We start from the raw sequence: 50,157 nt of genomic DNA on the forward strand, positions 1-50,157 counted from the left end.
TGTCGTTCAGCCAGAAAAGTTCCGCCATGTTCCAAGTCCTCCAAACAGACTTGAATCAGACGCCCCGTAGTCATGGCAATAGGTACAGAACCTAGAGCATCATCCGATCAGATGGAATCATCTAATCGGATAAAGATGCTCTGTTTATCAATGTGATAGAGCACTACATCCGATCCGAAAGGATCGGAAAGTGCTCTAGCCGGTCGCGCGCTTGATGAAACCGGGTTCGCCTGGCGGGTCGGCGAAGGTTTCCACGATGTCGGTGACATCGGCGAGCGGCGGGCCGCGGCGGCAGGCGCGCAGCAATTCCTCGACGGCCGGCGCATCGCCGGCGACCAGCGCCTCGAGCGTGCCGTCCACCCGGTTGCGGACCCAGCCGGCAAGGGCCAGGCGGCGGGCGCGCGTCACCATCCAGTCGCGGAAGCCGACGCCCTGGACATGGCCCGACAGAATGAGATGCTTCGCGATCATCGCTGCGCCAGTGCGACGAAGCGGGCGGCGGTCACGATGTCGTCGCCGATCCGCGCGCGGCGCGCGACCGCCTCGGCATCCTCGCCCCAGAGACGCTCCTGCCAGAGCTCGTCGAGTGCCGCGCAATCATGCGCGGCCAGCGGCGCCAGCGCACCCTCGGCGACGGCGAGGCCGAGCACGAGGCTGCCGAGGGCCGGCACGGTCACGCCAAGCCCGGCAAGGCTCCAGGCATCGTGCCTGGCGAGCGCCTGATCGAGTGCCCCGATCGCCTCGGCCGGCTGGCCGATCGCGGTGATGCCGGCGGTGACGGCGAGGTGCGCCCCGAGCGTGCTCTGCGCCCAGTCGAGCCAGGGTTGCCAGAGCCTCGCCTGTTCGTCGACGAGCCCCTCCGGCGCGGTGGCGCGGTAGCAGAGCAGGTCGCTCCGCCCGTAGGCGAGCAGGCTGGCGCGGACGGCTCCGGTGTCCGGTGCGATCCGCTCCACCGTTGTGCCGGCGAGGCGGGTCAGCGGCAGATCGTCGGGGCGGACCTCGTCATTCTCGCCGGGGGCGTCCCATTCCGCGGCGATGGCGCGGGCGAGGCGCTCTGTCGGCACGGTGAGCGGGCTGCCGCCGGGCAGGCGCACCGGCCGGCCGTCGAGCGTCACGCCGAACCCGCCCTCCATCTCCGCCAGCCCGGTACATTTCCAGATGCGTTTCATTGTCCCGGCGCCATCAGTGGAACAACGATTGCAGCAGGTTCTGCGGTCCGCCCACCGCGCCGGGGGGCTTGGCGCTGCCGGTTGTCGCGCCGCTGTTCCCGCCGGCGGCAAGCCCCATCGTGGTCGGGGCCGGGCCGGGATGGCCCATCCGCGCGAGCGCCAGCGCGGTCGTGCAGCCTTGCGGGCGCGCGCTGCGCCGGGTGAGCCCGAGCTGGCGGGTGAGCCGGCCGAACAGGGTCTGCCCGCCGCCGATCCGCTGGCCGGCGGCGGCAATCGCCTGTGCGTAATCGCCGGCCGGCGCCGCGCCGGTCACTGGCCGGCCGAGCGTCCCGGTGACCGCGAGCGGGATCGGCGTCGCCGCGCCGCCGACCGTGGTCTGCGGCTTCAGCACGACGTTCAGCCCCTCGGTCGCGAGGTTGACGCTGCCGCCGCCGGTCATGAACAGGCGGCTCGAATCGAGGGTGAGCGCGCGGATGCGGGCGAGGCCGTCGGCCGCGTCGATCCGGGTCGCGAAGCAGCGCAGCTGGACCGGGCCCTGCGCGCCGGCAAGCCCTGCCGGCAGGCCGGCGGTGGCCAGCAGGTGATCGAGCAACGCGCCGTCGATCTCGCCGTTCACCGTGGAGATGCCGAGCGCGCCGTTCAGGGTCGCGGCGATGTCATGCGGCGTCGAGCCGGCGCCGGCGAGATTGGCGTAGAGCTGCACCGTCGCCGAGGCGGAGCCGGGCTCGCCGAGCAGCCGGAGCAGCGGCCCGAGGCGGAAGGCCGGCGCCTGTTCGACGAGGCGGATCGAGGGCGGATTGCTGGTGGCGTTCACCATCAGCGCGCCGGAGACCGGCCCGCCCGGCAGCTCGCCGCTGATCGGCCGCACCGTCAGCACGCCGTTGCGCAGCAGCGCATGCGCGCTGAGCGCGCGGTAATCGGCCCCGGCATAGGTGAGCTTGTCGATCGTCAGTTCGACATTGCCATCCGCGGCGCGCAGCAGGTTGAAGGGCAGCGGCGAGGTGGGGATGATCAGTCCGTTCGCGGCAGGGTTTGCCGATGCGGGTGCAGGGGAGGGCGCAGGCGTGGTCTGGCTGGCCGGCGCTGCGCCCGGGGCGGTCGCCGCCGGGGATGGCGGCCGCGCGGCGCGGAGCAGCGCCGACAGGTCGATCCGCGAGGCATGGATCACCGCCTGCAGGTCCGGCCGGGAGCCGATTGTCAGGCTGAAGGCCCCGCCGAACTGCCCCTGCGTCGCACTGACCGCGAGGCTGTTGAGCGCCACCGCACGGGTCAGGCTCTGGCCGCCGGGATCGGTCAGCAGGCCGGAAATGCCGATATTGGTCCAGGCCGGCAGGGGCGTGCCGGCGAGGTCGGACAGTTTCGCGAGATTGGGGATGGTCGCGCTGAGTTTCATCGCGACGCCGGCGAGTTTCGAGGGCGAGGCCATGCCGCCGGCGACGTTGAACAGCGCCTTGCCGACGCGGGCGGCGGCGCTGATCGCGAAACGCTCGGTGGGCCCGCCCGGCTGCGGCGGGCTGGGCGCCACGCCCAGCGCGGCATCGAGCACCGGGCCGAACGGGCCGGCCTTGCCTTCAAGCCCGACCTGGCTGCCCTGGTAGCTGCCCGCCAGTGCCACATTCACCGCCCGGTCGAGCGCCGGCAGGGTGATGTTGACCGAGCGCAGCGACAGGCCCTTGCGCCAGGCGGTGAGGTCGGACGTGCCGGCCGTGAGGCTGACATGGGTGACCGCCGGAACCTGACCCTCGACCGGCGAGCCGAGATCCGCCCTGAGATCGACCGTTCGCAGCGGCGGCAGGTCGGCCCGCGCGGCGGTGGGCAGATAGGCGGCGAGCGGCGCGAGATCCGGCGCCGTCGCGTGCAGGTGCAACGCATAGCCGTCCGCCTTGCGGGGATGCGCGATCCGGCCGGTGATGTGCAGCTGCGCGCCCTGGCCGCTCACGGTCAGGTCCACCGGCCATGCCGCGCCGCCGGCCGCACCACCGGTCAGCCGCGAAACCGGACCCGTGGTGCCGGACACGCTGAACGGCGTGCCGTTATACTGGGCGTTGACCGAGAGCTGAAGCGGCGCATCCAGCGAGGCGGCGCTGCCGCTGAACCGCGCGATGTGCAGCACGGTGGGGCTCTGCGCCGTGAGGGCGGCCGGCGCGCCGCCGCTCAGCGGCACGAGCACGGTGGAGGGGTGATAGGTGATGGTGCCGTTCTCGATCGAGACCGATTGCAGGGCGATGCCCGCGCCGTTGCCCGGCTGGCCCGCCGCGCCGCCTGTCGTGCCCGGCGTCGCGCCGCCCGCTCCCCCGGCGGGGCCGATCTCCCAGTTCGGCGTGCCGGTCGGCCCGTATTCGAGGTTGATGACCGGATCGACCAGAACGAGATCGAGGATGTTGAGCTGGTGGCGCAGCAGCGGCAGCAGCGCCACCTTGGCCTCGATCCGCCGCAGCGTCGCGAAATCGGCGTCGGCATAGCCGGGCGGGTTGGCGATGGTGATGCCGGTGGCGGAGATCGTCGGCACCAGCGACAGGTTCATCCGCAGCCGGCCATCGATGGTGACCGGCCGGTGCAGCGCCCGCTCGGCGGCGGCGATCACCTGCGGCTTGTAGCTGTTCGGATCGAAGCTCGCGAGGAATAGGCCGATGACCGCGAGCGGTGCCAGAATGACGATCGCGACTGCGATGACCGCGACGCGCCGGAAGGTCCGTCTTGCCTGCATGACGACCCGGATACGCCAAAACCGCGATCGTTGCGAGGGCAGAGCGCCCGGATTGCGCTGAATTCAGAACCCGAACATGTGATCGAATGAAAACGCGCCGCGGCCGAGGCCCGCACCGTCATGCTTGCCATGATAGCCGAACAGCCGGCAGGTCGCATCGCGGATGATGACATAGCCGCCGGCGGCGCGGGCCAGCGCCTCGGCGCCGAAGATCCGCCAGGGCTCGACGATGGCCGAGCCGGAGCAGGCGATGGCGAGGTTTTGCTCCGCCACCAGGCGGCCTTCGGCATCGTGCAGCATCAGCACGGTGGCCGAATGCGGATGCCAGGCGGCGGAGGCGGGATAGGTCAGCACGCAGAAGCTCGGCCGCGCCGCGCTGCCGAGATCGAGGAACAGCCGGGTCGAGAGGCCGGGCGGCGGGCCGGAATAGGATTGCGGCTCGCCCTTCCACGTCATGATCGTGTTGAACACATGCGCGCCGAAGCTGGTCTCGGCGGCGTGCGAGCCGTCCCGCGCCTCGTAGCGGAACAGCCCGTGCAGCCAGCCATCCGCCTCGCCGCCCTCGGTGAAGTCATAGACCAGTTCGCCATGGCCGCCCTCCGGCAGCGCGTCCGCCGGCAGTACCTCGTCGAGATCGATGGCGCATGCATGGTCCCGCTTCAGCGTGCCGGGCCGGTGCTCGGCGACCTTGCTGCCGTCGGGGGCGAAAATATCGAGCCGGAGCGGCAGCGTCGTCTGGGTGTGGGCCATCGGCGTCGGCAGCGCGACCGAGCGGAACCGCTCCCGCGGCAGGATCGGGAAGGGGAGCAGAAACCCGCGGCCAAGCAGCGGCGAGAGGCTGATGATGCCCGGATCGGGGCGGAGATCGGCGCGTTCAACATTCATGTGGGCGATGCGGGTGCGCCCGGCGCGCACGACTTCATAGCGCGGGCGGACCACATGGCGGCCGGCGCGCAGCTCGATCTGCGCCGGCCAGCGCAGCCCGGGCAGCAATTCGGCGACGTCGATGGCCCGCGTCGCGAAGGGGGCGATCGGTTCGGCCAGCGCGACCGGCGCCTCGGCGCCCATCCGGTCGAGGCTGATGGCGCCGGCGGGGATCGGCACGGCGTGGCTGTTCTGCAGCCAGAGGATCACCGTCTCGTCCTCGCGCGGGGCGGGCAGGCCGGCGAAGCGCTCGGAGGGCCAGGCATTGGCGTCGTGGGTGCAGGACAGGCTCGCCCCGTTGCCGGCGGCATGGGTGTCGAGGGCGTATTTCACCACGTCGTGCCCGGCGACGCCGATGGCGTGGATGAAGAGCTGGCCGGTGAACGGGCCGAGCCCGTGGGCGCGGCGCAGCGCGGCGCTGTCGATGCGGATGCTGCCGGCATGGTCGGGCAGTTCGCGCTCGAATTCGGCGAGCACCGCGCCGGCGGCGTCGAACAGGCGGCACCACAGGCGCACGCCCCGCGCGCCGTAGCCGTGCCAGTAATTCGCGGTGACGAGGCTGGTCGTCATCGCATCATCGTCGCGGAAGAAGGCGAAATTGGTCGCGAAATTCAGCGGGTCGAGATAGCGGCGGCGATTGGTCAGCAGCCGGTCGGGCAGGCGCACCTCGTCGAGGGTGAGGATGTCGGCGCCGGGAAGCAGTCCGGCCAGCCGCTCGGCCAGGCGGTGCGCGTCGAAAGCGGCGATCAGCACGGTGGCGGGGGCAGCGGCGACGAGGTCGGTCAGCGGCCTCGTGGTGAAGCCGCCGCGGCGCTCGCCGACCGCCAACGTGTCATGCACATGGACGGAATCGACCGGAAACGCCGGCGCCAGGGCGCGCAGCGGCGCAAAGATGCGCTCGGGATCGTAGACCGCGACCGGGCCGGCGGCGGCGAGGCGGGCGGCGAGGCGCTCCAGCGCCGCGGCGGCCAGCGGATGCGCCAGCGCCTTGTAGACCGCGTTGCCACCGCGGACATTGTCGAACGTGTCGATCTCGAGCATCGAAGTCAGACTCCCAGCATCCGGCGCAGTTCGGCGGCGGCCATCGGCGTGTCGTTCAGCGCCGAGGCGTTCCAGCTCTGCAGCCGGCCATCGAAGTTCCGGGCGCGGCCGCAGGCGACCATGTCGTCCATGAAGGCGCCGATGCGGGTGGATTTGCCGGGCAGGCGCGCGATCATCACCGGCGCGTCGGTGGCCACCGCCTCGGAGACCATCGAGACGGAATCCCCCGTCACCACGATCGCGTCGGCGACGGCGAGCATGCCGAAATAGGGGTTCTCGCCCTGCATGTCCCAGATCCAGGCGCCGCGCGGGCGCAGCGCCTCTTCGAGGATGGCGCGGGCGGCGGGCTCGGTGCGGCGCGAGGGGGTGAGCATCAGCCCGACCCGGTCGCGGTCCATCATCCGGGCCAGTTGTTCGGCGAGGGTGCGCGCTGCCGCGGTATCGAGCCGGTAGCGGCCGTTGGAGCCGCCGACCAGCACGGCGACGAGGGGGCGGGGCAACCCGGCGAAATGCGGCGCCCAGAGCGCGCGTTCGAGGGCGAGGCGCTCGGGGGTGACGCGGTGCAGCGCGGTGCGGGTGACGATGACGTTCGGGCCGGTCAGCCCGTCATGCTTCGCGGCCACCACGGCGTCGAACCGCCCGGCGTCCATGCGCGGGTGCTGGATGATCACGGCCGGCAGATCCGGCCGGCGCAGCGTGGCCAGCACGCGGGCGGCAGCACCGCCGGCGCCGAGCATCAGGTCGCCTTCCGGCGGGGCGAGGGCGGCGGCATCGATCGCGCAGCGCGGATCGGGCCAGAGCATCGGCGAGAACAGGGTCCAGGGCCGCTTCGGCGCGATGACGCGGAAGTCGGTCCGGAATCCGGCCGCCTCCGCGAGGCCGAGAGCCTGGGAGCGGAGACCGGCGAGGTCGATGCACAGGACGCGGGCGGTGACCGGAGCGGCCTGTCCGTCGGCGATGGCATGGGGTGCGGCCATGAGAGTCGGCGCGGCTTGCATCGCGGCGTTTTCGGGCCAGCGCGACATTTCGTCAACACACGTCGAACGGTTGCGAGTTTTTCATCTCTGGGTAGAGTGGGGCCATGGCGATACCGGCCCCGATGAAAGCCCGCCGCGTTCGGCCAGAACGGCCGTTGCCGCCGCGATGAGCGGGGTGGCGTCCCTGCCGCGCTTCGAAGTGCGGCTCACGCCGCCCGACCTTGCGCCGTGGCTCGCGGGCAATACGGGACTCCGCGGCTTCACCACCTTCGCCGCCGCCGCCGCCGGGCCGCATGTGATGGTGCTGTGCCTGATGCACGGCAACGAGATCGCCGGCGCGGTGGTGCTTGATGCGCTGCTGCGCGAGGGGTTGCGGCCGGCCTGCGGCCGGCTGACGCTCGGCTTCGTCAATATCGACGCCTATCGACGGTTCGATCGGGACAATCCGGTTGCCTCCCGCTTCGTCGACGAGGATCTGAACCGGGTGTGGGACGAGGCGACGCTGGAGGGGCCGCGCCGCTCCGTCGAACTCGACCGCGCCCGCGAGATCTGGCCGCTGATCGCCGGGGCGGATCTGGTGATCGACCTGCATTCGATGCTCTGGCCGTCCGACCCGCTGGTGCTGTGCGGCCAGGGGGCGCGCGGCCGGGCGCTGGCGATGGCGATGGGCACGCCGGCGCTGGTGGTCGCCGATGGCGGCCATGCCGGCGGGCGCAGGCTGATCGACCATCCGCGCTTCCTTGCCCCGGCAGGCGATGCCGCGGCGGTGCTGGTCGAGGCCGGGCAGCACTGGCAGGAGGATACGGTGCGGCAGATGCGCGCAAGTGTGGACGCGGTGCTGGCCCATGCCGGCATGATCGGGAAGGTGGCGCCCTGCGCGGCGCCGCGCTTCGCCGAGGTCTCGCGGGTGGTGACCGCCAATACCGGCCGCTTCGCCTTCGTCCGCCCGTTCCGCGGCGGCGAGGTGATCCGCCGGCGGGACACGCTGCTGGCGCGCGACGGTACGGCGGAAATCCGCACCCCGCACGATGACTGCCTGCTGATCATGCCGAGCCTGCGAACCGGCCGTGGGCATACCGCCATCCGGCTCGCGCGCTTCGCCGAACCCGCCTGACCGGCGGGCGGGCTGGAGCATCATCCGATCCGAAAGGATCGGAAACTGCTCTATTCCTCCGTGCCCTCGTCCATCCCCTGCCGGCGCCGTGCCTCGGCCTCGGCCTGCAGCCGGCGAAAGCTGCGGTGGCTGAAGGGCAGCATCCCGAGATAGGCGAGCACCAGCAGCGACAGGCCGAGCCATGGGTCGGCCAGCAGCACCGCGGCGGCGACGATCACCCCGAGCAGGATGGCGATGACGTGTTGCGGCGGCACCTTGAAGTTCTTGAAGTTCCAGACCGCCAGGGTCGAGATGCAGAGCAGCGCGGTGCCGGTCAGCACCACAGCACTCAGCTCCGGCGCCTGGGCCAGCCGGTCGAGCCGGTCGCCGCCATGCCGAGCCGCCTCCAGGCCGAGATAGATCGGCAGCAGCGCGATCGCTGCGCCCGCCGGCGCCGGCACGCCGGTGAAGAAATTCGCGGCGAAGCGGAACACCGGCAGATGGCCATCCGCCTCGCGCGGCAGCGCGTCGATCGCCGCGTTGAAGCGGGCGAGTCGCAGCGCCATGCAGGCGGTATAGACGAGCGGCGGCAGATAGCCGAACGCGCCCCATTCGCTGAGCGACCACAAATAAAGCACCAGTGCCGGGGCAATCCCGAAGCAGAGGAAATCCGACAGGCTGTCGAACTCCGCGCCGAAGCGGGACGTGGCCTTGAGCAGCCGGGCCAGCCGGCCATCAAGCCCGTCGATCACGCCGGCGACGGCGATGGCGATCACCGCGGCGCCGAAGCGTTGTTCGAGGGCGAAGCGGATCGCGCTGAATCCCACGCAGAGGCCCGACAGGGTCAGCAAATTCGGCAGCATGCGGTTGAAGCTCATGCCGCGCAGGCGGGGGCGGCGCGGCGGGCGGCGCCGGGGGAGGGCGAAGAGCGGCGGCTTTTCCGCCCCGCTCATGCGCCGCCTTGCGCGGCGGCGGGGGGCAGCAGCCCCATCACCGTCTCGCCGCCGACCATGCGCTGGCCGACCGCGACCAGGGGCAGCGTGCCGGGTGGCAGATAGAGATCGGTGCGGCTGCCGAAACGGATGATGCCGAAGCGCGCGCCGGTTTCGACGCGGTCGCCCTCATGCACGTCGCACAGGATGCGCCGCGCGATCAGCCCGGCGATCTGCACCACCGCGATCTCGGCGCCGGATTCGAGCCGGATGGCGAGGGCGTTGCGCTCGTTCTCCTCGGCCTCCTTCGCCGCCGCGTTCACGAACTTGCCGTGCCGGTAGGAGATGCGGGTGACGATCCCGGCCATCGGCACGCGGTTCACATGCACGTCCAGCACCGAGAGGAAGATGGCGATGCGTGGCATCGGGACCGCCGGCAGGCCGAGTTCGGGCGGCGGCAGCGCCTCGTCGACGATGACGACGCGGCCATCCGCCGGGGCCAGCAGCGCATCCGGCCGGGCGGGCGGCACGCGCGCCGGATCGCGGAAGAAATAGAGGCAGAACAGCGCGAAGAGCGCGCCGAGCCAGGCCAGCCAGCCGGCGCCGGTGAGCAGGCCGAGCAGGAAAACGGCCAGGCCGGCGGCGATGAAGGGCCGTCCGGCGCGGTGCGGCGGCACCAGGGCGGCGCGCAGGGAGTCGATGATGTCCATGCCCGGGTTATGGCGAGCGGCGCGGAGCCTTGCAAGAACGCCCTTCGGCGTTGATGCGCCACGCCCTTCCACATCAATTAGGCCACGCCTCTCGGGATCAATTAGGGCACGCCTTTCGAGGCCAATAAGGCACGCCTTTCGGCGTGGGACGGCTCAGCTCGTGCCGGCCGGTGCTGTGGACTTCGCCGGTGCGGCGGGTGCGGCCTTCATGCCGGGGGATTGCGGCAGCAGGAAGCGCTGGCCGGGATAGACCAGGTTGGGGTCGCGGATGCTGGCCTCGTTCGCCCGGTAGATCATGGTGTAGTCGGTGCCGCGGCCATAGACGCGGCGGGCGATCAGCCACAGGCATTCGCCGCGCGCGACGACGACCTCGTGCGGCACCAGCTTGCCGAGCGGGCGCGGGGCATAGGCGGTCTTCATCTCGCCGATGACGCCGCCCTTGGCGTCCTGTGCCTTCAGGCTGAATGTCCCGGGCTTAGTCGGCATCTGGCCGATTTTCATCGTCCAGCGGCCATCGGCGCCGGCGGTCGCGCTGCCGAGCGTCTTGCCGTCGAGCGAGAGCGAGACGGTGGCGCCGGGTTTCGCCGTGCCGGCGATCACCGCCTTGCCGCTGGCGCCGTAATCGACCGAGCCGATGCCGAGCGTGCCGGGTGCGGGGCCTTGCCCGCTCAGGACGCGGGAGGGCTTGCTGCCATTGCCGGCGAGCACGGCCAGCGGCCCCTCGTTCGGCGCCGCGGGCACGGCGACGGTGACGTCGCGCCGGCTCGTCCGCGTGCCGCCGCCCGGTGTCGCCTCGGCCAGGGCGAGCTGCTGGCCGCCGGCCGGCAGCGGATGGTCGGTGACGAAGGCGAAACTGCCCGAACTGTCCGCCTTGACGGTGCCGATCGTCCGCCCGTTGGCGGTGATGGTGACGGTCGCACCCGGTGCCGCGTGGCCGGCGATCACCGCATTGCCGCCGGCATCGACCCGCACCGTGTCGAAGCGCGGTGCGGCGGGGGGCGCGGGCGTTGCCGGCGCGGCGGGGGCGGCGGCGGGCGCGGTTGCCGCCGCGGGGGGAGCGGTTTCGGGTTTGCGGTGGTTGCTCAGCACCACGAGGCCGAGCACCGCGCAGAGGCCGAGCGCGCCGATCGCAGCGCCCGGCAGCCAGCCGGGCAGCCGCGCACGCGTGCCATCGTTATCGCTGCTGGGAGTCTCGTTTGTGGGCATGTGGAAAACTCTCGATCCCGGTCGCTTGCCTGACGTGCGTTATCCTGCCACGAGGGCAGGCATCTCGAAAGGTTCTGCGGGTTATTCTCGATCATGAGTCACATTTCGGTCACGGTATTTTGCGGATCATCCCCCGGCGCGACACCTGATTACCTCGCGGCGGCGCGGGATCTCGGCGCGGGGCTGGCCGCGCGGGGCATGACGCTGGTCTTCGGCGGCGGCAATGTCGGGCTGATGGGGGCGACGGCCGGGGCCGCGCTCGGCGCCGGTGGTGCTGTCACCGGCATCATCCCCGATTTCCTGCGCGCCCGCGAGGTCGAGTTTCCCGGCCTCACCGAGCTGATCGTCACCGACACGATGCACACCCGCAAGCGGCGGATGTTCGCGCGGGCGGATGCGTTCGTCGTGCTGCCCGGCGGGCTCGGCACGCTGGACGAGCTGATGGAGATCCTCACCTGGAAGCAGCTCGGCCGCCATGCCAAGCCGATCCTGCTGATCGACATTCGTGGCTGGGCCAGCCGGGTGGCGGCGCTGATCGATGGCGTGATCGAGGATGGGTTCGCCCGGCCGCCGGTGCGCGAGCTGTTCGAGACCGTGCCGGACGTGGCGGCCGCGCTCGCCCGGCTCGAAACCTATTCAGAGTCGGTGAACGGCGCCTCGTCGCTCGGCAATCTGTAATCCTCGCTGAACCAGCGGCCGAGATCGACCGCGCGGCACCGCGCCGAGCAGAACGGGCGGTGCGCAAGCTGCGCCGCCTGGCCGCAGATCGGGCACGCGCCGGCGGGTTTGCGGCGGGGGTGGCTTGGCAGAGCCTTTTCGTCGGTCATGGCGGCAACTCGTGCAGCGGTGGGCGGATGCGCGGGCGGCTGATCTCGGCGAAGCCGAGTGCCGAGAAGCCGAGCAGGCGCGGGCGGAGCGGATCGCGCGCGAGGGCGGCGGCGAGGTCGGGGGCGAGTTTCGGCCGGACGGCGGGTTTCATCCCGGCGAAATCGACCAGGATCGCGCCGGCGAGATTGCGCAGGAGGATCTGCCGGGCGAGTTCGGGGATGATCGCGCGGTTGAGCCGCAGCTGCGCGCCCGGCTTGTCGCCCCGCTCGGCGGTGGCGGCACCGGCGTCGATATCGATCGCGGTGAGCGCCGGCGTCGGGCAGACCGTGCCGCGGGCGCCCTGCGGCAGCGCAAAGACCGGCTCGGCGAGCGCGGCGATCTCCTCCTCCACCGGGGCGAGGCTCGCCGGATCATGCGCGACCCCCTCATGCGCCGCCCGCAGCAGGGCAACGAGTTCCCAGTCATCGGCGAGGATCGGCGCGGCCGGATGCAGGGCGCGGAACTCGGCGATCGGGCCGGGGCCGCGGGCGAGCAGGCCGGGCTTCGCGCCGGGTGCGACGTCTTGCGCCAGCGCGAGGCGCGGCCCCTTGCCGCCCTGGGGGGCGCGGGTGATGCGGACCGCGACGGCATCGCCCTCGGCGAGGCTCTTGCCACCCGCGCTGTCAGGCAGGAAGCCCGATCCGTCGCCGAGATCGACGAACACGCCGCCGAGTGCTGAGGCGCGGGCGGTGATCCGGCCGGAGCAGAGATCGCCGACGCCATCCGGCGCGTCAGGCCGCCAGCGCGTGTAGCCGGCGAGGGTGCCGGATTCGGTCAGCACGAGATGCACGGTGCCGCCGCGCAGCCCGGCGCGGATGACCGCGTTCATGGCCGCCAGCCGAGGCCGCGCAGCAGGTTCAGCGTTTCGTGCAGGGGCAGGCCGACCACGCCGGAATGGGAGCCGGCGAGAAAATCGACGAACCCCGCCGCCCGCCCCTGGATCGCATAGCCGCCCGCCTTGCCGCGCCACTCGAAGCTGGCGAGATAGGCGTCCGCACTCTCGCGGTCGAGCCTGGCGAAGCCGACGGTGGTCATCACGTTGCGCGCGACGATGCGCCCGTCCGGCCCGCGCACGGCGACGGCGGAATACACCCGGTGGCGGCGGCCGGACAGCAGGTCGAGGCAGCGGCGCGCCTCGGCATCGGTTTCGGTTTTCGGCAGGATGCGACCGCCGAGGGCGACGACGGTATCGGCGGCGATGACGAAGGCGCCCGGCACGGTGACGGAAGCGAGCTTCTCCGCCGCCATCCGCGCGGCATAGAGCCGGGGCGATTCAGCCTTGTGCGGGGTTTCGTCGATATCGGGGGAGATCACCGAATCGGGGATGATGCCAAGCTGCCGGAGCAGGTCGAGCCTGCGGGGGCTCGACGAGGCCAGGATCAGGTTGGCCATGCGGCGATCCGGCTTACTTGAAGCGGAAGGTGATCCGGCCCTTGGTCAGATCATAGGGCGTCATTTCGACGTTGACGCGGTCGCCGGCCAGCACGCGGATGCGGTTCTTGCGCATCTTGCCGCTCGTATGGGCGAGAATGACGTGGTCGTTGTCGAGTTTCACCCGGAACATCGCGTTCGGGAGCAGCTCCGCGACGGTGCCGCTGAACTCGATCATGTCTTCTTTTGACATCAAACCTCGATAAAAATTTGCAACATGCGGTCCAAATGAGCCGATGGCGCGTTCAGGTCAAGTTTTCCGCGCGGTTGCGGGTCAGCCTTGCGCGGATGGAACGGGCGTGGCCGTCGAGACTCTCGGCCGCCGCGAGGGTTGCCGCGGCAGGGCCGATGGACGCCATCGCCGCCGGATCGAGGGCGACGAAGGTGGTGCGCTTGAGGAAGTCGAACACCGAAAGTCCCGAGGAAAACCGCGCCGTGCCGCCTGTCGGCAGTACGTGGTTGGGCCCGGCGACATAGTCGCCGATCGCGGTCGGCGCGTCGGCGCCGAGAAAGGCGGCGCCGGCATGGCGGATCCGCGCGAACACGGCGCCGGGGTCGGCCGTCATCACCTGGAGATGCTCGGAGGCGACGCGGTTGGCGATGTCGGCCGCCTCGTCGAGATCGCGGGCGAGGATGATCGCGCCATGGGCGGCGAGCGAGGCGGCGGCGATCGTGGCGCGAGGCAGGGTTTCGAGCGCGCGGGCGAGTTCGGCGGCCACCGCGTCGGCCAGTGCGGCATCGTCGGTGACGAGGAGCGACTGCGCCGCCTCGTCATGCTCGGCCTGGGCGATCATGTCGAGGGCGACGCGCCAGGGGTCTTGCCCGCCATCGGCGATGATCAGCACCTCCGAGGGACCGGCGATGGAATCGATGCCGACCTGCCCGAACACCTGCCGCTTCGCCTCGGCGACGAAGGCGTTGCCCGGCCCGACGATGCGGTGGACCGGGGCGATGGCCTCGGTGCCATAGGCGAGGGCGGCGACGGCCTGGGCGCCGCCGACGCGGTAGATTTCCGTCACCCCGGCGCGGCGCGCGGCGGCGAGGACGAGGTCGTTCATCTGCCCGTCCGGCGTCGGCACGCACATGGCGATCCGCCCAACCCCGGCGACGCGGGCGGGAATCGCGTTCATCAGCACCGAGGAGGGATAGGATGCCTTGCCCCCCGGCACGTAGAGCCCGACGGCGTCGAGCGGTCCCCAGCGCAGGCCGAGCCGCGCGCCGGCAGCGTCGGTAAAGGCGATGTCCTGCGGCAGCTGGGCGCGGTGGAACGCCTCGATCCGGGTGGCGGCGAGGTCGATCGCCTGACGCTGTTCGGCGCTGACGCGGGCGCAGGCGGCGTCGATCTCGGCGGCACTCACGCGCAGGGTTTCGGGCGTGAGGGGAAAGCGGTCGTAGCGGCGGGTGAGGTCGATCAGCGCGGCGTCGCCCTCGGCGCGCACCCGGGCGATGATCGCGGCGACCGGGGCTGCGACATCGGTGGCACTGGCGCGGTTGCTGGCCAGGGCGGCGAGGGCGGCGGCGAAGCCGGGGTCGGCGGTGTGGAGACGGCGGATCATGCGGCGGCCAGCGCGTCGCGGAAGCGGGCGATCCAGTGGGCGATCGCCTCCGGCCGCGTCTTCAGCGCGGTGCGGTTGACGATCAGCCGCGAGGTGACATGGGCGATGGTCTCGGTCTCGACGAGGCCATTGGCCTTCAGCGTCGAGCCGGTCTGCACCAGGTCGACGATCAGGCGCGACAGGCCGAGGCCGGGGGCGAGTTCCATCGCGCCGTTCAGCGCCACGATCTCGGCCTGGATGCCGCGCGCGGCGAAATGGCGGCGGGTGATGTTGGGATATTTGCTGGCGACGCGCACGCGCGAGAGGCGGCTGAAATCGGTGCGCCCGGCGGCGTCCGCCGGCTCGGCGACGGCGATGCGGCAGGCGCCGATGCCGAGATCGAGCGGCGCGTAGATTTCCGGATAGTCGAACTCCATCAGCACGTCGGCGCCGCAGATGCCGATTTCGGCGGCGCCAAACGCGACGAAGGTGGCGACGTCGAAACTGCGCACGCGGATCACGTCGAGCTCGGGGATGGCGGTGTGGAAGCGCAGCCGGCGGCTGCTCTCATCCGCGTAGTCCGGCTCGGGCGCGATGCCGGCTGCGGCGAGCAGCGGCGCGCACTCCTTGAGGATGCGTCCCTTGGGCAGGGCGAGGACGAGTCCGTTGGTGGCGGCCTCGGCGGCGATCGGCGATGGGGTCACGGCGGTCATCGCGCGGGTTCGTAGCATTGCCGGCGCGCCCTGCCAAACCCGGCGGTGCGGGACTTGTCCCGGCGGCGTGGCCGGCGCAGATTGATTACATGAGCGAACACGTGATGATCTGCGAAGTCGGCCCGCGCGACGGGCTGCAGATAGCCAAATCGACGATGGAAACCGGGGCGAAATGCCGCTGGATCGCGGCCATGGCGGAAGCCGGGCTGAAGGAGATCGAGGTCGGCAGTTTCGTGCCGGCGAAGCTGATCCCGCAGATGGCGGATACCGAGGCCGTGGTCCGCTTCGCGAAGGAAATACCGGGCCTCGTCGTCGTCGCGCTGGCCCCCAACCTGCGCGGCGCGCAGGCGGCGGTGGCGGCCGGGGCGCACCGGGTCAGCATCCCGGTCTCGGTGAGCGAGGGGCACTCGCGCGCCAATCTCAACCGCGCGCCCGACGAGCAGGTGGCGGTGGTCGGCCAGATCGTCGACTGGATGAAGGGCGCGGGCAATCCGGCGGAAATCGAGGTCGCCTGTTCCACCGCCTTCGGCTGCTCGATCGACGGCGCGGTGCCCGAGCGCGAGGTGGTGCGCATCGCCGCCGCACTCGCGGCGACGGGGGTGGAGCAGATCGGCCTCGCCGATACCGTGGGCTACGCCAATCCCGCGCAGATCAGGTCGGTCGTGCGGGCGGTGCGGCGCGAGATCGGCCCGGCGCTGCGCGGGCTGCACCTGCACGACACGATGGGCCTCGGCATCGCCAACGCGCTGGCCGGGCTCGATGAAGGCATCCGCGATTTCGATGCCGCTCTCGCCGGGCTCGGCGGCTGCCCCTTCGCGCCCGGAGCGTCGGGCAACATCGTGACCGAGGATCTCGTGTTCATGCTGGAGAGCATGGGCTTCGCCACCGGAATCGACCTCGGCAAGCTGATCGCCGCGCGGCGCCTGCTGCACGAGGGGCTGCCGGCCGAGCCGATGCACGGCCAGATCGCGAAGGCGGGCATTCCGCGCACCTATCGCCAGGCGGCGTGAGGGGCGGAGCATGAGCGGCACACCGCTGGCGGGGCTGCGCGTCGTCGAGTTCGCGCATATGGTGATGGGGCCGACGACCGGGCTGATCCTCGGCGATCTCGGCGCCGACGTGGTCAAGATCGAGCCGATGCCGGACGGCGACAACACCCGCCGGCTCACCGGCTCGGGGATCGGCTTCTTCACCATGGCGAGCCGGAACAAGCGCAGCGTCATGCTCGACCTGAAATCGCCCGAAGGCCTGGCCGTCGCGCGGGACCTGGTGGCGAGGGCCGACGTGCTGACCGAGAATTTCCGCCCCGGCGCGCTGGAGCGGCTCGGCCTCGGCTATGAAGCCTGCGCGGCGCAGAATCCGAGGCTCGTCTACTGCTCGCTCAAGGGCTTCCTGCCGGGGCCGTACGAACACCGCACCGCGCTCGACGAAGTGGTGCAGATGATGGGCGGCCTCGCCTACATGACCGGGCCGATCGGCCAGCCGCTGCGCGCCGGCGCCTCGGTGATCGACATCATGGGCGGCAGCTACGGCGCCATCGCGGTGCTCGCCGCCCTCGCCGAGCGGGAGCGGACCGGGCGCGGCCAGCACGTCCAGTCCGGCCTGTTCGAGAGCGTCGCCATGCTGATGGCGCAGCACATGGCGCAGGCGGCCATCACCGGCACCGAGCCGGCGCCGATGAGCGCGCGGGACGTGGCCTGGCCGGTCTATGACATTTTCAACACGAAGGATGGCGAGCAGATCTTCATCGGCGTCGTCACCGACACGCAGTGGAAGGTGCTGTGCGCCGAGTTCGGGCTGGCCGCGCTGGCCGATGATCCGGCGCTGGCGACCCAGGCCGAGCGGCGGGCCGCGCGCCCGCGCACCCTGCCGGTCATCGCCGCCGCCTTCGCGCAGTTCAGCGCGGCCGAACTGGTCGCAAGCTGCGAGCGTCTCGGCCTGCCCTTCGCGCCGATCGCGAAGCCGGCGGACCTGTTCGCCGATCCGCATCTGAGGGAATCGGGCGGGCTGGTCGAGGTCAGCCTGCCGGATGGGCGGAAAATCGGCCTGCCGGGCCTGCCGATCAGCATGGACGGGGCGCGCAGCACGGCGCGGCGCGACGTGCCGGCGCCGGGGGCGGACACGCGGGACGTGCTGGCGGAGCTGGGCTATCCGGCCGCCGAGATCGACCGGCTGATCGAAACCGGCGCGGCCGGCTGATCCGGCGGATTTCAGCAAAGAGGAGCGAAAAAATGGCGAAGGTGGCGTTCATCGGGCTTGGGGTGATGGGCTATCCCATGGCGGGGCATCTGGCCGCCGGCGGGCATGAGGTGACGGTCTACAACCGCACCCATGCGAAGGCCGAGGCCTGGGCGAAGCAGCACAAGGGCACGGCCGCGCCGACCCCGCGCGAGGCGGCGGCGGGGGCCGATTTCGTGTTCTGCTGCGTCGGCAACGACGACGATCTCCGCTCGGTGACGATCGGGCCGGACGGCGCTTTCGCCGGCATGAAGGAGGGCGCGCTGTTCGTCGATCATACCACCGCCTCGGCCACGGTTGCGCGCGAGCTGGCGGCAGCCGCCGGCGGGCGCTTCGGCGTGATGGACGGGCCGGTGTCCGGCGGTCAGGCCGGGGCGGAGAACGGCAAGCTCACGGTGATGATGGGCGGCGAGGCGGCCGATTTCGAGCGGGCGAAGCCGGTGATCGGCTGCTACGGCGCCAATATCAGCCATATCGGCCCGCACGGGGCGGGGCAGCTCGCCAAGATGGTGAACCAGATCTGCATCGCCGGAATCGTCCAGGGCCTCGCCGAGGGGCTGCATTTCGCCGAGGCCGCCGGGCTCGACGCGGCGAAGGTGATCGGCGCCATCTCGAAAGGTGCCGCACAGAGCTGGCAGATGGAAAACCGCTGGAAGACGATGACGGAGAAGAAATTCGATTTCGGCTTCGCGGTGGACTGGATGCGCAAGGATCTCGGCATCTGCCTCGCCCAGGCGAAGGAAACCGGGGCGCGGCTGCCGCTCACCGCGCTGGTCGACCAGTTCTATGCCGATGTCCAGCAGATGGGCGGGCGGCGCTGGGACACCTCGTCGCTGATCGCGCGGTTCGGCGGCGTCTCAAAATAGGTTGTTGTTGATGCGCAGCACCTCGCGGCAATGCGGGGTGCTGGCCAGCGCGCCGCCATTGTTCTCGCAGCGGACCACCTCGCGCATCAGCGCGTGCGGGTTCTTGCGGTAATAGGCGGTGCGGCCGCCGCCGGCGCAGCCGGAGAGCGACGCGCAGGCGAGCAGCAGGAAGGCGAGGCGGCTGGCGTTGATACCAGGGTGGGTGGCGCGCATTCCTCGAAACCCTCCATTTGCTGTTCCGGACCGGAACCGTGCGAGACTTCATGATAATGTCACGACAGCGCCGCCGTCCGGCCATTTTCGTCGTGCCTTCTCAAGCTCCTGTCAACCATTCTGGAGATCCGACGTGATGAACATCTCGCGCAAGCATTTCGCAGCGATCCTCGGCGGCGCGCTCATCGCCGGCGGCCTTGCCGGCGGCGTCGCCCAGGCCGAGTATCAGGGTCACATGCTGCAGGCGCGCCGCGCCCTGCTCGCCGCGCGCCACCAGTTGCAGCTCGGCGACCATGACAAGGGCGGCCATCGCATCGCAGCGATCCGGGCGGTGAACGAGGCGCTGCGCCAGGTCGACATCGCCGTCCGCTACGACAATCACCACTGACCGTCCCGCTTCCGCCCGGCCGGGGCGCCCAGCGCGCCGCAACCCGGCCGGGATGTGGACCTTGCGGCCATCCGGCCGGGATGTGGAACTTGCGGCCATCCGGCCGGGATACATAACTTGCGGCCATCCGGCCAGGATGTGGAACTTGCGGCCATCCGGCCAGGATGTGGAACTTGCGGCCATCCGGCCGGGATACATAACTTGCGGCCATCCGGCCGGGATACATAACTTGCGGCCATCCGGCCGGGATACATAACTTGCGGCCATCCGGCCGCGGGCGTAAGGCTTTTGCTCATGAAAAACGCACTCGCACTGTTTCTCGGCGCCGCGATCGCCTTGCCGTTCGCCGTGCCTCAGGCGGCCCATGCCGCCGACCAGCCGAAGCCGCTGGGCACGTTCAAGGGTTGGACCGCGGCGACCTACGGAACCGGACCCGACATGGTCTGCTACGCCTTCGCCTCCTCGAAGCAGGCCAAGGGCGCGAAGACTCCGCCGGCCATGCTCACCGTGGCCGAGCGCGCGAAATTCCGCGACGAGATATCGCTCAGCCAGGGTGTCACCTACGCCAAGAACCAGGACGTGATGGTGAAGGTCGGCGGTGCGGCGCTGAAATTCTTCACCAAGGACAACATGGCCTACGCCCTCAAGGGGCCGGCGACGGTGAAGGCCTTCCTCGGCGGCGCCGCGGCCGTGGCGAGCACGGGCAAGGGTGCGAAGGCGGTGAGCGACACGTTCAGCCTCGACGGGTTCGGCGACGCCTACAAGGCGATCGTCAAGGCCTGCCCCCCGTCCGGGCACAAGTCGAAGTCCTGACCGGGTGACGGCGGTGACGCGCGCCGACGCGCCGGAGACCGACGGGCTGGACGAGGCGGCGCGGGCGCGCATCCTCGCCAAGGCCGCGCTGTTCGCTCCGCCCTCGAATGTGCTGGAGGACGGGCGGCGCGACCTCGTCGGCCTCGCGCGCGAGGAGCTCGCCGCGGCGATGGCCGAGATCGGCGAGCAGCCCTTCCGCGCCAAGCAGCTCTGGCACTGGATCTACCACCAGGGCGTGACCGATTTCGCCGCGATGGCGAACATCGCCAAACCCCTGCGCGCGAAGCTCGCCGCGCATTTCATCATCGGCCGGCCTGAAGTGGCGGCGGACCATCTCAGCGCCGACGAGACGCGCAAGATGCTGTTCCGCTTCCGCGACCACGAGGCGGTCGAGACCGTCTACATCCCCGATGTCACCGAGGATCGCGGCGCTGTGTGCTTGTCCTCGCAGGTCGGCTGCACCCTGTCCTGCCGGTTCTGCCACACCGGCACCCAACGGCTGACGCGCAACCTGTCGGCTGCCGAGATCGTCGGCCAGTTCATGGCGATGCGCGATGCCTATGGCGAATGGCCGAGCCCGAAGGGCGAGACGCCGCGGCTGCTCTCCACCATCGTGCTGATGGGCATGGGCGAGCCGCTCTACAATTACGAGAACGTCGCCAAGGCGATGAAGATCGTGATGGATGGCGAGGGCATCGGCCTGTCGCGCCGGCGGATCACGCTCTCGACCTCCGGCGTCGTGCCGATGATGGACCGGGCCGGGGCGGAACTCGGCGTCAATCTCGCCGTGTCGCTCCACGCGGTGACCGACGACGTGCGCGACGTGATCGTGCCGCTCAACCGCAAATACAACATCGCCGAGCTGATCGCCGCCTGCCGGCGCTATCCCGGCGCCTCCAACGCGCGGCGGATCACCTTCGAATACGTGATGCTCAAGGGCATCAACGACAGCGAGGCCGATGCCCGCCGCCTGGTCGAGCTGATCGACGGCATCCCGGCCAAGGTCAACCTGATCCCGTTCAACCCCTGGCCGGGCTCGACCTATGAAACCTCCAGCGGCAACGCAATCCGCCGCTTCGCCAACATCGTGATGGATGCCGGCTATGCCGCCCCGGTGCGCACGCCGCGCGGGCAGGACATCCTCGCCGCCTGCGGGCAGCTCAAGTCGAAGGTTGACGGCGGCGCGAGCGCGGCGTGACGGCGTCGTCGCGATGACGGGGCGGGTGGCGCTGGTCTCCGGCGGCGGGCGCGGCATCGGGGCTGCGATCGGCGCGCATCTCGCTGTGCTTGGCTGGCGCGTGATCGCCGCCGATCGCGATATCGAGGGGCTGACGCCGCCCGACGGGGTAAGGCTGCTCCAGTGCGACGTCGCCCGCGAGGCGGATGTCGCCCGGCTGATCGAGGACGTCGCGGCGCAGGAAGGCCGGCTCGACGGGCTGGTCTGCAATGCCGGGTTCATGATCCGCAAGCCGATCGGCGCGCTCAGCCTCGTCGAATGGCGCGCGGTGATCGACACCCACCTGACCAGCATCTTTCTCCTCGTGCGCGGGGCGGAGGCGATGCTGCGCGCGGCGAAGGGCGCCATCGTCACCATCGCCTCGACGCGGGCGCACATGTCCGAACCGGACACCGAGAGCTACGCCGCGGCCAAGGGCGGGATCGTGGCGCTCAGCCATGCGCTTGCCGTCTCGCTCGGGCCCGATATGCGGGTGAACTGCATCAGCCCCGGCTGGATCGATACCGGGAAATACCCGATCTCCCCGTCCGACCATGCGCAGCACCCGTCCGGGCGCGTCGGCACCGTGGCGGATATCGCGGCGCTGGCCGCCTTCCTGCTCGGGAAGGAGTCCGGGTTCTGCACCGGTGCGGAGTTCGTCGTCGATGGCGGCATGACCCGGAAAATGATCTACGCCGAATAGCTCGCCCGCCCGGCGCTTGACCCGGACGCCGGATTTGGCGATATAGCCGGCAACGCCGCGCCGTGGCACCCATGGCGCGGGACGTGTTTTTTTGTTCCGTCTCCGCTTCTGGCCGGCGCGCCGGCTTTCTGGATCGAGGTTTTCGTCATGACCCGTCGCTGCGACATCACCGGCAAGAGCGTGCTCTCCGGCAACAATGTGAGCCACGCGAACAACAAGTCGCGCCGCCGGTTCCTGCCGAACCTGCAGGACAGCTCGCTGCAGTCCGACGCGCTTGGCCATTCGGTCAAGCTGCGCGTCACCCCGCGCGGCCTCGCGACGATCGAGCAGAAGGGCGGTCTGGACGCGTTCCTGCTCGACACGCCGAACCGCAAGCTGACCGACGAGGCCCGCACCCTGAAGCGCCGCGTGGCGAAGGCTGCGGCACGGCGCGAGGCGAAATCGGCCTGACAGGCTGCTCATCCATATTCCGGCCGCATGAAAACCCGCCGGTAACGGCGGGTTTATCGTTTGTTTATCTGGCGATTGCAGAGTTCGGTTGCGGCGCGGCGTGAACATACGGTACACTCCGAGTCGTGGTGGCGGTGCGCCGGGCCCATCCCGGCGGCGCATCAGTCTCGGCTCCAGTATTCAAGGAGGAGATCCTCAATGACCTCCCTCGCCTCCGAATCCCCCGAAACCATTGGCAATCCGCTGGATATCGTCGAACAGGTCGTTGCCGCCAATGACTGGGTGTTCGACCGCCGCAGCGATAGCGAGATTGCCGCCGAGGCACCTGGCCGCTGGTGCGATTATGGCCTCTATTTCTCCTGGTCGCACGAAATCTCGGTCATGCACTTCTCCTGCACCTTCGATCTGAAGGCGCCGGAACGCCGCCGCAGCGCGCTGTACGAGCTGCTGGCCCGGGCCAACGAGAAGCTCTGGATCGGCCATTTCGGCATGGATCATGACGACGGCATGCCGATCTTCCGCCATTCCGTGCTGCTGCGCGGTGCCGGCGGCGCTTCGGCCGAGAGTGTCGAGGACATGGTCGATATCGCGGTGTCCGAGTGCGAGCGCTTCTTCCCGGCCTTCCAGTTCGTGCTGTGGGGCGGCAAATCGCCGGACGAGGCGCTGGCTGCGGCCATGCTGGAGTGCGCGGGCGAGGCATGACCGACGCGGCATTGCCGGATCTGCTGCTCCTCGGCGGCGGCAAGATGGGGTCTGCCATGCTCGCCGGCTGGCGCGAGCGCGGCATCTCGCGCGTCGTCGTCGTCGATCCGGGCGCCGAGGCACAGGCGCTGGCCGGTGATGGTGTGGAGGTCGTCGACTCTCCCGCCGAGATTCCGGACGGGTTCGCGCCGCAAGCGGTGATCCTCGCGGTCAAGCCGCAAATGGCGGGCGCCGCGGTGGACGGGCTGGCGCGGTTCGCCGGCGGGGCGGTCATCGTCTCGATCATGGCGGGACTCACGATCGGCTGGCTGCAGGCAAAATTCCCCGGCGGCGCCATCGTGCGCGCCATGCCGAACACCCCGGCCGCGGTGCGCCAGGGCATCACCGTGGCGGTCGCCGGCCCGGGTGTCGCGCCCGCGCGGCGCACCCTCGCCGAGACGCTGCTCGGCGCGGTCGGCCAGGTCGCGATGGTTGACGACGAGGCGCTGCTCGATCCGGTCACCGCGGTGTCCGGCGGCGGCCCGGCTTATGTGTTCCTGCTGGTCGAACTGCTGGAGGCCGCCGCTCTCGACCAGGGGATTCCACCCGATCTCGCGCGGGTTCTGGCCCGGCAGACGGTGATCGGCTCGGCCGCCCTGCTCGCGGCGAGCGACCAGCCGGCGGACGCGCTGCGCCGCGCCGTCACCAGCCCGAAGGGCACGACCGAACGGGCGCTTGCCGTTCTGATGAACGACACGGCCTGGCCCGCGGCAATGCGGCAGGCGATCGCCGCGGCAACGGCGCGGTCGCGGGAACTTGCGGCCGGCTGATCCGCGTCCCGCAGCGCCGCGACGCAAAAAATGTCGTTCCGTTCTGCCAGATTAACGATCCCATAATCTTTCACGCCTAGGGTTCCGAGAGCTGAGGCCAAGACGCACCGGCCCATTGCCGATGCGTCGCCAGCCCAGCCGCTTCGGATGGCGCGCGATCACCCTCGCTGCCGGATCTCCGAAGTCCGTCGCCGATTTGCGGAGGGTATCCTGAGTGGGACCATGTGGCGTGACCGTTCCTGACCGTATTGATCGCAAGGATCGCCGGTATTGGCCGCCCTGCCCCTGCCCCCGCGGCTCGCGGCAGGCCGGCGCGCCGTGGCGTGTCCGCCTCCGTGCGCGGAAGCTTTCCCTGGAGCATCCCAACCATGACTGACATCGCGGATTCGTTCGCCCTCGATCCCGTTCTCGACCTCAAGGCGGCAACCCCTCTGGCGCAAGGGTTGCTCGCCAGGCGCGGCGCTGAATTGCGGATCGATGGCGCGCTGGTCGAGCGGCTGGGTGGCCAATGCCTGCAGGTCCTGCTTTCGGCCCGGTCCACCTGGGAGGCGGATGGCCATGCGTTCGTGATGGAACGCATGTCCGACCAGATGGTCGCAGCACTCGAATTGTTCGGTGTCGGGCCGGCCGCATTTCAATTTCAGAAGGATATAGCCGCGTGACCAAGACCATTCTCACCGTGGATGATTCGCGCACCATGCGTGACATGCTGCGCATGTCGCTGGTCGAGGCGGGATATCGGGTGGTGCAGGCCGAAGACGGCGTGCACGGTCTCGAAGTGCTGCAGGTCGAGACGCCGGACGTCATCGTGACCGATATCAACATGCCGCGGCTCGATGGTTTCGGGTTCATCGAGGCGGTGCGCAAGGATGCCTCGTGGCGCACCACGCCGGTGCTGGTGCTGACCACAGAGGTCGATCCCGAAAAGAAGGGGCGCGCGAAGGCTGCCGGTGCGACGGGCTGGATCGTCAAGCCCTTCGATCCGGTCAAGCTGGTCGATGCGATCCGGCGCGTCGCGGCATGATGGGAGTCTGACTGATGGATCCGATGGCGGAGATCCGCGAAACATTCTTCCAGGAATGCGAAGAGCAGCTCGGCGAACTTGAATCCGGCCTGATGCGGATGGAAACCGGGCAGACCGATTCCGAGACGGTGAATGCCGTCTTCCGTGCCGTCCACTCGATCAAGGGCGGCGCGGGCGCGTTCGGTCTGGAAGACCTCGTGCATTTCGCACATGTTTTCGAGACGGTTCTCGACCTGATCCGCTCGGGGCGGCTGGAGCCGTCGCCGGAGGCGATGCGTGTCATGCTCCGCGCGTCCGACGCGCTGGCCGATCTGGTGCGCGCGGCGCGCGATGGCAGCGCGACCGATCCTGCGCGGATCGCCGCGATCGTAGCCGAACTGCGGCAACTGACCGGTGAGGGCGACGCGGGCGAAGCCGAGGACGACGATTTCGCCGATATCGCCTTTGCGGCGGTGCCGGTCACGCTCGAAAGCGAGGATGCGCCGCCGCCGCCGCCGCCCGGCTGGGTCATCCGTTTCAAGCCTCTTGCCGATCTCTACGCCAAGGCCAACGAGGCCGGGTTGCTGCTGCGCGAGCTCGGGCGCCTCGGCCCCATGCGAGTGACGGTCGATGCCGAGACCCTGCCGGATCTTGCCGCGCTCGATCCGGAGGGCGCCTACCTCACCTGGACGATCGTGCTGGAGGCCGACTGCACGGAAGACATGATCCGTGCCGTCTTCGAGTTCGTCGAGGACGATTGCGAAATCCAGATCGAACGGGACCAGCCCGAGGCGCGGGAGCCCGCGCCGAGTGCGGCCGCGAATTCCGGGCAACCTTCGGACGATGAGATCCTCGCCTTGCTGCGCAACGCCGCGGCAAGCGTGGAGGCGCCGGCTGCCCCCGAGCCCGTGCCCATGCCGGAGCCCGAGTCCAGGCCGCAGCCCGGGATCGTGGCGGTCGCACCGCCAGCACCGCCGGCCGAGCCCGAACCCGTCTCGACGGTGACCGAGACGCCGGCCGCGCGCAACGACGCTGCGCAGGGCGTTGGTGCCACGATCCGCGTCGATCTGGACCGGGTGGACCGGCTGATCGATCTGGTCGGCGAGCTTGTGATCAACGAGGCGATGCTCTCGCAGCGTGTGTTCGAGGCCGGGCTGGCTCGCGCCTCCGCCGTCATGACGGCGCTGGACGAGCTTGAGCAGCTGACGCGCGAAATCCAGGACAGCGTGATGGCGATCCGCGCGCAGCCCGTACGTTCGGTGTTCCAGCGCATGCCGCGCCTCGTGCGCGAGGTCGCGACGATGACCGGCAAGCAGGTCCGCCTGCTGACCGATGGCGAGACGACCGAGGTCGACAAGACGGTGATCGAGCGGATTGTCGATCCGCTCACCCACATGATCCGCAACGCCATCGATCACGGTCTCGAATCGACCGAGGCGCGGCTTGCGGCCGGGAAGCCGGCCGAGGGCGTGGTGAAGCTGACCGCGCTGCACCGTTCGGGCCGGATCGTCATCGAGGTCGAGGATGACGGCGCGGGCATCAACCGCGAGCGGGTGCGGGCGAAGGCGGTCGAGAAGGGACTTGTCTCTCCCGACGCCCAGCTGACCGACGAGGAGATCGACAATCTGATCTTCATGCCGGGTTTTTCCACGGCAAGCGAGATTTCCGACATCTCGGGGCGCGGCGTCGGCATGGACGTTGTGCGCCGGTCGGTGCAGGCGCTGGGCGGGCGGATTTCCATTGCCTCCCGGCCGGGCAAGGGCTCGACCTTTACCCTCAGCCTGCCGCTCACCCTCGCCGTGCTGGATGGGATGGTCGTCAGCGTCGACGGCCACACGCTGATCGTGCCGCTTAGCGCCATCGTCGAGACGCTGCAGCCGCGCAGCGAGCAGGTGCATACGCTCGGCGTCGATGTCCGGGTGCTGGCCATGCGCGGGGGCTATATCCCGCTGGTCGATGTCGGCGCCGCGCTCGGCTATCGCGACATGCCGGTGGAGCCGGAGAAGAGCGTGGCGCTGCTTGTCGAGGGCGAGGGGGGCGTGCGCGCCGTTCTCGTGGTCGATGGCATCCAGGGCCAGCGGCAGGTCGTGATCAAGAGCCTCGAGGCGAATTACCGGGCGGTGCCCGGGATCGCTGCGGCCACCGTGATGGGCGATGGGCGGGTCGCCCTCATCCTTGATGTGGACGCGATCGTGTCCGTGACGCGGAGCGACAATCTGCGGGTCGACGCATCTCGTGTCGAGCCGATCCTCATGTCAGCGAGTTGAACGATGAATGAAGTCATGACCAGCGGGTCCGGGGCCCGCGAACTGATCGCCTTCCGGGTCGGCGTTCAGGAATTCTGTGTCGACATCATGGCCGTGCGTGAAATCCGCGGCTGGACGGCGGCCACGGTCCTGCCGCAGTCGCCGGGATATATCTGCGGCGTGATCAACCTTCGTGGCGCCGTGCTGCCGATCGTCGATTTCGCGGTCAGGCTCGGCTTGCCCCGCTCGGAGCCGACCGCGCGGCACGTCATCATTGTCGTGCAGATCGACCGCCAGATGGTCGGCCTGCTGGTGGATGCCGTGTCCGACATCCTGACGATGAACGACAATGCGATCCAGCCGACGCCGGACGTGGCCTCTGATGTGGTCAAGAGTTTCGTGCGCGGGCTGATGCCGGTGGACGGACGGATGATCAGCCTGATCTCGCTCGATCATGTTCTCCCGGCGGTGGAACGGGAAGCCGCATGAGCCTGCGGCCCCGACCGCGGCGGGATAATGAGGGCCTCATCGAAGGTGCGGAATATGTCCTCACGCGCGAGGATTTTCGCACCATCGCCCGGATCATGCACGAGGAAGCCGGCATCGCGCTGCCCGAGGCCAAGGCAACTCTCGTCTATTCGAGACTGGCGAAGCGCATCCGGACGCTTGGGCTGGAAAGCTTCGCCGAATATTGCGAACTTGTCGAAAGCAAGGCGGGGAGCGCCGAGCGACAGGAAATGCTCGGCGCGCTGACCACGAATGTCACGCGGTTTTTCCGCGAGCCGCATCATTTCGACCACCTGCGTACCCGCATCCTGCCGCCGCTCCTGGCCCAGGCGCGCAGCGGCGGACGGGTGCGGCTGTGGTCGGCTGCCTGCTCCAGCGGGCAGGAACCCTATTCGATCGCGCTCACCGTGCTGGGCCTGCTGCCTGAGGCGCCGCGCTACGACATCCGGATTCTCGCCACCGATATCGATCGCACGATGCTCGCGACCGGCCGGGCCGGGTTGTATGACGCCGGCGAGATTGCCGCAGTGCCGCCGGACCTGCGCGAGCGCTGGTTCGAGCCGGCCAACAACAATTCGCCCAAGTTCCGGATCGCGGAGGCCGCCCGGTCGCTGGTGGCGTTCCGCTCGCTGAATCTGATCGGCAACTGGCCCATGCGCGGCCGGTTCAATGCGGTGTTCTGCCGCAATGTTGCAATTTATTTCGATGATGAAACACAAAAGCAGGTCTGGGCCCGCATGGTGCCGCTGCTCGAGGAGGGCGGCGCGCTCTATATCGGCCACTCGGAACGCGTGAGCGGGCCGGCCGAGGCGTCACTCCGGAGCGACGGGATCACCACCTACCGGCTCATGGCGCCCCGGGGGACGAAAGGATGACGGTACGTGTTCTGATCGTGGATGATTCTGCGACGATGCGCGGCGTCATCGCCGCCTCGCTCCGGCGCGACCCTGAGATCGAGATCGTCGGAGAAGCCGGTGACCCTTACGAGGCCCGCAGCGCCATCAAGGAACTCAATCCTGACGTGATCACCCTTGATGTCGAGATGCCGAATATGAACGGTCTCGATTTTCTGGAAAAAATCATGCGGCTGCGGCCGACGCCGGTGATCATGGTTTCCAGCCTTACCTCCGAAGGCGCCCGGGCAACGCTGCAGGCCCTGGAAATCGGCGCGTTCGATTGCGTGCCGAAGCCGTCTCTCGGTGACCGTCATGAATTCGACCTGCTGGGCGAAAAGATCAAGGCGGCGGCGAAGACCAGGCTGCGGATGCGACCGCGGGAAGCGACCGTGGCCCGGCCGGTCTCGGCCGCCCCGTCCGGCAATTTCCGGCCGGATGGGCGGGTAATCGCGATCGGGGCCTCCACCGGAGGTGTCGAGGCGCTGATCGAGGTGCTGTCGCGCTTTCCGGCCAATTGCCCGCCGACCCTGGTGGTGCAGCACATGCCGCCGGCCTTTACCCGCAGCTTTGCCGATCGTTTGAACAGGCTCTGTGCACCGGCGGTGATGGAGGCCCAGAACGGCGTCGCGGTTCAGCCGGGCCATGTCTACGTCGCGCCCGGCGACGCGCATCTCGAACTGGCCGGCACGATGAACAACGGCCGTCTGCACTGTCGCCTGCACGATGGCGAGCGCGTCAGCGGGCATCGGCCATCGGTCGACGTGTTGTTCACATCCTTCGCCCGGATCGCGCGCGGGCGCGGATACGGAGTGATCCTGACCGGTATGGGGCGCGACGGCGCCGAGGGCCTGGCCGCGATGCGCGAGACCGGCGCCGAGACGATTGGTCAGGATGAGGGAACCTCGATCGTCTACGGCATGCCGAAAGCCGCTTTCGAAACCGGTGCCGTGGTCCGCCAGCTACCGCTGCCCGCGATCGCCGATCACGTCATCAAAAGCACCAACGCCATCTCCATGACCCGGGAGCCAAACTGATGCCTGTTGCCAGCTCGTTGAGCATACTTATCGTCGACGACCAGCAGACGATACGCAGCCTCGCGCGGGTTGGGTTCGAAGCTCTCGGAATCGGCGAGGTGATCGAGGCCGAGGACGGCGAGGAAGCGCTCAAGCTGCTCCTGACCCGCAAGACTCCGATCCATCTCGTGATCTCTGACTACAACATGCCCAAGTTCAACGGCCTCAGCCTGTTGCGGGCGATCCGCGCGCACGGGCCAATCAGCAAGACCGCGTTCATCATGCTGACCGGCCGGGCCGACAAGCAGATGGTGATGAGTGCCGTCGAGCATGGCGTGAACAACTACCTCGTCAAACCCTTCACTACCGAGGGGCTGAAGGAAAAGATCGAAGCCGTGCTCGGAACGCTGACGTGACGCTTGCAGCCCCACCCTCGCTGGACCAGGCTCGCCGGATCAATATCGTGCAGGGCGAATACCGGGTCGAGCGCGACCCCGATGTCGTGCTGTGTACCATTCTCGGCTCCTGTGTCGCCGCCTGCCTGTGGGATCCGGCAGCGGCGATCGGCGGCATGAATCATTTCCTGCTCCCCGGCGAATCTTCCGTCCGCTCCGGCGGCGGGGCGGCCCAGCGCTACGGCGCCTATTCGATGGAGTTGCTGATCAACGACCTGCTCCGGCATGGCGCGCGTCGGGAGCGGCTCAAGGCGAAGCTGTTCGGCGGCGCCTGCCTGGTGAAGGGACTGACGGATATCGGCCGTCTGAATGCCGAGTTCGCGGAGCGGTTCCTGAACGCTGAAAGCATCGAGATCGTCGGCGGCAGCCTGCGCGGCGAGCGCGGTCGGCGCATCCAATTCTCGCCCGCCACCGGGCGCGCCCGACAGACATTGCTGGCGGCAGATCAGCCTGCCGTGCTGCGCGCCGAGCCCGATCTGCGCACCCTCAAGGCGCCGCCGCCGAGCGGCGCGGTCGAACTGTTCTGAACGGATATCTGCCATGGCCGCCTACCGGACACCCCAGGATTCCACCGAAGGCAGGCTCGGAGCCATGTCTTCCAGCATGACCATGAACGAGCTGTTCGGGATCATCGAGGCAGAACTCGTCGATCTCGGTGCCTATGCGCTGCGGATGCAGGAAGTGCTGAGCCCAGCCCTCGTCGCCTCGCCGCAGAGCAGTCTCTACCGGCAGGAAGCGCAGATGCTCGACATCCTGACCCAGCGATTGCAGGGGCTTCAGACATTCATGGAACATCTGCGGCTCGCCCTGCCGGACGGCTGGTCGATCGATCCGGGGCGGGCGGCGCGCGCCGTTGTCGTTGGCGCCCTGGCCGAACGCCTCAGCGGCGTCAAGGAGCCAACCGCCGCGACCGCTTCGGGAGAACTCGAACTTTTCTAGAGCATCATCCGACCAGATGGAGTCATCTGATCGGATAAAGATGCTAAAATTATCAATATGATACAGCACGACATCCGATCCGACAGGATCGGAAAGTACTCTGGAGCATAAAACGACCGGATCTGACCGGCCGATCGGTCAAAAGGGGCAGGATTGCCAGATCGACGACGCTTCCTACCCAGCCTGACAGAATTGGACATTGATCATGCCAGAGATCAAGACTTGGCAAATATTTGATTTCATCATTTTGCAAAATCGTGTTTGCTCCGGTCGCAGCGCCGGATTCGCCTGCCTTTTCTCTTTGGCAGGAAGCCGAGCCGGCGCCACGCGCAGACCAGGCGGGAACAAGCATGGGCGCGCGTTGCGGCGACAAGGTCCGTGGCGGGGAAGGAGACGGTGGTGAGGATGACGGATCAGTCTGACGACGTCGCAGCGCGCGTCGCAATGATCTTCGCCCGCCTGTTCCCCGACCTGTCGCCGAACGAAATTCCGGCCGCATCGATGACTTCGGTGCGGGACTGGGATTCGATCGCGACGCTCAGCCTCATCGTGGAGGCGGAAGAGGAATTCGGCATCACCATCGGCCTCGACAGTGCCGATGTGGTCGAAAGTTTCGACGACCTTTGCGGGGTCGTCGTCCGCAGCCGTCGCATCAGCTTCGAGGACATACCGCCCCGGCATCTGCGCCACTAGAGCATCTTTATCAATATGATAGAGCACGACATCCGATCCCGGCCACCTGATCGGATGATGCTCAAGCCGTGGGGCGGAGGTTCAGATCGGCTTGCCCTCGCTGCTGGCCCAGGCGGCCATCAGCGCGTTGCTCTTCCGGCTCTTGTCCAACACCTTGTGCGCCGTCTCCGCACCCGCAACCGGCAGGCCTGCCGGGTCGAGCAGGCCGAGCTGCACCAGGACCGACGCCTGGTCCCAATAGATATGCTCGTGAACCAGCTTGTCGCCCTCGAATTGCACGATCGCAACAAGCGGGATTTCGACACGCCGGAAGGTGGGCGGAATGCCGGGCACCATCCAGTCGATCTCGGACGTATGGGTGAAGCGGAAGATCATCTCGTCGACGATGCTGCTGGCCCCCACGGTGCGGCTGACCGGCACCATTTCCGTATCCGGCGGATTGGCTCCGATGAAATGATATTTGTAGAACCGCTTGAGCTGGTCATGGCCGACACCGCCGGTCATCGTCGGGATGTGGTTGACGTAAGGGGCGGCAACCATCGTCGCCATTGTCGCATCGACATCGCGGGTCTCGAATTCGTAGCGGCAATGCGCTTCCCAGAGCGCTTCCAGATCGTGTTGCGACATGATTCGTCCCTCCCTGTGGTCATCGCGGGCCGGCGCGCTGGCGCTCTCGCCCCGGCGGGATCATCCGCCTTCGTCCGATCGAGGGCAAGGCCGGCAAACCGTCTGCCGGGTGTGCTGCCGCGCGCTGGTCAAGCGGGGTAGCACCGGTCTAAGCTTCATGAATGAAACATTGCACCTGTCCTGAAACCGCGAGGCGGGCAACTGGCCCGGCGATGACGTGCCGTTCCTGACCGAGGCCGAGCCGCGGCGCGGCATAGCCCATGACATATTGCCGGGAATCCGGCGGGTCGTGGCGCGAAACCCTGGCGTCATGACCTATCATGGCACCAATACCTGGCTGATCGAGGCGGCAGACGGCCTGACGGTGCTCGATCCCGGGCCGGACGACCCGACCCATGTGGGCGATGTGGTCGAGGCGGCGGCGGGGGTGCCGATCCGGCGGATCGTGCTCTCGCACACCCATCGCGACCATCTGGGCGCCACTGCCGGCCTGCAATCGGCCACGGGTGCTGCCACATACGGGTTTCACCGGCCGGCGACGAAGCTGTTCCAGCCCGACCACCCGATCGGGGAGGGCGATGTTGTCGCCGGTCTGACCGCGCTGCACACGCCGGGCCATGCGAGCGACCATCTCGCCTTCGCCTATCAGGTGCCGGAGGTCGGCGAGATCCTGTTCAGCGCGGATCACGTGATGTCGTGGTCATCCTCGATCGTCAATCCGCCGGATGGCGACATGAAAGCCTATTACGACAGTCTGGAGCGCCTGCTCGGGCGGTCGGACGTGCTGTACCTGCCGGGTCATGGCCCGGTGCTGGAGCAGCCGCGAGACCTGGTGCGGGAGATGCTGGCGCATCGGCGGAAGCGCGAAACCGCCATCCTGGAAGCCTTGCGGGCCGGGCCCGCGACGGTGACCGATATCGCCGCCCGGCTCTATGCCAAGCAGGACCCGATGTTGAAAATCGCCGCGGAGCGCAACGTGCTTGCCCATCTGCTCAAGCTGCAGGCGGAAGCGCGAGCTGAGGAGCATGGCGAGATATGGCGGGCGGCCGCCTGAAACACTGAACACCGCCATTGAAACACCGCCATTGAAACCCCCGGCATCCAGCGATGCCGGGGGGATCTGAAATCAGGCGATGGTGCGGTCGGCCAGGGCCTGGCGCTGTTCGGCGCGCTGTTCCGCGACCTGCGCCTTCATCGATTTCTGCAGCTTCTCGAAGGCGCGAACCTCGATCTGCCGCACCCGCTCGCGCGAGATGTTGTATTGCTGCGAGAGATCCTCGAGCGTCGTCGGGTCGTCCTTGAGGCGGCGCTGGATGAGGATGTGCCGCTCGCGGTCGTTCAGCGTCTTGAGGGCGGTGGCGAGCAGCGCGCGGCGGCCCGTCATTTCCTCGTGATCGCCGATCGCCTCTTCCTGGCTGTCCGCATCATCGACCAGCCAGTCCTGCCACTCGCCCTCGCCATCCATGCGGATCGGTGCATTGAGGCTGTGGTCGGGCGCGGTCAGGCGGCGGTTCATGCTCACCACGTCCTGCTCGGGCACGCCGAGCACGCGGGCGATCTTCTCCACCTGTTCGGGCTGCATGTCGCCATCTTCGATGGCCTGCATCTGCCCCTTGAGCCGGCGCAGGTTGAAGAACAGCTTCTTCTGCGCCGCCGTGGTGCCCATCTTCACCAGCGACCAGGAATGCAGGATGTATTCCTGGATCGCGGCGCGGATCCACCACATCGCATAGGTGGCGAGGCGGAAGCCGCGTTCCGGGTCGAACCGCTTGACCGCCTGCATCATCCCGACATTGCCTTCGGAAATCAGCTCGCCCACCGGCAGCCCGTAGCCGCGATAGCCCATGGCGATCTTGGCCACGAGGCGCAGATGCGACGTCACCAGCTTGTGTGCGGCGGTCTGGTCGTTGTTGTCGCGCCAGGCGCGGGCAAGCCGGTCTTCCTCCTCCGGAGAAAGCATCGGAAACTTGCGGATTTCCTGCAGATACCGGGCGAGGTTGCCTTCGCTCGGGGCCATTGTACTGACGCCAGAGGCCATTGGTAGCTCCTTTCGTCTATCTCTACGGAGCCGGCAGACAAATGGATGCGGAGAATCCGAACCCTCGTGATGCCAGCCCCATTCCAGCGGAGTATATATTCAGGTCAGCGATCTTGCCTTGTCACGCTCCCGCGAGAACCCCTGAAAAGGCAGTAACCAGCAGGACAGACCGCCAAACCCCAACTCCGGCTTTGACTGTGGCTTGTGTACTACGCCTCAGGGTTGCATGTCAACAAAAAGGACTATTCAAGTCCAGTATTGCAGTCATACCGGATAGGTCATACCCGCAAGATGTGACAGCAATGTTGCAAGATCTGCCGGCGGCGCGGTCTCGAAGCGCAGCGCGGCGCCACTGCGCGGGTGGGTAAAGCCTAGGATTGTGGCGTGCAGCGCCTGGCGCGGAAAGTCGAGAAGGCTGTCGCGCTGCGGTTGCCGGATATGGCTTGCGGCGGCCGGGCGACGGCGGAGATAGACCGGATCGCCGACCAGCGGGTGGCCGCGGCTGGCGAGATGCACGCGGATCTGGTGGGTCCGGCCGGTGGCGAGGCGGCAGGCGAGCAGCGTGGCACCGAGGCCGAAGCGTTGCAGCGTGCGATAGCGTGTCAGCGCCGGCTTGCCCCCGCGCGTGACGATGGCCATGCGCTTGCGGTCGCGTGGATCGCGCCCGATCGCCCCCTCGATCTCGCCTTCGGCCGGTTGCGGCGCGCCCCAGCACAGCGCCAGATATTCGCGCTCGATCTCCCGCGCCGCAAAGGCGGCGGAGAGGGCGTGGTGCGCGAGTTCGGTCTTGGCGGCGACCATGAGGCCGGACGTATCCTTGTCGAGCCGATGGACGATTCCCGGCCGCCGCTCGCCGCCGATGCCCGCGAGACTGTCGCCGCAATGGGCGATCAGCGCGTTGACCAGCGTGCCGTCCGGATTGCCGGGCGCGGGATGAACGACGAGGCCGGCGGGCTTGTCGATCACGATCAGGTCGTCATCTTCATGCAGGATCGCGAGGTCGATCGCCTGCCCCTCCGGGGTTGCCGGCGCGGCTGGCGGCAGGGCGAGGGCATAGGCGGCGCCGGGCCGCACCGCGGCCGAGGGGATGGTGAGTGTCGCACCGTCGCAGGTCACGGCACCGGCCTCGATCAGCGCTTTCAGCCGCGAGCGCGACATGTCCCCGAGGCGGGCGGCCAGAAACCGGTCGAGCCGTTCGCCGCGATCGGCGTCGGTGGCGTGGAACGGCTCGCCCCCGTAGGATGGCGTATCCGCCGGCGGGCTGCCGGCGGGTGGAAGGTCTTGAGCGGCTGCGTCGATTTCGGAGTTCACGAATGCAGGATACACCAATCCGGCCACGGCCGGCACGCGAGGCTGGCCCGCAGAATCTGCGGGGGCTGAAAGCCCTCGTGATCGGGCTCGGCATATTGATCGTGCTGGGCACCGCGCTGGTCATCGGGGTCGTGGTGAAGCGGCTGATCGCGCCGGGCCCCGCGGCCGCCCCAGCGGCCGCTGCTGTTTCGGCCGCCCCGGCGGCGGGCGCTGCGGCCGGGCCGGCGCGGCCCTTCTCCGTGGTCCTGCCCGGCGGGGCGGGCGCGCAGGTCACCGGCCTTGCCGCGGCGGATGGGCTCGTGGCCGTGCTGCTGCGCAACGGCCAAGGCAGCGAGATCGTGTTCATCGACCCGCGGAACGGCCGGGTCGCCGGCACCGCCGCCACAGCGCACTGAACCGCCGATGCAGCGCAAGGCAGACCTGCCAAGCAAGATCTGCGAGGCCTGTGGCCGGCCCTTCGCCTGGCGGCGCAAATGGGCGCGCAGCTGGGAGACGGTCAAATTCTGTTCCGACGCCTGCCGCAGCGGCCGGCGCGAGGCGGCGCGGGCCCGGCAGCGCCCCGCCGGAAAACCGCATGGCGGCGCTTGATGAAGCGCGCGAACTCGATTATCTAGCGGCCACGGCGTCCCGTTCGTCTAGAGGCCTAGGACACTGCCCTTTCACGGCGGCAACACCGGTTCGAATCCGGTACGGGATACCATGCAAAGATTGGCATGGTCGTCGTTTTTCGTTTCTTTCTTCGCCACATACGGCATGCGCACGGCATAAGCCCTGCCAGCGTGGCCATGATGCTCGGCCGCGCTCAGTGCGCTGCCAGCAATTCCTTCAGCGCGTCATCGACCTGCGGTGCAAAGGTCGGCTCAAGCGCAAACAGACCGGCATGGCCGAACCTGGTGGCGATCACCCTGAACGCGGCGCCTGGCGTCAGCTTCGCATCTTCCTCGCAATCGGCCGGCGGGAAGAAGATGTCGGAACTCAGCGCGAGCACCGTGGTCCTTGCCCGGATTCGCCCGAGTGCAGCGGCGAGATCGCCATTGGCATGACGGCTCGCGTCCCCGCGCTGCCATTTTCGCGCCATCAGGATCAGGTTGTTCGGGTCCATCGGCAGGAAGTAGGCGTTCAGAAACCCGACGAAGAAATCGTCGAGCGAGGAAAAGCCGAGGTCGCGCCAGAGTTCGAGGCGATAGAACTCCTGGCACAACCCGGTCAGCGCGAATGCCCGCGCGTGGCGGATCAGGCCGGCCCGCACATCGCCCGCATGCGCATAATGGCCATCGCGGAAGGCCGGGTCTGACGTCAGCGCGTCGATGAAACTCTGCCCGATCAGCGTGCAATGCGGCTTGTTCTTCGCCGTGCCGGCAATCGGCGCGGCTCGCCTGACGAAGTCGGGATAGCGCACGGCCCACTCATAGGTCTGCTGCGCGCCCATCGACGCGCCGACGACCAGTTGCAACGCTTCAAGGCCGAATTTTTCGGTAACGAGACGGTGCTGTGCGACGACGTCGTCGCCGATGCGCACGCTCGGGAAATCGGGCCCGTGAAACGCCCCCTCGGTGTTGTGCGGCGACGAGGACAGGCCGTTCCCGATTTGATTGGCGATGATGATGAAATAGCGCTCCGGATCGAGCGCCCGGCCGGGCCCGACCAGCGTCTGCTCCATGATCTTGCTGGTGCCCGAATACCATGTCGGGATCAGGATCGCGTTGTCCCTGGCCGGCGACAGGCGGCCATGCGTCGCGAAAGCGAGCTTGGCGCCGCGAATGGTGCCGCCATCCTCGAGCACGAAATCCCCGAGATCGAACATCTCGAAGGGGCCATGCAGGTCCTGTCCGTAATACGCGCTCATTCGTGCCTCCCCATCCGATCGTGCGAGAGCGGCGCCATCGACATGACGCGGGCCGCCACTTGAAAAGTGTTGCGGAGTTTGGCCCCGGCAACAACATCGGCCGCCGCGGCGGCGGTCATGGTTGTTGCATTTTCGAACACTGGCCGCGGCAGCGACTGGCGCGGGGCGAAAGCGGCGCTTTCCGCCCCGATATCGTCGTGTTACGGCTGACAACCAATAATGAACAGTTGTCCGGCGTCCGTCCCCGCCAGAGATCGCCTGCGAACGCGACGGCGGCGCCGAGGACGGCGCGGGGCTCGCTGCCAGCAAGATCCATCAAGGGAGGAACCAGAATGAGTGCAGATTTCAAAACCGCGGCCGATGCCATTCTCAACGGTGTCGTCGGCGCAACGCCGGGCGTGCCGGGCGTGGTCGCCATGGCCACCGACCGCACGGCGAACATCTACGAGGGTGCCGCCGGCGTGCGGACAATGGGCGCACAACAGCCCATGACGACCGACACGGTGTTCGCGATCTTCTCCACGACCAAGGCCGTCACCGGCACGGCGGCGCTGCAACTCGTCGAGGATGGTTTGCTCGATCTCGACGCCCCGGCGCGGACCTATGTGCCGGAGATCGGGGCGTTGCAGGTCATCGAAGGGTTCGATGCCAGCGGCGCGCCGAAGTTGCGGGCGCCGAAACGCGACATCACCACGAAGATGCTCCTGCTGCATACCGCAGGCCTCGGCTACGATTTCTTCAACGAAACCTATAACCGGCTGGCCCAGGAGCAGGGTCTGCCGAGCGTCATCACCGCCTCGAAAGCCGCCCTGCGCACCCCGCTGCTGTTCGATCCGGGCGAGCGGTGGGAATATGGCAGCAACATGGATTGGTGCGGCCAGGTGATCGAGGCCATCGCCGGAAAGCGGCTGGGCGAGGTCTGCCAGGAGCGCATCTTCAAGCCGCTCGGCATGAGCGACACGACGTTCGAGATCACCGATGCCCTGCGCGCGCGCTGTGCTGGCATGCACGCCCGCGGCGCGGACGGTTCGCTGGCGCCGATGCCGTTCGAACTCACCAATACGCCCGAAATCCACATGGGCGGGCACGGGCTCTACAGCACGGTGGGGGACTACATGAAGTTCATCCGGATGTGGCTGAACGACGGCGACGGGCCGCACGGCCGGGTGCTGAAGCCCGAAACCGTGGCCATGGCGGTGCGGAATCATCTCGGCGACAAGAAGATCCGGGTGCTGCCGGGCGTGATCCCCTCGCTCTCGAACGATGCCGAGTTCTTCCCCGGCCTGTCGAAATCCTGGTCCTACTCCTTCATGGTGAACGACGAGGCGGCGCCGACCGGCCGTCCCGCCGGAGCGATCGGCTGGGCGGGCCTCGCCAACCTGTTTTACTGGATCGATCGGGAAAACGGCGTCGGCGGGTTCTGGGCGACGCAGATCCTGCCTTTCGCTGACCCTGCGTCCTTCACCGGTTACATGGATTTCGAAACCGCGCTCTATCGCCAGCTCGGGGCGCGCAAGGCCGCCTGACCGGCAGGGGCGATGCCGGATGGTGTCGCCCCGCACGGTGCATGACGGCGTGGCCTGACGCGCCGATCCGCCGGTGTCCAGGCACAACATGGACACCGGCACGCGCGCCCTCAGTGCCGGCAGCGGCGAACCGTCCCATCCTTCTCCCGATCGCCACCGAGATCGCGGGGCCGTCTTGATTTTGGCGGAGGGTCGTGAATATATATATATTAGATCAATCGTTCTAAATCCACCTGCCGCCGTGCCGTGGCGACGCCAACCCCTAAGGAGAGCCCCGATGCAGGGACCCCACCTCGTCTATTTCGCGGACCCGATGTGTTCCTGGTGCTGGGGCTTTTCGCCGGTGATCGACGCGATCACCGAAAAATTCGGCGACGACCTGCCGATCAGGCTGGTGCTCGGTGGCCTGCGGCCCCGCACGGTGGAGCCGATGGATGACAGCAGCCGCGCCGATGTCCGCAGCCACTGGGAACATGTCCACGAGGCATCGGGCCAGACCTTCGATTTCGCGTTCTTCGACCGTCCCCGCTTCGTCTACGACACCGAGCCGCCGTGCCGGGCCATCGCGGTCATTCGGCGGCAAGGCATGCAGCACGCGCTGGCCGCCCTGAAGCGGATTCACCGCGCCTTCTACGCCGAAAACCAGGACGTGACGGATACCGAAACCCTGGTCCGGCTCGCCGGCGAGATCGGCGTCGATCCCGACCGGTTCCGGGCGGAGTTCACCTCTGATGCGGCCATCGAGGAGACCTGGGCGGATTTCGAACTCACGCAGGGCGCCGGCGTTCGCGGCTTTCCCACCCTGATCGCGGGCCAGGGCGACGACGGACGCTATTCCCTTGTCACCCACGGGTTCCAGACCGCCGGCCGCATCCTGCCCGCGCTCGAAGGCTGGTTCGACAAGCGCGCCGCCTGATGCAAGGAGCATCATCCGATCAGATGGACTCATCTGGTCGGATAAAGATGCTCCGATTATCGTTGAGCGTTAAGCATCATCCGATCAGATGGACTCATCTGGTCGGGTCGGATAAAGATGCTCCGATTATCGTTGAGCGTTAAGCATCATCCGATCAGATGGACTCATCTGGTCGGATAAAGACGCTCCGGCCGGTCAGTCTTTCAGCGCGCCGGACATGCCGGCGACGTAGTATTCGACAAAGAAGAAATAGACGAGGACGACCGGCAGCGTGCCGAGCAGCGCGCCGGACATCAGCTGGCCCCACTGGAACACGTCGCCGCGCATCAGCTCCGTCGTCAGCCCGACCGATATGGTCTTGTTCGACGATGAGAACATGTAGATCAGCGCGTAGAGATATTCGTTCCACGACAGGGTGAAGGAAAAGATCGTCGACGAGATCAGGCCCGGCACCGAAAGCGGCAGGATGACGCGGAACATGATGCGCGGCCAGCTCGCGCCATCGACCAGCGCCGCCTCCTCCAGCTCGCGCGGGATCGAGCGCAGGAAGCCGATCAGCAGCCAGGTGCAGAAGGGGACAAGGAAGGTCGCGTAGATCGGGATCAGCGCCCAGAGCTTGTTGAACCAGTGCAGCTTGATCAGCACCGAGGCGAGCGGGATGAACAGGATCGCCGGCGGCACGACATAGGAGAAGAAGATCGCGGTCGAGAGCGCGCGGGCGCCGAAGAAGCGCAGGCGGACGATGGCGAAGGCGGCGAAGAAGGAAACCGTGACGCTCAGCAGCGTGGCACCGGCGGAGACGAACAGCGTGTTGGCGAACCAGCGCGGATATTCCGTGGTGGTGAGCAGGCCGATGATGTTGCCGAGCGTGGGGTGGAAGACCCACCACGGGTTCGGCGTGTTCAGCAGCTCGGGCTGCGATTTCAACGCCGTCAGCACCATCCAGTAGAAGGGCAGCAGCAGGAAGAGCAGCATCAGCCCGAGCGGCAGCCAGAGCCGCCAGCCGGCGCGGTCGGTCATGTCAGCGTCCCTCCCGTGTCGAGCGCAGGGCGATGAAGGCGAGGATCAGCATGATCGGGATCACCGAGGCGGCGATCGCGGCACCCTGGCCGAGCGTGCCGCCATTGATCGCGCGCTGATAGGCGAGGGTGGTGAAGACCTGCGTCGCGTTCAGCGGGCCGCCGCGCGTCATCGTCCAGATCAGCTGGAAGTCGGTGACAGTCCAGATCGTCGAGAACGACAGCAGGATCGTCGTCACCGGCAGCAGCAGCGGCCAGATGATGCGGCGGAAGATGGTGAAGCGCGTCGCCCCGTCGATCGAGGCGGCCTCGATCAAGTCCTTCGGGATCGCGGTGAGCCCCGCGAGATAGCCCATCGCGAAATAGGGAATGCCGCGCCAGACATTGACGACGATGAGCGAAATGCGCGCCGGCCAGGTTTCGCCGAGGAAGTTGATGTAGCTGTGGATCAGGCCGAGCTTCATCAGCAGCCAGCTGATCGCCGAGAATTGCGGGTTGAGCAGCCAGTTCCAGGCCAATGCTGCGAGCACCGTGGGCGCGACCCAGGGCAGCAGCATGATCGCGCGGGCGGCGCGGTAGCCGCGGAAGCGGCGGTTGAGCAGCAGCGCGAGGCCGAGCCCGAGGAAGAGCTTCAGCGCCTCGGAGCAGATCGTGTACATCAGCGCGTAGAAGATCGCGCCCTGATAGACGGGGTCGTGGAACAGCTGGATATAGTTGCGCAGGCCAACGAAATGCGCCGGCGAGCCGAGCACCGCGTCGCTCAGGCTCAGCCAGATGCCGAGCCCGAGCGGATAGGCGAGCAGAAGAATGAGGATCAGGCTCGCGGGGGCGGCGAGGATCAGGCCGAGGACGTTCGGCCGGTCCAGCATCCGCCGGAGCCACGAGCCGCTGGGCCGGCCGGGGAGGGCAGGCGACGACGATGACATGCGCTTGCCCTGCCGGCCGTCGGATCAGGCGCCGTAGATTTCGCGAAGCTGCTGGGCGGCGCGTTTCGCCGCCTCCTGCGGCGCGGTGCCGTGGACGCAGACATCGGCGAACATGTTGACGATGACGAAATCGTTCAGCGCGGTGGCGGCGGCGCGGCCGGGCTTGCCGGCATAGCCTTCGGGCAGGTTGTCCACCAGCGCGTCGCGATACGGGGTGATGTTCGGGTTCGAGGTCCAGACCGGCAGTTTCGCATAGTCCTTCAGCGCCGGGGTGACATAGCCGAACATCGCCGTCAGCCACGGCGCCATCTGCGGCTTCTCGGACATGAAGCGGAGATATTCCTTGGCCGCGTTCGGGTATTTCGAATACTTGAAGATGAAGGCCTGCGAGAACAGGTTGAACATTGTCTGATGTCCGACCGGGCCGACCGGCATCGGCGCGTTCCGCGTGTCCTTGTAGATCTCGGGGAATTTCTCCTTCGCGACATACCAGATGCTGATGCCGTTGATCGTCGCGCTGATCTGGCCGGCGAGGAAGGCCTGGTTGTTGTTGATGTCGAGCCAGGAGGAGACGCCCGGAATCATCGTCTCATACAGCGCCTTGGCGTATTTCAGCGCCTCGTAGGTTTCCTTCGATTCGATCGTGACCTTGTTGTTCTCGTCGACCTGCTTGCCGCCGAAGCCCCACAGCACCCAGTGCGTCCAGGTATTGGCGTCGCCGACCGCATGGCCGAGGGCGAGGCCGATCGGGTGGTTCTGCTTCTTCAGCTTGCGGGAGAGATCGAGGAAGCCGTCGAAATCCTTGGGGAAGGTGTCGTAGCCGGCTTCCTTCACCCAGCTTTCGCGATAGGCGACCGCATCGCCCGGCCCGCCGATCGGCACCGCGATCCAGCGCTTCTGATCGTCGTCATAACCGTAGGTGCGGGCAATGTTGTAGAACCCGCCATAGGTTTTCTCGAGATAGCCGCAGACGTCGGAAACGTCGACCAGCTTGTCGGGATAGATGAACGGATCGTCGTAGAAGCCCATGATGATGTCGGGGCCCGAGCCGAGCTGTGCGGCGAGGCCGGATTTCGCCTGCACCTCGTCCCAGCTGATCTCCTGGATCGAGACCGGCACGCCGGTCGCCTTGGTGAAGGCTTCGGAGTTCAGCTTCCATTGCTTGTCATCGGCGCCGACGAAGCCGGTCCAGCGCAGCATCTGCAGGTGCGCGCCCTTTTCGATCGGCAGCATCGGCTTGTAGCCGGCCATGGCGATGTCCGGCGCCACACCGGCGGCGAGCGCCCCGGCGGCCGTGAGTTGCATCAGGCGCCGGCGAGAAAATTCCGTCATCTGCGTTCCTCCCAAGGGATTTTATCTTGTCCGTTGGCGTATTTTATACAAAACATACAGAAAGAGGCAACGATGAATTTCCATCCGGCCGCGCGGCCCATCGCCGCCGGGTCGGAACGTCGGGGCAAAACGGGAACAGGAAACGGGGAAGCGCAACCGCGATCATGGCACACGTATCATTGCGACAGGTCGTCAAATCCTATGGCGGCGCGCTGCAGGCGGTGAAGGGCATCGACCTGGAGATCGAGGATCGGGAGTTCGTCGTGCTCGTCGGCCCCTCCGGCTGCGGCAAGACGACGACGCTGCGCATGGTCGCCGGGCTTGAGAGCGTGACCGGCGGCGAGATCCGCATCGGCGATCGCGTCGTCAACGACCTGCCGGCGCGCGACCGCGACATCGCGATGGTGTTCCAGAACTACGCGCTCTACCCGCATCTGACCGTGTTCGAGAACATCGCCTTCGGCTTGCGCGTGCGCGGCCACACCGAGGCCGATATCGATGCGCGGGTGAACGAGGCGGCGCGGATTCTCGGCATCGGCGATTTCCTCAGGCGCAAGCCCAAGGAACTCTCGGGCGGGCAGCGCCAGCGCGTGGCGATGGGCCGGGCGATCGTGCGGCATCCGCAGGTCTTCCTGTTCGACGAGCCGCTGTCCAATCTCGATGCCAAGCTGCGCGCGCAGATGCGCACCGAGATCAAGCGTATCCACCAGACCGTGCAGGCGACGACGATCTATGTCACCCACGACCAGGTGGAGGCGATGACGCTGGCGGACCGGATCGTGATGATGAATCACGGGCGGATCGAGCAGATCGGTACGCCGGATGATTTGTATCACCGCCCGGTGTCGCGCTTCGTCGCCGGGTTCATCGGCAGTCCGCCGATGAATTTCTTCGATTGCACGCTGGCCGGCGACGAGGCCGGGCTGCGGCTGCGCCTTGCCGACGGCACCGAACTCGGCGTGCCGCAGGAGCGCGTCGCGCGATACCTGCCGCACCGGGAGAAAAAGATGGTCTTCGGCATCAGGCCAGAAAATCTCGGCCTCGCCGATGCCGCAGCACCGGCGGAGCGGTTCATGCCCTGCCGGGTCGAGGTGGTGGAGCCGCTGGGCGCGGATACGCTGCTCTATTTCCGCATCGGCGAAACCTTCGCCTGCGCCCGGGTCGATCCGCACGCGCCGGCTTCGGTGGGCGCCACCCTCCCGCTCGCGCCGGACATGGCGCGGATGCACCTGCTCGACGCGGAGAGCGGCCTCGTCGTGTAGCCGCCGCGCGCACCCGCAGGAGGGTGCGCGCGACTTTCGCTGTGGCTCTGCCGCGTCCTTACGCGGTCAGCACGCGCCCCCGTGTCTCCGGCAAGGCGAGCGCGGCAAGGAAGAACAGGCTGTAGGCCGCAACCGCGAAAATCGCGATGGCGTTGCCATAGCCCACCGATTTGGTGAGAAAGCCGATCAGCGCCGGAAACAGCGCGCCGAGGCCGCGGCCGAAATTGTAGCAGAACCCCTGGCCCGAGCCGCGCAGGCGGGTCGGGAACAGCTCGGTCAGGAACGGCCCCATGCCCGAGAAATAGCCGCTGGCGAAGAAGCCGACGGGAAAGCCGAGGATCAGCATCGCATCGTTGGGAATGTCGATCTGGGTATAGGCGACGATGGTGACGATCGCGCCCGCCGAGAAGATCAGGAACAACATGCGCCGCCCGAGCCGGTCGGACAGCCAGGCCCCGGTCAGGTAGCCGGCGAAGCTGCCGAGAATCAGCACCGCGAGATAGGGCGTGGTGCCGACGATGCTCAGATGCCGGTCCACCTTCAGGAAGGTCGGCATCCAGAAGGTGATGGCGTAATAGCCGCCCTGCGCGCCGGTGGAGAGCAGCGCGCCGAGAATGGTGACGAAAAGGGTTTCGCGCCCGAAGATCGCCAGCGGTCCCGGCGAGGCGTTCCGCCGCGCGGCGATGGCGATCTCCGGCTCGGCGACGTTGCGCCGCAGATAGAGCACCAGCAGCGCCGGCAACGCGCCGATCGCGAACATCACCCGCCAGGCAATCGCCGCGGGGGCCAGCGAAAACACGATTGCCTGCGACAGTACGGCAAGCCCCCAGCCCACCGCCCACGCCGATTGCACCGACCCCACCGCGCGCCCGCGATAGGCCGGGCGGATGACCTCGCCCATCAGGATGGCGCCGGCCGCCCACTCGCCGCCGAAGCCGAAGCCGAGCAGGGTGCGGGTGATGACGAGCTGGTCGAAATTCTGCGCCAGGGCAGAGAGCAGGCTGAAGGCGGAGAACCACAGGATGGTGATCTGCAGCACCTTCACCCGGCCGATGCGGTCGGACACGTAGCCGGCAATCCAGCCGCCGACGGCGGAGGCCAGCAGGGTCAGCGTCGCCGCCAGCCCGGCCGGGCCGGGTGCGACCGACCATTGATGCATGATCGTGCCGATCACTAGCGGGTAGATCATGAAATCCATCCCGTCGAGGCCCCAGCCGCTGGCGCAGGCGCGGAAGGTGCGCCACTCCACCGGGTTCATCTCCCTGAAAAAATCACCCAGCCCGCCGCGCGAAGCGGCCTCCTCCACGTTTGTCTCGCTCGCCATTGTCGTTTCCTCCGGTTGTTGGACTGTTGCGTTGTTAGAGCACGTTCCGATCCTGTCGGATCGGCTGTCGTGCGCTATGTTGTTAATGCTCTAGAATGTCGCAGCCGCGCGCGCCGCCTGGTTATAGATGCCGGACAGGGCACGCAGAACCGTTGCTACCTCGTCGAGTGCAGCCTCGCCAGGCCCGGTCGCGGCAGCCGCCTCGACCAGCAGCCGCTCGCGGATCTCGCCGTAGCGGGTGCAGAGCGCGATGCCGGCGGCGCTGGCGCTCACCCGCTTTTCCTTGCCCGCGCGCTCGACCTCGATCAGCCCGGCCGCCGCCAGCTTGCGCAGCGCGTAGGTGACGAGATGCGTCTCCTCGATATCGAGCACGAGCATGATGTCGGCGATCTGCTTCGGCCGGTCGCGATGGCGGACGGTATGGAGGATCAGCACTTCGAGCGGCGAGAGCCCCGGCAGCCCGGCCGCCGCCATGCAGCGGACCATCCAGCGCTGATAGGCCATCGTCGCGAGGTTGAGGCCGAATTCCACCGCCGACAATCCGGGCGATCGGCCCGCCGCCAGATGCGCGGAAGACACCACGGGCTCTGTCGTCGCCTTGCGCGCGGTTTCCTGCGCCGCGTTGCGTCCGGGTTTTGCCGCCAAGACCGCCTCCTCGATTTTATTGCGGTCTAACATTGACAATTTATCGATAAATCGTCAATAAAAAATATGAATGGCGCCCTCGCTCGCAATGGGTGCCCGGCAGGGGAGGAGCCCGCATGCAGACCGGACCGGCGACCGCTTCATCCGAACCCGCGTCCCGCTGGCGATTCTGGATCGACCGCGGCGGCACCTTCACCGATATCGTGGCGATCGCACCTGACGGCGCGCGGCGGACGCTCAAGCTGCTGTCCGAAAACCCCGGCAGCTACGATGACGCGGCGATCGCCGGAATCCGTCGCTGCCTCGGCCTCGGGCCGGACGATGCGGTGCCGGTGGATGCGATCGAGGCGGTCAAGATGGGTACCACGGTCGCCACCAACGCGCTGCTCGAGCGCAAGGGCGCGCGGGTGCTGCTGCTGACCGATCGCGGCTTGGGCGATGTGTTGCGGATCGGCACCCAGGCGCGGCCCGACCTCTTTGCGTTCGACATCCGGCTGCCGAGCATGCTCTACGAGCGCGTGGCCGAAATCGGCGGGCGCATCGGCGCCGATGGCGCCGAGATCGAGACGCTCGACGAAGCGGCGGCGATCGCGGCGCTGAGCGGCGCGCGGGCGGCGGGGATCGAGAGCGTCGCCATCGCGCGGATGCACGCGTGGCGCCATCCGGCGCATGAGAAGCGGCTCGCGCAACTCGCCGCCGATCTCGGCTTCCGGCAGATCTCCGCGAGCCATGCGGTCAGCCCGGTGCTCCGGCTGGTCCCGCGCGGCGACACCACGGTGGCGGATGCCTATCTCTCGCCCGTCCTGCGCCGCTATGTCGATCGTGTCGCCGCCGGCCTGCCGGGTGCGCGGCTGTTCTTCATGCAGTCGCATGGCGGCCTCGCCGAGGCGCATCACTTCACCGGCAAGGATGCGATCCTCTCCGGCCCGGCCGGCGGCATCGTCGGCGCCGTCCGCACCGCGCAGATGGCCGGGATCGACCGCATCATCGGCTTCGACATGGGCGGCACCTCCACCGATGTCGCGATCCATGACCGTGCCTACGAGCGCAGCCTCGAGACCGAAATCGCCGGCGTGCGGCTGCGGGTGCCGATGCTATCGATCAACACCGTCGCCGCCGGCGGCGGCTCGGTTCTCGGCTTCGACGGCGCCCGTCTGCGCGTCGGGCCCGACAGTGCCGGGGCCAATCCCGGCCCCGCCTGCTACCGGCTGGGCGGCCCACTGACCGTGACCGACGCCAATCTCTTCCTCGGCAAGCTCGCGCCGCATCACTTCCCGAAGATTTTCGGCCCCACCCATGACGAGGCGCTGGATGAAGCGGTGGTGGAGCAGAAATTCACCGCGCTGGCCGCCGAAATCGCCGCCGCGACCGGCACCGCGCAGACGCCGGAGCGCATCGCCGAGGGGTTCATCAGCATCGCCGTCGCGCATATGGCGCAGGCCATCAAGCAGATCTCGATCCAGAAGGGGCGCGACCCGGCGGCATTCGCGCTCGCCTGTTTCGGCGGCGCCGGCGGTCAGCACGCATGCCTCGTCGCCGAGGCGCTGGGCATGCGGACCATCCTGATCCACCCGCTCGCTGGCGTGCTGTCCGCCTATGGCATGGGTCTGGCCGACCAGATCGTGCTGCGCGAGCAGGCGGTGGAACGCGAACTGACCGCCGATGCCGTGGCCGCGATCGAGGCGGTGGCTGACAGCCTCGCCCGCGCCGCCGCCGCCGCCCTGGCCGAGCAGGGGGTCGATCCCGGCGTCGTCAGGACGCTGCGCCGCGCCCAGCTGCGCTATGCCGGCACCGACACGCCCCTGCCGGTGACGCTGGACGATGCAAACGCCATGCGCGCCGCGTTCGAGGCAGCACATCGCCGCCTGTTCGGCTTCGTCGCGGCGGACCGCGCGCTGATCGTCGAGAGCGTCGAGGTCGAGGCCGTGGCGCCGGGCGAGAAAGTGACAGAGCAGATTCTGCCCGCCCGCGCGTCCGGCCGGCCGGAACCGATCGACCATATCCGCCTCTACAGCCGCGGCACCTGGCACGATGCCCCGGTCTTCGACCGCGAGGCCCTGTTCGCCGGCGATACGGTGGACGGCCCGGCGATGCTGCGCGAGGCCAACGCCACCACCATCGTCGAGCCCGGCTGGCGCGCCAAGATCACCCCGCACAATCACCTGCTCATCACGCACCGCGCCGCCGGCAGGGCGGCTAACGGCGCCGATGACGCCAGCCTCGATCCGGTGCGCCTCGAACTGTTCAACAACATGTTCATGGCCGTCGCCGAGCAGGCCGGGGCGGTGCTGCGCAACACCGCAAGCAGCGTCAACATCAAGGAGAGGCTCGATTTCTCCTGCGCGCTGTTCGATGCCGAGGGCAATCTCGTGGCGAATGCGCCGCATGTCCCGGTGCATCTCGGCGCGATGGGCGAAAGCGTGCGGACCGTGCTGCGCCGCCGCGGCGCGGCGCTCGGGCCGGGCGATGCCATCGCGCTGAACAACCCGTTCGACGGCGGCACGCATCTGCCGGACATCACCGTCATTACCCCGATCTTTGACGATGCGGGCACCACGCTGCGCGGCTTTCTGGCGTCGCGCGGGCATCACGCCGATATCGGCGGCCGCACCCCGGGGTCGATGCCGCCTTTCGCCACCACGCTGGAAGAGGAAGGCGTGGTGATCGACGACATGAAGCTGGTCGATGCCGGCGTGTTCCAGGAGGAGGCGCTGCGCGCGGTGCTCTCCGGCGCCGCCTATCCGGCCCGCAACCCCGATGAATGCGTGGCCGATCTCAAGGCCCAGCTCGCCGCCAATGAAGCGGGCATCGCCGCGTTCCGGGCCATGGTCGACCAGTATGGCTGGCCCACCGTCGCCGCCTACACCGCGCATGTGATGAACAACGCCGAGGCCTCGGTCCGTCGCGCCATCGGCCGGCTGCGCGACGGCAGCTGGGACTACCGGATGGACGATGGCGCGCGGCTCATGGTCGCCATCAGGGTCGACCGCGCCGCCGGCACCGCCACCATCGATTTCACCGGCACCGCGCCGCAGCACAAGGGCAATTTCAACGCCCCGCCCGCCGTCACCCGCGCGGCCGTGCTCTACGTGTTCCGCTGCCTCGTCGATGATGCAATCCCGCTCAACGAAGGCTGCCTCCGGCCGCTGACCATCATCATCCCGCCCGGCAGTTTCCTCAACCCCGCACCCGGTGCCGCGGTGGTCGCCGGCAATACCGAGGTCAGCCAGGCGGTGACGGCGGCGCTGCTCGGCGCGCTCGGCGTCGTCGCCTCGGCGCAGGCGACGATGAACAACCTGCTCTTCGGCAATGCCCGCCACCAATATTACGAAACCATCTGCGGCGGCGCCGGCGCCGGGCCGGATTTCGACGGGTGCGACGCCGTCCATACCCACATGACAAATACGCGCATGACCGATCCCGAGGTGCTGGAACTCCGCTACCCGGTGCGCGTTGAAACCTTCGAGATCAGGCGGGGCTCCGGCGGCGCCGGGCGGCATCGCGGCGGCGATGGCGTGCGCCGCAGGCTGCGCTTCCTCGAACCGATGACCGTGACGATCCTCGCCTCGCGCCGCACCGTGCCGCCCTTCGGCATGGATGGCGGCGCCCCCGGCGCGGCCGGCCGGCAATGGGTCGAGCGCGCGGAAGTTGGCGGCGAGGTCAGGATCGAGCCCATGGGTGGCCGCGACCAGGCGACGATTGCCGCCGGCGATGCCGTCGTCATCGAAACCCCCGGCGGCGGCGGTTACGGCAACCCGTAGAGCATCATCCGATCAGATGGAATCATCTGATCGGATAAAGATGCTCGACTTATCAATATGATAGAGCACGACATCCGATCCAGCAGGATCGGAAAGTGCTCTAGGTTCTGTACCTATTGCCATGACTACGGGGCGTCTGATTCAAGTCTGTTTGGAGGACTTGGAACAT

At 68.2% G+C, this 50,157-nt stretch carries 54 protein-coding genes and 1 tRNA gene; 30 read left to right on the forward strand and 25 right to left on the reverse strand.

Annotated features, from left to right (window positions below):
- Positions 1-195: 195 nt before the first annotated feature.
- From B7Z76_RS11700 to B7Z76_RS11720, 5 genes are all read right to left on the reverse strand, one after another.
- Positions 196-471: an acylphosphatase gene (locus B7Z76_RS11700; RefSeq protein WP_174503766.1), complete on the reverse strand. Its 276-nt coding sequence runs from the start codon at positions 469-471 to the stop codon at positions 196-198.
- Positions 468-1,169 (reverse strand): ATP12 family chaperone protein, encoded by a 702-nt coding sequence (locus B7Z76_RS11705; protein ID WP_174503767.1) that lies wholly within the window; start codon positions 1,167-1,169, stop codon positions 468-470. The genes B7Z76_RS11700 and B7Z76_RS11705 overlap by 4 nt, the downstream gene beginning before the upstream one ends.
- Before the next feature lie 13 nt (positions 1,170-1,182).
- Entirely contained in the window at positions 1,183-3,876 is a 2,694-nt protein-coding gene (locus tag B7Z76_RS11710) for an AsmA family protein (protein WP_291344113.1), read from the reverse strand.
- Between the two features lie 63 nt (positions 3,877-3,939).
- Positions 3,940-5,841 carry a hypothetical protein gene (locus B7Z76_RS11715; RefSeq protein WP_174503769.1) on the reverse strand — a complete coding sequence of 634 codons (1,902 nt, stop codon included), beginning with the start codon at positions 5,839-5,841 and terminating at the stop codon, positions 3,940-3,942.
- Between the two features lie 5 nt (positions 5,842-5,846).
- Positions 5,847-6,866, reverse strand: a complete 1,020-nt coding sequence (locus B7Z76_RS11720; RefSeq protein WP_291344116.1) for a mitochondrial fission ELM1 family protein — start codon at positions 6,864-6,866, stop codon at positions 5,847-5,849.
- Positions 6,867-6,984: 118 nt separating this feature from the next.
- On the opposite strand from B7Z76_RS11720, the gene B7Z76_RS11725 reads away from it, so the two are divergent.
- Positions 6,985-7,932, forward strand: coding sequence for a succinylglutamate desuccinylase/aspartoacylase family protein (locus B7Z76_RS11725; RefSeq protein ID WP_174503771.1), 948 nt, complete (start codon positions 6,985-6,987; stop codon positions 7,930-7,932).
- Positions 7,933-7,982: 50 nt separating this feature from the next.
- Here B7Z76_RS11725 and B7Z76_RS11730 read toward each other — a convergent pair whose 3' ends face one another.
- The 3 genes from B7Z76_RS11730 to B7Z76_RS11740 form a co-directional block, all read right to left on the reverse strand.
- Positions 7,983-8,864 (reverse strand): phosphatidylcholine/phosphatidylserine synthase, encoded by an 882-nt coding sequence (locus B7Z76_RS11730; protein WP_174503772.1) that lies wholly within the window; start codon positions 8,862-8,864, stop codon positions 7,983-7,985.
- Positions 8,861-9,553, reverse strand: a complete 693-nt coding sequence (locus B7Z76_RS11735; protein ID WP_174503773.1) for a phosphatidylserine decarboxylase — start codon at positions 9,551-9,553, stop codon at positions 8,861-8,863. The genes B7Z76_RS11730 and B7Z76_RS11735 overlap by 4 nt, the downstream gene beginning before the upstream one ends.
- Before the next feature lie 153 nt (positions 9,554-9,706).
- Complete coding sequence (locus B7Z76_RS11740) at positions 9,707-10,759, reverse strand: Ig-like domain-containing protein (RefSeq protein ID WP_174503774.1); 1,053 nt, start codon at positions 10,757-10,759, stop codon at positions 9,707-9,709.
- Between the two features lie 93 nt (positions 10,760-10,852).
- Here B7Z76_RS11740 and B7Z76_RS11745 point away from each other — a divergent pair, with 93 nt between their 5' ends.
- Positions 10,853-11,437, forward strand: coding sequence for a TIGR00730 family Rossman fold protein (locus B7Z76_RS11745; RefSeq protein ID WP_174503775.1), 585 nt, complete (start codon positions 10,853-10,855; stop codon positions 11,435-11,437).
- On the opposite strand, the gene B7Z76_RS11750 is transcribed toward B7Z76_RS11745, so the two are convergent.
- The 6 genes from B7Z76_RS11750 to hisG are packed head-to-tail and all read right to left on the reverse strand — an operon-like array spanning position 11,392 to position 15,305.
- Positions 11,392-11,586, reverse strand: coding sequence for a DNA gyrase inhibitor YacG (locus tag B7Z76_RS11750; RefSeq protein ID WP_174503776.1), 195 nt, complete (start codon positions 11,584-11,586; stop codon positions 11,392-11,394). The genes B7Z76_RS11745 and B7Z76_RS11750 overlap by 46 nt on opposite strands.
- Entirely contained in the window at positions 11,583-12,455 is an 873-nt protein-coding gene (locus tag B7Z76_RS11755; RefSeq protein WP_174503777.1) for a ribonuclease E/G, read from the reverse strand. The genes B7Z76_RS11750 and B7Z76_RS11755 overlap by 4 nt, the downstream gene beginning before the upstream one ends.
- Entirely contained in the window at positions 12,452-13,018 is a 567-nt protein-coding gene (locus B7Z76_RS11760; RefSeq protein ID WP_174503778.1) for a nucleoside triphosphate pyrophosphatase, read from the reverse strand. The genes B7Z76_RS11755 and B7Z76_RS11760 overlap by 4 nt, the downstream gene beginning before the upstream one ends.
- 13 nt (positions 13,019-13,031) lie before the next feature.
- The gene (gene infA, locus B7Z76_RS11765; protein ID WP_174503779.1) at positions 13,032-13,250 is read right to left on the reverse strand and encodes a translation initiation factor IF-1; all 219 of its coding nucleotides are present in this window, start codon (positions 13,248-13,250) and stop codon (positions 13,032-13,034) included.
- A gap of 52 nt (positions 13,251-13,302) precedes the next feature.
- Positions 13,303-14,613 (reverse strand): histidinol dehydrogenase, encoded by a 1,311-nt coding sequence (gene hisD / locus B7Z76_RS11770; RefSeq protein ID WP_291344123.1) that lies wholly within the window; start codon positions 14,611-14,613, stop codon positions 13,303-13,305.
- Positions 14,610-15,305, reverse strand: coding sequence for an ATP phosphoribosyltransferase (gene hisG / locus B7Z76_RS11775; RefSeq protein ID WP_174504863.1), 696 nt, complete (start codon positions 15,303-15,305; stop codon positions 14,610-14,612). Before hisG ends, hisD begins: the two co-directional genes overlap by 4 nt.
- Positions 15,306-15,394: 89 nt before the next feature.
- On the opposite strand from hisG, the gene B7Z76_RS11780 reads away from it, so the two are divergent.
- The 3 genes from B7Z76_RS11780 to B7Z76_RS11790 are packed head-to-tail and all read left to right on the forward strand — an operon-like array spanning position 15,395 to position 18,409.
- Positions 15,395-16,315, forward strand: a complete 921-nt coding sequence (locus B7Z76_RS11780; RefSeq protein ID WP_174503781.1) for a hydroxymethylglutaryl-CoA lyase — start codon at positions 15,395-15,397, stop codon at positions 16,313-16,315.
- Positions 16,316-16,325: 10 nt separating this feature from the next.
- Positions 16,326-17,504 (forward strand): CaiB/BaiF CoA-transferase family protein, encoded by a 1,179-nt coding sequence (locus B7Z76_RS11785; protein ID WP_291344125.1) that lies wholly within the window; start codon positions 16,326-16,328, stop codon positions 17,502-17,504.
- 32 nt (positions 17,505-17,536) lie between these two features.
- A complete protein-coding gene (locus B7Z76_RS11790; RefSeq protein WP_291344127.1) occupies positions 17,537-18,409 on the forward strand; it encodes an NAD(P)-dependent oxidoreductase in 873 nt (290 codons plus the stop codon).
- Here B7Z76_RS11790 and B7Z76_RS11795 read toward each other — a convergent pair.
- Positions 18,401-18,622: a hypothetical protein gene (locus tag B7Z76_RS11795; protein ID WP_174503784.1), complete on the reverse strand. Its 222-nt coding sequence runs from the start codon at positions 18,620-18,622 to the stop codon at positions 18,401-18,403. The two genes, B7Z76_RS11790 and B7Z76_RS11795, sit on opposite strands and share 9 nt — an antisense overlap.
- Positions 18,623-18,755: 133 nt before the next feature.
- On the opposite strand from B7Z76_RS11795, the gene B7Z76_RS11800 reads away from it, so the two are divergent.
- From B7Z76_RS11800 to B7Z76_RS11880, 17 genes are all read left to right on the forward strand, one after another.
- The gene (locus B7Z76_RS11800) at positions 18,756-19,010 is read left to right on the forward strand and encodes a hypothetical protein (RefSeq protein ID WP_174503785.1); all 255 of its coding nucleotides are present in this window, start codon (positions 18,756-18,758) and stop codon (positions 19,008-19,010) included.
- Between the two features lie 294 nt (positions 19,011-19,304).
- A complete protein-coding gene (locus tag B7Z76_RS11805; protein WP_291344130.1) occupies positions 19,305-19,823 on the forward strand; it encodes an invasion associated locus B family protein in 519 nt (172 codons plus the stop codon).
- 4 nt (positions 19,824-19,827) lie between these two features.
- Positions 19,828-21,021 (forward strand): 23S rRNA (adenine(2503)-C(2))-methyltransferase RlmN, encoded by a 1,194-nt coding sequence (rlmN, locus tag B7Z76_RS11810; protein ID WP_291344133.1) that lies wholly within the window; start codon positions 19,828-19,830, stop codon positions 21,019-21,021.
- 13 nt (positions 21,022-21,034) lie between these two features.
- Complete coding sequence (locus B7Z76_RS11815; protein ID WP_291344162.1) at positions 21,035-21,742, forward strand: SDR family oxidoreductase; 708 nt, start codon at positions 21,035-21,037, stop codon at positions 21,740-21,742.
- A 147-nt stretch (positions 21,743-21,889) separates the two neighbouring features.
- Positions 21,890-22,192: a 50S ribosomal protein L28 gene (gene rpmB / locus B7Z76_RS11820; protein ID WP_174503788.1), complete on the forward strand. Its 303-nt coding sequence runs from the start codon at positions 21,890-21,892 to the stop codon at positions 22,190-22,192.
- Positions 22,193-22,390: 198 nt separating this feature from the next.
- Positions 22,391-22,894, forward strand: a complete 504-nt coding sequence (locus B7Z76_RS11825) for a YbjN domain-containing protein (RefSeq protein ID WP_174503789.1) — start codon at positions 22,391-22,393, stop codon at positions 22,892-22,894.
- Entirely contained in the window at positions 22,891-23,703 is an 813-nt protein-coding gene (gene proC / locus B7Z76_RS11830; protein WP_174503790.1) for a pyrroline-5-carboxylate reductase, read from the forward strand. The genes B7Z76_RS11825 and proC overlap by 4 nt, the downstream gene beginning before the upstream one ends.
- A gap of 368 nt (positions 23,704-24,071) precedes the next feature.
- Positions 24,072-24,365: an STAS domain-containing protein gene (locus tag B7Z76_RS11835; protein ID WP_174503791.1), complete on the forward strand. Its 294-nt coding sequence runs from the start codon at positions 24,072-24,074 to the stop codon at positions 24,363-24,365.
- Complete coding sequence (locus B7Z76_RS11840; RefSeq protein WP_174503792.1) at positions 24,362-24,727, forward strand: response regulator; 366 nt, start codon at positions 24,362-24,364, stop codon at positions 24,725-24,727. The genes B7Z76_RS11835 and B7Z76_RS11840 overlap by 4 nt, the downstream gene beginning before the upstream one ends.
- Positions 24,728-24,741: 14 nt before the next feature.
- A complete protein-coding gene (locus B7Z76_RS11845) occupies positions 24,742-26,973 on the forward strand; it encodes a chemotaxis protein CheA (RefSeq protein ID WP_174503793.1) in 2,232 nt (743 codons plus the stop codon).
- 15 nt (positions 26,974-26,988) lie between these two features.
- Complete coding sequence (locus tag B7Z76_RS11850; RefSeq protein ID WP_324482417.1) at positions 26,989-27,441, forward strand: chemotaxis protein CheW; 453 nt, start codon at positions 26,989-26,991, stop codon at positions 27,439-27,441.
- On the forward strand, positions 27,438-28,334 hold the full coding sequence (locus tag B7Z76_RS11855) for a protein-glutamate O-methyltransferase CheR (RefSeq protein ID WP_174503795.1): 897 nt from the start codon (positions 27,438-27,440) through the stop codon (positions 28,332-28,334). Before B7Z76_RS11850 ends, B7Z76_RS11855 begins: the two co-directional genes overlap by 4 nt.
- Entirely contained in the window at positions 28,331-29,389 is a 1,059-nt protein-coding gene (locus B7Z76_RS11860; protein WP_174503796.1) for a chemotaxis response regulator protein-glutamate methylesterase, read from the forward strand. Before B7Z76_RS11855 ends, B7Z76_RS11860 begins: the two co-directional genes overlap by 4 nt.
- 17 nt (positions 29,390-29,406) lie before the next feature.
- A complete protein-coding gene (locus tag B7Z76_RS11865) occupies positions 29,407-29,784 on the forward strand; it encodes a response regulator (protein WP_291344140.1) in 378 nt (125 codons plus the stop codon).
- Complete coding sequence (locus tag B7Z76_RS11870; RefSeq protein ID WP_174503798.1) at positions 29,781-30,350, forward strand: chemotaxis protein CheD; 570 nt, start codon at positions 29,781-29,783, stop codon at positions 30,348-30,350. Before B7Z76_RS11865 ends, B7Z76_RS11870 begins: the two co-directional genes overlap by 4 nt.
- 76 nt (positions 30,351-30,426) lie before the next feature.
- Positions 30,427-30,762: a hypothetical protein gene (locus B7Z76_RS11875; protein ID WP_291344142.1), complete on the forward strand. Its 336-nt coding sequence runs from the start codon at positions 30,427-30,429 to the stop codon at positions 30,760-30,762.
- Between the two features lie 405 nt (positions 30,763-31,167).
- Positions 31,168-31,455 (forward strand): acyl carrier protein, encoded by a 288-nt coding sequence (locus B7Z76_RS11880; RefSeq protein ID WP_291344144.1) that lies wholly within the window; start codon positions 31,168-31,170, stop codon positions 31,453-31,455.
- An 81-nt stretch (positions 31,456-31,536) separates the two neighbouring features.
- Here the strand turns inward: B7Z76_RS11880 and B7Z76_RS11885 are convergent, their stop codons facing one another.
- Entirely contained in the window at positions 31,537-32,082 is a 546-nt protein-coding gene (locus B7Z76_RS11885) for an ester cyclase (protein WP_174503800.1), read from the reverse strand.
- A 217-nt stretch (positions 32,083-32,299) separates the two neighbouring features.
- Here B7Z76_RS11885 and B7Z76_RS11890 point away from each other — a divergent pair, with 217 nt between their 5' ends.
- Positions 32,300-33,136: an MBL fold metallo-hydrolase gene (locus tag B7Z76_RS11890; RefSeq protein ID WP_174503801.1), complete on the forward strand. Its 837-nt coding sequence runs from the start codon at positions 32,300-32,302 to the stop codon at positions 33,134-33,136.
- Positions 33,137-33,208: 72 nt separating this feature from the next.
- Here B7Z76_RS11890 and rpoH read toward each other — a convergent pair whose 3' ends face one another.
- Together rpoH and B7Z76_RS11900 are read right to left on the reverse strand one after the other, a co-directional pair.
- Positions 33,209-34,120 (reverse strand): RNA polymerase sigma factor RpoH, encoded by a 912-nt coding sequence (gene rpoH / locus B7Z76_RS11895; protein WP_174503802.1) that lies wholly within the window; start codon positions 34,118-34,120, stop codon positions 33,209-33,211.
- A 264-nt stretch (positions 34,121-34,384) separates the two neighbouring features.
- On the reverse strand, positions 34,385-35,431 hold the full coding sequence (locus B7Z76_RS11900) for an RluA family pseudouridine synthase (RefSeq protein ID WP_291344147.1): 1,047 nt from the start codon (positions 35,429-35,431) through the stop codon (positions 34,385-34,387).
- A 2-nt stretch (positions 35,432-35,433) separates the two neighbouring features.
- Here B7Z76_RS11900 and B7Z76_RS11905 point away from each other — a divergent pair, with 2 nt between their 5' ends.
- The 3 genes from B7Z76_RS11905 to B7Z76_RS11915 all read left to right on the forward strand — a co-directional run bounded on the left by B7Z76_RS11905 (position 35,434) and on the right by B7Z76_RS11915 (position 36,131).
- Complete coding sequence (locus B7Z76_RS11905) at positions 35,434-35,826, forward strand: DUF6476 family protein (protein WP_174503804.1); 393 nt, start codon at positions 35,434-35,436, stop codon at positions 35,824-35,826.
- Between the two features lie 7 nt (positions 35,827-35,833).
- A complete protein-coding gene (locus B7Z76_RS11910) occupies positions 35,834-36,019 on the forward strand; it encodes a DUF2256 domain-containing protein (RefSeq protein WP_174503805.1) in 186 nt (61 codons plus the stop codon).
- Positions 36,020-36,055: 36 nt separating this feature from the next.
- Positions 36,056-36,131 (forward strand) — tRNA-Glu (locus tag B7Z76_RS11915).
- Positions 36,132-36,233: 102 nt separating this feature from the next.
- On the opposite strand, the gene B7Z76_RS11920 is transcribed toward B7Z76_RS11915, so the two are convergent.
- Both B7Z76_RS11920 and B7Z76_RS11925 read right to left on the reverse strand, forming a co-directional pair.
- Positions 36,234-37,277 carry an alpha/beta fold hydrolase gene (locus B7Z76_RS11920; protein ID WP_174503806.1) on the reverse strand — a complete coding sequence of 348 codons (1,044 nt, stop codon included), beginning with the start codon at positions 37,275-37,277 and terminating at the stop codon, positions 36,234-36,236.
- A complete protein-coding gene (locus B7Z76_RS11925) occupies positions 37,274-37,396 on the reverse strand; it encodes a hypothetical protein (protein ID WP_291344150.1) in 123 nt (40 codons plus the stop codon). Before B7Z76_RS11925 ends, B7Z76_RS11920 begins: the two co-directional genes overlap by 4 nt.
- 213 nt (positions 37,397-37,609) lie before the next feature.
- Here B7Z76_RS11925 and B7Z76_RS11930 point away from each other — a divergent pair, with 213 nt between their 5' ends.
- Both B7Z76_RS11930 and B7Z76_RS11935 read left to right on the forward strand, forming a co-directional pair.
- Complete coding sequence (locus B7Z76_RS11930) at positions 37,610-38,803, forward strand: serine hydrolase (RefSeq protein WP_291344152.1); 1,194 nt, start codon at positions 37,610-37,612, stop codon at positions 38,801-38,803.
- A 277-nt stretch (positions 38,804-39,080) separates the two neighbouring features.
- Positions 39,081-39,719: a DsbA family protein gene (locus tag B7Z76_RS11935; protein WP_291344154.1), complete on the forward strand. Its 639-nt coding sequence runs from the start codon at positions 39,081-39,083 to the stop codon at positions 39,717-39,719.
- A gap of 195 nt (positions 39,720-39,914) precedes the next feature.
- Here the strand turns inward: B7Z76_RS11935 and B7Z76_RS11940 are convergent, their stop codons facing one another.
- The 3 genes from B7Z76_RS11940 to B7Z76_RS11950 all read right to left on the reverse strand — a co-directional run bounded on the left by B7Z76_RS11940 (position 39,915) and on the right by B7Z76_RS11950 (position 42,996).
- Positions 39,915-40,739, reverse strand: coding sequence for a carbohydrate ABC transporter permease (locus B7Z76_RS11940; RefSeq protein WP_174503809.1), 825 nt, complete (start codon positions 40,737-40,739; stop codon positions 39,915-39,917).
- Between the two features lies 1 nt (position 40,740).
- Positions 40,741-41,607, reverse strand: coding sequence for a carbohydrate ABC transporter permease (locus B7Z76_RS11945; RefSeq protein ID WP_291344156.1), 867 nt, complete (start codon positions 41,605-41,607; stop codon positions 40,741-40,743).
- A gap of 81 nt (positions 41,608-41,688) precedes the next feature.
- On the reverse strand, positions 41,689-42,996 hold the full coding sequence (locus tag B7Z76_RS11950) for an ABC transporter substrate-binding protein (protein ID WP_174503811.1): 1,308 nt from the start codon (positions 42,994-42,996) through the stop codon (positions 41,689-41,691).
- A 164-nt stretch (positions 42,997-43,160) separates the two neighbouring features.
- Here B7Z76_RS11950 and B7Z76_RS11955 point away from each other — a divergent pair, with 164 nt between their 5' ends.
- The gene (locus B7Z76_RS11955; protein ID WP_174503812.1) at positions 43,161-44,258 is read left to right on the forward strand and encodes an ABC transporter ATP-binding protein; all 1,098 of its coding nucleotides are present in this window, start codon (positions 43,161-43,163) and stop codon (positions 44,256-44,258) included.
- A 58-nt stretch (positions 44,259-44,316) separates the two neighbouring features.
- Here B7Z76_RS11955 and B7Z76_RS11960 read toward each other — a convergent pair whose 3' ends face one another.
- Both B7Z76_RS11960 and B7Z76_RS11965 read right to left on the reverse strand, forming a co-directional pair.
- Positions 44,317-45,582 carry an MFS transporter gene (locus B7Z76_RS11960; protein WP_174503813.1) on the reverse strand — a complete coding sequence of 422 codons (1,266 nt, stop codon included), beginning with the start codon at positions 45,580-45,582 and terminating at the stop codon, positions 44,317-44,319.
- A 90-nt stretch (positions 45,583-45,672) separates the two neighbouring features.
- Positions 45,673-46,227, reverse strand: coding sequence for a winged helix DNA-binding protein (locus B7Z76_RS11965; RefSeq protein ID WP_236656373.1), 555 nt, complete (start codon positions 46,225-46,227; stop codon positions 45,673-45,675).
- Between the two features lie 116 nt (positions 46,228-46,343).
- Here B7Z76_RS11965 and B7Z76_RS11970 point away from each other — a divergent pair, with 116 nt between their 5' ends.
- Complete coding sequence (locus B7Z76_RS11970) at positions 46,344-49,988, forward strand: hydantoinase B/oxoprolinase family protein (RefSeq protein ID WP_291344160.1); 3,645 nt, start codon at positions 46,344-46,346, stop codon at positions 49,986-49,988.
- The last annotated feature ends 169 nt before the right edge of the window (positions 49,989-50,157 follow it).

Source organism: Acidiphilium sp. 20-67-58, assembly GCF_002255515.1.
Classification (GTDB): domain Bacteria; phylum Pseudomonadota; class Alphaproteobacteria; order Acetobacterales; family Acetobacteraceae; genus Acidiphilium.

Coding starts and splice junctions, on each gene's coding strand:
- B7Z76_RS11725 (WP_174503771.1), top strand. CDS start 6,985: ATGAGCGGGGTGGCGTCCCTGCCGCGCTTCGAAGTGCGGCTCACGCCG.
- infA (WP_174503779.1), bottom strand. CDS start 13,250: ATGTCAAAAGAAGACATGATCGAGTTCAGCGGCACCGTCGCGGAGCTG.
- B7Z76_RS11750 (WP_174503776.1), bottom strand. CDS start 11,586: ATGACCGACGAAAAGGCTCTGCCAAGCCACCCCCGCCGCAAACCCGCC.
- B7Z76_RS11850 (WP_324482417.1), top strand. CDS start 26,989: ATGACCAGCGGGTCCGGGGCCCGCGAACTGATCGCCTTCCGGGTCGGC.
- B7Z76_RS11755 (WP_174503777.1), bottom strand. CDS start 12,455: ATGAACGCGGTCATCCGCGCCGGGCTGCGCGGCGGCACCGTGCATCTC.
- B7Z76_RS11885 (WP_174503800.1), bottom strand. CDS start 32,082: ATGTCGCAACACGATCTGGAAGCGCTCTGGGAAGCGCATTGCCGCTAC.
- B7Z76_RS11825 (WP_174503789.1), top strand. CDS start 22,391: ATGACCTCCCTCGCCTCCGAATCCCCCGAAACCATTGGCAATCCGCTG.
- B7Z76_RS11880 (WP_291344144.1), top strand. CDS start 31,168: ATGACGGATCAGTCTGACGACGTCGCAGCGCGCGTCGCAATGATCTTC.
- B7Z76_RS11920 (WP_174503806.1), bottom strand. CDS start 37,277: ATGAGCGCGTATTACGGACAGGACCTGCATGGCCCCTTCGAGATGTTC.
- hisD (WP_291344123.1), bottom strand. CDS start 14,613: ATGATCCGCCGTCTCCACACCGCCGACCCCGGCTTCGCCGCCGCCCTC.
- B7Z76_RS11790 (WP_291344127.1), top strand. CDS start 17,537: ATGGCGAAGGTGGCGTTCATCGGGCTTGGGGTGATGGGCTATCCCATG.
- B7Z76_RS11835 (WP_174503791.1), top strand. CDS start 24,072: ATGACTGACATCGCGGATTCGTTCGCCCTCGATCCCGTTCTCGACCTC.
- B7Z76_RS11845 (WP_174503793.1), top strand. CDS start 24,742: ATGGATCCGATGGCGGAGATCCGCGAAACATTCTTCCAGGAATGCGAA.
- B7Z76_RS11855 (WP_174503795.1), top strand. CDS start 27,438: ATGAGCCTGCGGCCCCGACCGCGGCGGGATAATGAGGGCCTCATCGAA.
- B7Z76_RS11745 (WP_174503775.1), top strand. CDS start 10,853: ATGAGTCACATTTCGGTCACGGTATTTTGCGGATCATCCCCCGGCGCG.
- B7Z76_RS11710 (WP_291344113.1), bottom strand. CDS start 3,876: ATGCAGGCAAGACGGACCTTCCGGCGCGTCGCGGTCATCGCAGTCGCG.
- B7Z76_RS11705 (WP_174503767.1), bottom strand. CDS start 1,169: ATGAAACGCATCTGGAAATGTACCGGGCTGGCGGAGATGGAGGGCGGG.
- B7Z76_RS11720 (WP_291344116.1), bottom strand. CDS start 6,866: ATGTCGCGCTGGCCCGAAAACGCCGCGATGCAAGCCGCGCCGACTCTC.
- hisG (WP_174504863.1), bottom strand. CDS start 15,305: ATGACCGCCGTGACCCCATCGCCGATCGCCGCCGAGGCCGCCACCAAC.
- B7Z76_RS11875 (WP_291344142.1), top strand. CDS start 30,427: ATGACCATGAACGAGCTGTTCGGGATCATCGAGGCAGAACTCGTCGAT.
- B7Z76_RS11740 (WP_174503774.1), bottom strand. CDS start 10,759: ATGCCCACAAACGAGACTCCCAGCAGCGATAACGATGGCACGCGTGCG.
- B7Z76_RS11860 (WP_174503796.1), top strand. CDS start 28,331: ATGACGGTACGTGTTCTGATCGTGGATGATTCTGCGACGATGCGCGGC.
- B7Z76_RS11795 (WP_174503784.1), bottom strand. CDS start 18,622: ATGCGCGCCACCCACCCTGGTATCAACGCCAGCCGCCTCGCCTTCCTG.
- B7Z76_RS11935 (WP_291344154.1), top strand. CDS start 39,081: ATGCAGGGACCCCACCTCGTCTATTTCGCGGACCCGATGTGTTCCTGG.
- rpmB (WP_174503788.1), top strand. CDS start 21,890: ATGACCCGTCGCTGCGACATCACCGGCAAGAGCGTGCTCTCCGGCAAC.
- rpoH (WP_174503802.1), bottom strand. CDS start 34,120: ATGGCCTCTGGCGTCAGTACAATGGCCCCGAGCGAAGGCAACCTCGCC.
- B7Z76_RS11910 (WP_174503805.1), top strand. CDS start 35,834: ATGCAGCGCAAGGCAGACCTGCCAAGCAAGATCTGCGAGGCCTGTGGC.
- B7Z76_RS11730 (WP_174503772.1), bottom strand. CDS start 8,864: ATGAGCGGGGCGGAAAAGCCGCCGCTCTTCGCCCTCCCCCGGCGCCGC.
- B7Z76_RS11760 (WP_174503778.1), bottom strand. CDS start 13,018: ATGGCCAACCTGATCCTGGCCTCGTCGAGCCCCCGCAGGCTCGACCTG.
- B7Z76_RS11940 (WP_174503809.1), bottom strand. CDS start 40,739: ATGACCGACCGCGCCGGCTGGCGGCTCTGGCTGCCGCTCGGGCTGATG.
- B7Z76_RS11700 (WP_174503766.1), bottom strand. CDS start 471: ATGATCGCGAAGCATCTCATTCTGTCGGGCCATGTCCAGGGCGTCGGC.
- B7Z76_RS11905 (WP_174503804.1), top strand. CDS start 35,434: ATGCAGGATACACCAATCCGGCCACGGCCGGCACGCGAGGCTGGCCCG.
- B7Z76_RS11785 (WP_291344125.1), top strand. CDS start 16,326: ATGAGCGGCACACCGCTGGCGGGGCTGCGCGTCGTCGAGTTCGCGCAT.
- B7Z76_RS11925 (WP_291344150.1), bottom strand. CDS start 37,396: ATGACCGCCGCCGCGGCGGCCGATGTTGTTGCCGGGGCCAAACTCCGC.
- B7Z76_RS11805 (WP_291344130.1), top strand. CDS start 19,305: ATGAAAAACGCACTCGCACTGTTTCTCGGCGCCGCGATCGCCTTGCCG.
- B7Z76_RS11970 (WP_291344160.1), top strand. CDS start 46,344: ATGCAGACCGGACCGGCGACCGCTTCATCCGAACCCGCGTCCCGCTGG.
- B7Z76_RS11815 (WP_291344162.1), top strand. CDS start 21,035: ATGACGGGGCGGGTGGCGCTGGTCTCCGGCGGCGGGCGCGGCATCGGG.
- B7Z76_RS11930 (WP_291344152.1), top strand. CDS start 37,610: ATGAGTGCAGATTTCAAAACCGCGGCCGATGCCATTCTCAACGGTGTC.
- B7Z76_RS11950 (WP_174503811.1), bottom strand. CDS start 42,996: ATGACGGAATTTTCTCGCCGGCGCCTGATGCAACTCACGGCCGCCGGG.
- B7Z76_RS11780 (WP_174503781.1), top strand. CDS start 15,395: ATGAGCGAACACGTGATGATCTGCGAAGTCGGCCCGCGCGACGGGCTG.
- B7Z76_RS11945 (WP_291344156.1), bottom strand. CDS start 41,607: ATGCTGGACCGGCCGAACGTCCTCGGCCTGATCCTCGCCGCCCCCGCG.
- B7Z76_RS11955 (WP_174503812.1), top strand. CDS start 43,161: ATGGCACACGTATCATTGCGACAGGTCGTCAAATCCTATGGCGGCGCG.
- B7Z76_RS11735 (WP_174503773.1), bottom strand. CDS start 9,553: ATGGACATCATCGACTCCCTGCGCGCCGCCCTGGTGCCGCCGCACCGC.
- proC (WP_174503790.1), top strand. CDS start 22,891: ATGACCGACGCGGCATTGCCGGATCTGCTGCTCCTCGGCGGCGGCAAG.
- B7Z76_RS11715 (WP_174503769.1), bottom strand. CDS start 5,841: ATGCTCGAGATCGACACGTTCGACAATGTCCGCGGTGGCAACGCGGTC.
- B7Z76_RS11960 (WP_174503813.1), bottom strand. CDS start 45,582: ATGGCGAGCGAGACAAACGTGGAGGAGGCCGCTTCGCGCGGCGGGCTG.